This is a genomic window from Tessaracoccus terricola, assembly GCF_054776555.1.
Window position 1 is genome coordinate 454,993 of sequence record NZ_BAAHBS010000005.1, and the last position, 53,573, is coordinate 508,565.

Genomic DNA, 53,573 nt, shown 5'->3' on the forward strand with positions numbered 1-53,573 from the left:
CGAGCCGGACCAACTGGCCGTGGCCGGGGAGGAACGAGACGAACTGCTGCTGTCCTGGGAGGCCGATGACATCAAGAACGCCCTTGCCGTGAAGGCCGCCGGCTGGCTGGTGGACGAGGACATGCAGGACGCGGAGCGCCACCACCTCGCCCGACTGCTGCTGGCCCTGCACAGCGAGGGCTTCGTCACGGACCAGGCGGTGGTGGGTGCCGCGACGGTCCAGCTGCTGGAGCTGCTCCGCGAGCAGCCACGGGAGCTGCCGGAGCGGGTTCGGCTGGCAGAGCGGGCCCTCGCGCTGCTTGCGAAGGAGACTGTGGCCGCGCTGGACATCCGTAGGGAGCTGGGGCTGGCTCACCGCGAGGCTGGCCGCTGGGCGGACGCGCTGGCAGTGCTGGAGGGCCTGAGGCAGGACCGGGTCTCGCTGCGGGGACGTGAGGACGAGGACTCGCTGGCGGACGGCTTCCAGCATGCCGCTGCGGTGTCCCACGTGGATGCGCAGCGGTGCGGGCGGGAGCTGCCGGAGCTGCTGGCCAGCGCCCGGTCCGTGCTGGGCGCGGAGCACCCCCTGACCCTCAGGATCTGGAACCTCCAGGCAGTGGTGGCATGGGAGCTCGACGATCTCGAAGAGTGCCTGCGCATCGACACGGATCTCCTGGAGGTCCGCCGTCGCGTGCTCGGACCGGAGCACCGGGACACGCTCGTGAGTGCCTCTAACCTGGCCAACGTCCTGATCTGGGCCGGGCGCCACACGGAGGCGCTGGAACTCGTGACCGAGACGTTGCAGCAACGCATCCGGCAGCTGGGTCCCGCGCATGCCGAAACGCTCCTGAGCCGGCAGGAACTGGCGCGACTGCTGGGGCTGATGGGGCGCCGGGAAGAGGCCACAGCCATCCGGCAGCAACTGTTCACCGACAAGGAGGAGGCGCTGGGGCCGGACCATCCCGCGACGCTGTGGGCCCAGACGGAGCTCGCGTCCGCGCTGGCTTCGGCCGGTCGCTTCCCCGAGGCCATCGACGTAGCGGCTGACCATCTGGACCGGCAGGTGCGCTCTGCAGGGGAGTCCGCGGCGGACGCGCTGGACGCGCGCACCACCCTGGCCCTCATCCTGGGCGAGGCCGGTCGTCCCAGAGAGGCGCTCCAACTGCACTCGGACGTGCTGGAACTCACCGCCCGCGAGTTCGGCCAGCAGCACCGCAGGACGCTTTCGAAGCGGCACCAGATTGCCTTCGTCCGCACCCGTCTGGTGTCGGCGTCGGAGTCTCTGGCCGAGTTCGAGCAACTCCATGACGATGCCGTGAGAGCGCTGGGGGAACAGGACGGGACGACCCTGGAAATCGCCTCCAACCTGGGCATCCGGCTGAGGGAGCTGGGTCGGGCTGCGGAGGGGCTGGCGTTGTTCGAAGGGATCTGGGAGCAGCGCTCACGCGTCAACACGGCCGGGAGCCCCGTCAACGCTGCCGCGCTGCTGCAGTTGGCGATCAGCCGTGATGCGGCCGGGGACCCGGAGGGGGCCCGGGAGCTGCTGGGTGAGCACCTGCCGGCGCTGGAGCAGGCGCTGGGAGGGCAGGCGGAGGCCGTGGTGCGGCTCCGGATGGTGCAGGCCGATCTGGAGGCCCCACAGGATCCGGCCGCGGCCCTGGCCACCGCACAGCAGACCGTCGAGGCACTGGCCGACGCCCCGGCGGCGGATGCGCTGCGCATCGATGCCCGCACCCAGTTCGCGGGCCTGCTGCGGCAGGCCGGCCGTGCGGCCGAGGGGGTCTCAGAACTGCACCTGTTGGTGCTTGACCTGCTGCACACGGTTGGCCCCGCGAACCCGGCGGTCTCGCGTGTGCTGAGGCTCCTGCTGGACCATGCCAGGTCAGTGGACGGGTCGGTGCCTGCCGTGCTGGCGCTGGCGGAACGCGTCGTCGATGCTGCCCGCAGCACCGTGGGCACCTCCAGCCCGGACTTCCGCTGGCTCCTGAGCTGGATCTCCACGGCGGCCATGGGGGCGGAGGACTCACCCGAGGTGCTGCAATGGCGTTCGGAGCTCGTCACCATCCTCGAGGGGGACGAGGAACCCGACGAGGTGGCGCTGGCCACCGCCCGCATCCACCTGGGCTACGGACTGCTGATGGCCGGCGACGTACCCAGTGCGTTGCAGCAGTTGGTGACGGGTACCACCGTGCTCAACCTGCTGGAGCCCAGCGGTCCCGTGACCGTCTCGGGCCGCCGGTTGAGCGCTCTGGCGGCCAAGTTCCTCGGGGACTGGGACACCGCGCTGGAGTTCCGCCGCCAGCAGGTCACCGCACTGGAGGCAGACCCGGGGGCGGACCCGCAGGACGTCGCCGATGCCCGTGCCGAGCTGGACGCGGACCTGACAGAACGAGCTGCGGGCGAGGACCCCGAACCGGGCTGAGTCTCCGCGGGGTGACGCGCGTCCGGAGTCAGCCCTGGCGCTTCTGGATGGCGGCCCACTCGTCGCGCAGGCCGACGGTCCGGTGGAACGTCAGCGGCTGGTCCGTGTCCGCGGCGAAGTAGCCCAGGCGCTCGAACTGGACCACCTCGCCCGGAGCCGCGTCGGCCAGTGCGGCCTCCACCCGGCAGCCGGTCAGGACCTCGCGGGAGTTCGGGTTCAGGTCGTCCAGCGCCTCGCCGGTGCGCTCGCCCGGTGCCTCGGCGGTGAACAGCCTCTCGTAGAGGGAGACCGTCGCCTCCTCGGCGTGTGGGGCGCTGACCCAGTGCATGGTGGACTTCACCTTGCGGCCGTCCGGGGAGTTGCCGCCGCGGGATTCCGGGTCATAGGTGGCGCGCACCTCCACCACGTTGCCCGCCTCGTCCTTGACGACGTCGGTGGCGGTCACGAAGTAGGCGCCGCGCAACCGCACCTCGCGGCCGGGGGAGAGGCGGAAGTACTTCGGGGGCGGCACCTCGCGGAAGTCGTCGGCCTCGATCCACAGCTCGCCCGTGAACGCCACCTGGCGCGTGCCGTCCTCGGGGCGCTCGGGGTTGTTGGCCACCTCGAAGTACTCGACTACGGGCTTGCCCTCGGCGTCGGTGGGCCAGTTGTCCAGCACCAGCTTCAGCGGGTGGAGCACCGCCATCCGGCGCTGCGCCGTCGCGTTGAGCTCGCGGCGAACGTAGGACTCGAGCTCCTCGATGGACTTGCGCGAGTTGGTGCGGGTGGTGCCCACCTCCCGGCAGAAGTTGCGGATGGCGGCCGCGGGGTACCCGCGACGTCGCAGGCCACGGATGGTGGGCATCCGCGGATCGTCCCAGCCGTCCACCACGCCGTCGAAGACCAGCTTGGCCAGCCGACGCTTGGAGGTGACGGTGTGGGTGAACTCCAGCCGCGCGAACTCGATCTGCTTGGGCGGCGTGTGGTCCAGGTCCAGCTGCTGCAGGAACCAGTCGTAGAGCGGCCGGTGGTCCTCGAACTCCAGGGTGCAGATGGAGTGGGTGACCCCCTCGATGGCGTCGCTCTGACCGTGCGCCCAGTCGTAGGTGGGGTAGATGGGCCACTCGTCGCCGGTGCGGTGGTGCTCGATGCCCCGGATCCGGTACATGATGGGGTCCCGGAGCTGCATGTTCTCGTGCTGCATGTCGATCTTGGCCCGCAGCACGCGCGAGCCGTCGCTGTACTCCCCGGCGCGCATGGCACGGAGGATGCGGAGGTTCTCCTCGGCCGGCCGGTCCCGGTAGGGGGACTCGATGCCGGGCTTGCCGAACCCGCCGCGGCCCGCGGAGATGGCCTCGGGGGACTGCTCGTCCACGTAGGCAAGGCCCTTGGTGACCAGCAGCTCGGCCCACTCGTAGAGCTGTCCGAAGTAGTCAGAGGCGTGCCGCACCTCGGCGGGCTCGTAGCCCAGCCAGCGGATGTCCTGGACGATGGAGTCCACGAAGGACTTCTCCTCGGTCTCCGGGTTGGTGTCGTCCAACCGGAGCATGCAGGTGCCACCGAAGTCCACGGCCGTGCCGAAGTCGACGACGATGGCCTTCGCGTGGCCGATGTGGAGGTAGCCGTTGGGCTCGGGTGGGAACCGCGTCTGGACGCGGCCGCCGTGCAGGCCCTTCTCGACGTCGCTGCGCACGATGTCGGAGATGAAGTTGGAGGGCGTGTTCCCGGCGGCTTCAGTCATGCAGGAAAAGCTACCATCGGCCGCTTGATCCGTCCTCAGCCGCCGGTCACCATGCTGTTGAGCCAGAGCAGGAGCCCGATCGGGACACCCACCACCACGGCGAGCACCACGGCCGCCATCAGCGCCACGAAGAGCCAGTACCCGAGCGAGGCGCGACGAACCTGGGCGCGGTCGTCGATGGTGCGGGTGAGCAGTTTCAGGTTCTTGGCGTTGGAGCGCCACGCCATGTCCAGGAAGCCGCCGACGAACGGCACGGCACCCAGCCCCCAGTCGATCAGGTAGTTTCCCAGCATCCTGGCGACGACGGGGACGGGAGCGCGCAGCCGGACCGCGTCCACCAGGACGACGCTGCCGAACGCGGCCCCCACGGCGGTGCCTGCGCCGGGGATGAAGCTGAGGAGAGGGTCGACGCCGAAGCGGAAGTTCGTGCCGGGCACGCGCACCAGGTCGTCCAGGACGTGGGCGAAGGTGCGGGTGACGCGGGCCGGGGTGTCCTCGGGGAACTGCTCGAGCACCTTGCGCGCCTCGGCGCGGGCCAGGTCCGTGACGTGGGACCCCGCGGCGACGGGGTCGGGTGTCGGGTCCTCGTCGCGCAGGGTGGCCTCGGCCCGCCGGAGTGCCTCCTCCAAGGAGCCCGGGTCCTTCGCCGGCTGTTCGGTCACACCACAAGGATGCCACTGCGGGTGTCGCGGTCCCGCGTCGCCACGCGCTCGGGGGAGGGGTGGTGAGCCGGTAGGATCTGGCCATCATGACTGACTCGTTGACTCCCGCCCGTACCCGCGTCGCCCCCTCGCCGACGGGCGACCCCCACGTAGGCACCGCCTTCATGGCTTTGTTCGACCTGGCCTGGGCCCGCAAGACCGGTGGCAGCTTCGTCCTGCGCATCGAGGACACGGACCAGAGCCGACTGGTGGAGGGCAGCGAGCAGCAGATCCACGACTCCCTCGAGTGGCTGGGCCTCGGCCCCGACGAGGGCCCGCTGCAGGGTGGCGACTTCGGCCCCTACAGGCAGTCGGAGCGGCTCGAGACCTACGCCCCGTACGTGCAGCAGCTGCTGGACTCCGGGCACGCCTATCACTGCTGGTGCAGCCCGGAGCGGCTCGCGGAGCTCCGCGCGGAGCAGCAGAAGTCCAAGCAGGCCAACACCGGCTACGACCGCCTGTGCGTCGGCAAGACCCGCGAGGAGCGGGCGGCGCTGCCCGGCTTCTCCGAGACGCCCGTGGTGCGGATGCTCATCCCCGACGACGCCCCCGAGAGCTTCACCGACATCATCCGCGGCACCGTGAAGGCACCCCGCCCCGACGACCAGGTCATCCTGAAGACCGACGGGTTCCCCACCTACCACCTCGCGGTGGTGGTGGACGACCACCTGATGGGCATCAACACGGTGGTGCGCGGGGAGGAGTGGATCTCCTCCACCCCCAAGCACGTCCTGCTCTACGATTGGCTCGGATTCGAGGTGCCGCAGTTCGCGCACATGCCGCTGCTGCGCAACACGGACAAGTCCAAGATCTCCAAGCGCAAGAACCCGGCCGCCCGCCTGATGTGGTTCAAGGAACAGGGCTACCTGCCCGAGGCGGTGCGCAACTTCCTGCAGCTGCTGGGCTACTCGGGCGACGAGGAGAACGAGGTCAAGAGCTTCGAGCAGTTCGTCGCGGAGTTCTCCTGGGAGAAGGTGAACACCACCGGCCCCATCTTCGACCTGAAGAAGCTGGACTGGCTCAACGGCCACTACATCCGTGCCCTGTCGGCCGAGGAGCTGGCGGACGAGATCTCCCGGTTCGCGATCGCCACGGGGCAGTGGAGCGACCCGACGCCAGCGCAGCTCGACGTGCTGCGGCACGCGGTCCCGATCATCCAGGAGCGGCTGGTGCTGCTGGCCGATGCCCTCCCGCAGCTGGACTACCTGTTCGCCTCCGACGACGAGCTGACCCTCGACCCCGACGCGGTTGCCGGCCTGGCGCACAACGCCGCCGACGTGCTGGACGTCGCGATCGACGTCGTGGCCACCGTCGAGCTGGACGCCGCCGCGATCCAGGCCGGGCTGCGTGAACGGATCGTCGAGGGCATGGGCATCAAGCCGAAGTTCGCGTTCGCGCCCGTGCGCGTCGCGATCTCCGGCCGGAAGGTCTCCCCGCCGCTGTTCGAGTCCATCGAGATCCTCGGCAGGGAGTCCTCGCTCAACCGGCTGCGGGCGCTGCGCGCCGCGCTCTGAGCGCTGCGGCCGCGGTCAGCCGCGGCCGTGCGGGGAGTTCCAGCCGGAGAGGTCTGGACCCCCGGGGACGATGCCCAAGGGGTTGAGGTCCGTGTGGACGATGTAGTAGTGCTGCTTGATCTGCTCGAAGTCGACGGTCTCGCCGAAGCCGGGCGTCTGGAACAGGTCCCGGGCGTAGGCCCACAGCACCGGCATCTCGGTGAGCTTGTTGCGGTTGCACTTGAAGTGGCCGTGGTAGACGGCGTCGAAGCGCACCAGCGTCGTGAACAGCCGCACGTCGGCCTCCGTGATGGCATCGCCCATCAGGTACCGCCTGTCGGTGAGGTGCTCCTCCAACCAGTCCATCGCGGTCCAGAGCCGCTCGTAGGCCGCGTCGTAGGCCTCCTGCGAGCCGGCGAACCCGCACCGGTAGACGCCGTTGTTCACCTCGGTGTAGATGCGCTTCATGATCGGCGCCATCTCCTCGCGCAGGTGCTCGGGCCACAGGTCCGGGGCCCCCTCGCGGTGGTGCTGCTTCCACTCGGTGGAGAAGTCGAGGGTGATCTGGGCGAAGTCGTTGGTCACCACTTCGCCGGTGGCGACCTCCACCATCGCCGGCACGGTGATGCCGCGCGGGTAGCCCGGGAAGCGCTTCTCGTAGGCGTCCTTCAGCTTGTGGATGCCCAGCACCGGGTCGACGCCGCCCGGGTCCAGGTCGAACGTCCACGAGTCGGCATCGTGCGTCGGGCCGGGGGTGCCGAGGGAGATAACGTCCTGCAGCCCCAGCAGTTCCCGCACGATGATGGTGCGGTTCGCCCATGGGCAGGCCCTGGCCGCGACGAGCCGGTAGCGGCCGGGCTCGACGGGGTAGTCGCCGCTGCCCGGCGCGGGATCGGCGACGATCCGGGTGGTGATGTAGTTGCTGTCGCGCGTGAACTCCTTGCCCTTGCTGGAGTAGACGCCGCCCTTCGAGTGCTCTTCCTGCTCAGGTGTGCTCATGTGGCCAAGGCTAGTCCCCGGGCGTGGAGCCGTCCGTGATCTGGCGGCGAACGCCCTCGGGCGCGGGCAGGTAGTACAACGCCAGGGACTCCAGGATCCGGACCACCTGGTCCATCGCCGCCTCGCGCTCCGCGTCGGTGGCGGCGCCCTCGGCCAGCCGAACCGCCTTGGCCGCGCGGCGGGCGTCGGCCTGTGCCGTGGCGGGCAGGTGGGACAGGCCGACCGTCTCCGCGTGGTCGCGGGCCACGGAGTAGGTGATCTCCAGCTCGGTGGCCAGTTCGTCGAGTTGGTCCAGCGACAGCCCGGCCGACTGGGTGTCGTAGCGCACGAGCGCCACCTCGAAGGAGTGGGTGGTGGGTGCGGCGGAGTCGAACAGGGCAGAGTTCTCGATCCGGTATCCGATGTCCAGCTTCAGCCGACCGTACTCCTGCAGGATCTCCTCGATCCGCCCGACGATGTCGGTGCGGCGTTGCTCGTCGGTGAGGCGTTCCGGCCGCTCCCCGATCTGCCGGGCGACGGTGTAGTCGACGATGTTGGTCCCGTCGAGGTGGAGGTTGCCCGCAGTCAGGATCCGGACGGGGAGCTTGGCGCGCATCGCGCGCCACGTGACGAGCGCGGTGAGGGCCGCGGCGGGCAGCGCCATGGCAGCACCCCACACACCGCCCCAGGCCAGGAACACCGCAGCCATCCCGAGCGCGAGGATGATCGTGACGGGCAGCCGGAAGCGCCTGGGCTCGCCACGGCCCACCCACCGCACCGGCGGGATCGGGATCACCTCGATCGCCTCCGTTGTCTTCAGCAGTCCGCCGCAGGCATCTGCGATCCGCCCTCCCCGGGAGTGCGTCATGAGCTGTGGCCTGAGGCGGGGCACCCGGGCGTGGGTCAGCGGGTAGCCGTACTCGCCCATCGGGCCGACGGAGACCACCATGGACTCGTTGTAGGACTGGGTGTTGACCAGCAGGGACTGGTTCACCAGCTCCTTGACCTGGGTGTCGCCCGGGATGGCCTGGAAGAAGGGGAACACTCAGGCCTCCGGGGTGGTGCGACGGCCGGGGAGCGCCAGCACGGGTCGGCCCTCGATCATCAGCTGGGTCTCGGCGGGGTTGGGCAGGTAGTAGATCGCGAGCTTCGCGAGGATCTCCTTGGCCCGCTCCATGGCGGCCCGCCGCTCGGCCGGTGTGGCCCCGGACTCGGCGAGGCGGGCTGCGCTGAGCGCGCGCCCGGCGTCGCTGCGCGCCGATTCGGGGAGGTGGTCCATGCCGACGGTCTCCGCGTGGGAGCGGGCGGTCTCGAAGGCCACGCGGATCTCGGCGGCGAGGGTGCCGAGCTCGGAGCCGTCGAGGGCGGCCTGCTGGGTGTCCCAGCGGATGAGTGCCCGGGTGAAGCGGCCGGCTGCCTCGTCGGCGGGGTCGAACAGCGCGGGGTACTCGATTCGGTAACCGATGTCCGAGAGCAGCCGGCCGTACTCCTCCTTGATGCGGTCGACCACCTCACGTGCGGCGGCCGCGGCGGGCCGGTCGTCGAGCAGGTGCTCCAGCGCGTAGCGACCCTCGGCCGTGTTGAACGTGTGGGTCACCGCAGGGGCGGAGCGCGGCCTGAGGAACAGCCCGCACAACGCGAGCAGCGCCAGCAGGACCGAGACGAACGCCTTCACCTGAGGCGCGAACCCCGTGACCAGCGTCACCGCGATCAGCGAGAAGCACAGCAGTGCGAGCAGCGAGCCGACGAGCCCGACCGTCAGTCGGTGCTTGGCGTGCATCCGCCCGGCGGGGAGGGCGAAGGCACGCGTCGGGCGGGAGGGGAGGTTCACCACCGTGAAGTCTCCCAGTTCGAGGTCCAGCGGGACCGCGCGCACGTACTCGGGATCGATTTGTCCCTGCCGGCTGATGCGGACCTTCGCCGTCGTGCCCCCGCCCAGCACCTCGACGACGTTCAACCGGCCCCGCTCGGTCTCCACCACGACGGGGGTGGCCAGGTCACCCAGCCGGGTCTCGAACCGGACCGGGCGCAGGTCCAGCGGCGGCGGGGTCTGGGAGGGCATGGGCGCAAATATAGTTGCTGCCCCGTTCGGGCCGGCTCAGTCGTTGACCAGCACGAGCTCCGCGAGCGGCTTGCGGGAGCGGGGCGCGGTCTCGCGGTCGCGCAGCGGGCCCTCGGGAAGTTCCTCGGGGGCGGCGAGCACGCCGACGGCGGTCACGGACACGATGTCGAAGCGCTCGTCGATGTTGAACGCGCGGCGCAGGTCGTCGACGACGATGCCGCCCATCTGGTGCACGTGGTACCCGTCCTTGTGCGCCTGCAGCGCGAGGGTGGCGGCGGCCTGGCCCAGGTCGTAGTGCGCCCAGCGCTGCTCGGCGCCCTCGGGGTTGACCGTCTCGGCCAGGTTGACCACCAGCACCGACGCGCTGCCGGCCCAGGCCTTGTTGAAGCCCATCAGGTTCTCGACGATGGCGGAGTGGGTGGCGTTGCCCCTGCGTCCGACGATGAAGCGCCACGGCTGGGTGTTGGACGCCGACGCGCTCCAGCGGGCGGCCTCCAGGAAGGCGGTGATGTTCGCCTCGGGCACCTCGACGGTGGTGTCGAACGAGCGCGGGCTCCAGCGGTTGGCGATCACCTCGGAGATGGGGGCGCTGGTCTCGGCGGTGCGGCTGATGGTCTGGGTCATGTCGTCCTCACTGTTGGTTGCCGGGTTAGCGGGACGACGATGGCCCACCCGGGTGAACGCGGGAGTCGTCGATTTTGTTCCCTGCTAGGTTCGGCAGCGTGCTGCCCCACGACGAGATCACCTCCTTCGCGCCCGGTTCAGGGCGCCGCGTCCCGCCCCGCTCCCACCTGGCCTCCGACGCCCCGCGCACGGACCTCTCCGGGCCCTGGCGGTTCCACTTCTCCCCGCGGCCGGACCTGGCCCCGGCGCAGGCCGCCGACGTGGCCTTCGACGACTCGGACTGGGACGAGATCCCAGTCCCCTCGCACTGGGTGCTGCAGGACCGGCCGGAATGGGGCCGCCCGATCTACACCAACATCAACTTCCCCTTCCCGGTGGACGTGCCCCACGTCCCCGACGAGAACCCCACCGGCGACTACCGAGTCGAGTTCGACGTCGAGGAGTCCTTCGTCGCCGAAGGGGCGAGGGCCCACCTGCGATTCGGGGGAGTGGAGTCACTGTGCATCGCCTCCCTCAACGGCACGCGCGTCGGCGTGGTGCGGGCTAGCCGGCTCATGCAGGAGCTGGACGTCACCGAGGAACTCGTGGTGGGCCGCAACGTGCTGCACCTGCGGGTGCACCAGTGGTCCAGCAACACCTACCTCGAGGACCAGGACCAGTGGTGGTTGCCCGGCGTGTTCCGTGAGGTGGAACTGCTCTCACGCCCGGCCGAGGGCATCGACGACGTGTGGCTGCGCGCCGACTTCGACCCGGAGACCGGTGCGGGCGCGCTGGTTCCCGAGATCCGCGCCGGGAGGGACGCGTATCCCGTCACCGTCGCCGTCGAGGAACTGGGGGTGCGTGCCACGTTCGAGTCGCCGTCGCGGGTGGCGGCCATCCCCGTGGGCGAGGTGGAGCCCTGGAGCGCCGACGTGCCCCGCCTCTACGACGCGCAGGTCTCGAACGCCGCCGAGACGGTCAGCCTCAGGGTCGGGTTCCGGCGCGTCGAGGTGGTCGGCCACGAATGGCGGGTCAACGGCGCCAAACTGCGGCTGCGCGGCGTGAACCGGCACGAGTACCACCCGGACCTTGGACGCGTGTTCGACCGGGAGGCGGCCCTCGAGGGTCTGCTCCTGATGAAGCGGTACAACGTCAACGCCATCCGCACCGCCCACTACCCACCCCACCCCGAACTCCTGGAACTCGCCGACGAGCTGGGGTTCTGGGTGATCGACGAGTGCGACTACGAGACGCATGGCTTCGAGGCCGGCGGCTGGGTGGACAACCCCTCGGACGACCCGCGCTGGCGCGAAGCCCTGCTGGACCGGGTGGAAAGGTTCTTCGAACGCGACAAGAACCACCCCTGCATCGTGGCCTGGTCGCTCGGCAACGAGGCCCACACCGGCGCCAACACCGCCGCCATGGCCGCCTGGCTGCACCGCCGGGATCCGGAACGTCCCGTGCACTACGAACCCGACTTCGACGGCCGCTACGCCGACGTCGTGTCCAGGATGTATGCCTCCCCGGAGGAGCTGCGCTTCCTCAGTGAGGGCCTGGGCAACAACAAGATCGGCTCCCCGGGACGGGCCGCGGCGCTCGCGGGCCGGCCCATGATCCTGTGCGAGTACGCCCACGCCATGGGCAACGGCTCGGCCCAGTTGGACGTCTACGAGGAACTCTTCAACACCCTCCCACAGTGGCACGGCGGCTTCGTGTGGGAGTGGCGAGACCACGGCCTGCGCAGCCGCACGGATGACGGCCGCGAGTTCTTCGCCTACGGCGGCGACTTCGGCGAGGAGATCCACGACGGGAACTTCGTCACCGACGGCATGGTGCTCTCCGACGGCACCCCCAGCCCCATGCTGGCCGAGTTCGCCGCGGTCTGCTCGCCCATCAAGCTGGTGGTGGACGACCTCGGCCTGGTGATCGAGAACCGCCGCCACGACGGCGACACCTCGGACCTGCGCTTCGTCGTGATCGACGAGGTGGACGGCGAACTGGTGGCCCGGCACGAGATCGCCGTGGACCCCATCTGGCCCGACGGGGCCGACGACGTCGACATCCCGGACCCGCCACTGGGGGTGGCGGGGGAGGTGTGGCGCACCGCCCGGGCCGAGCTCGCGGAGGACACCGCCTGGGCCCCGGCCGGCCACGTCGTGGCGTTCCACCAGGTGAAGCTGTCCGGCCGGGCCGCCCCGGTCCTTCCCCCGGTGGCCGACGGCGAGGCCCCGCGGCAGGACGGCGACGCCCTGGTGCTGGGACCAGCACGGTTCGACCCCCGCACCGGCGACCTGTTGGAGCTGGCCGGGCACCCGGTGGCCGGGCCGCGCCTCGAGCTGTGGCGGCCGCCGACGGACAACGACCTGCTGGGCCCCTCCAGCAGCTTCGTGACCACGGACCGCACCATGAACCATCTGGTGGACCACGGTGGCCCCAGCCATGCCGATGGCTGGCGGGCTGCGGGCCTGGACCGGCTGCAGCGCCGGGTGCTCGCCGTCGAGGTGGAGCCGGATGCGCTCCGGGTGCGCCATCGCTATGCCCCCGCTGCGGGGCGTGCGGCGGTGGTCGTCGAGCTGGTGTGGCGCCACGTCGACGGTGAACTCCGCCTGGAGGCCGACGCGCAGCCCACGAATGGCTGGAGCGGCACCTGGCCAAGGATCGGTCTGCACTTCACCCTCCCCGCCGGTGTGGGCGACGTCGAGTGGTTCGGCACCGGCCCCCACGAGAACTACCCGGACCCCCGGCGGGCAGCGGTGGTGGGACGCTTCGCCTCCCGTGTGCCCGACCTCACGGTCGCCTACGCGCGTCCGCAGGAGAGCGGACACCGGGGCGAGCTGCGCTGGCTGGAGCTGCCGGAGCTCGGGCTGCGCATCAGCGCCGACGAGGTGGCGGGCTCGCGGCCGGGGTTCTCGCTGCGCGAGCACGACGTCCACGAGGTGACTGCTGCCGGGCACCCGCACGAGTTGCCGGTCCCCAGCGCCACCCATCTCCACATGGACGCCGCCCAGCGTGGGATCGGGACCCTGCTCACCGACCCCGACGTCCGGCCCGAGCACGAGCTCGTGCCCCGGGCCGCGCAGTGGTCCCTGCGGATCGCGGCTGGCCCCCAGCGGTCCTAGTCTTGGAGCCATGAGCGTTCAGCCCGGCTGGTACCAGGACCCCGAAGGACCCGCAGGGCAGGCCAGGTACTGGGACGGCCACAGTTGGGGGCCGAGACAAGAGGGCCCCGGCTCCGGCACTGGCCCCGGTCCCGGCCAGGAGCCTGGAAGCGGCCGGCCCGTGTGGCTGCTGCCAGTGGTCGGTGTCGTCGTCGTGGCGGTCCTGGTGGGGCTGGGCATCTGGCTGGTGCCGCCGCTCCTTTCCCCCGATGACGAGCCCACCCCCGAGCCCACCGTCACCATCCCGGAGGACCCCACTCCGGGGGAGGAGACGCCGGGTCAGGAGCAGGATCCCGAGGAACTGGGGGAGCTGAACTGCGCGGCCGCCAGCTCCACCAACTTCGACAGCGGCCCCGAGATCCGTGTGGCCGGGATCGTGGTGCCGTTCCCCACCCACGAGGAGTGGGGCTTCAGGTTCGAGAGCAGCCAGTGGACTTGGATCAACGACCTCCACGCGTGGGGCACCACGAAGATCGAACCAGCCGGGGAGCCCTGGGCGGCGGGACTCGTCGTCGGCAGGCTGGAGGCGGGCAACGGGTTCGGCGAGCCGCAGCAGGCTGCCGAGGCGATGGTGCAGTGCCTCGTCACCTACGGTCCGTTCAACACGGGCGAGGAGATGGACGTCACCACCTCGGAGGCGGTGACCGTCGACGGCATGTCCGGCTGGGCCATGGAGATGACCTATCCGGAGGAGGGGGAGTACGGGGCCACGGTCATCCGCCTGCTCACCCTGGATGCCGGCCAGGAGGGCAACCTGGCAGCGGTGATCGGCTTCCACCCCCAGGACCACACCGAGACCCAGACGGTGATCGACGACGCCCTTGCGGGCATCACCCACCAGTAATGCCGGGTCACTGATTGCTGATTGGACCTTGCCGGGACGGGTGACTACACTCGTACGGCCGGGAGAACGTCTCCCAGCGTCTCGATGCCCAGCACGAAGTTGATTTTGTGCAGGGCGCGTGGCGTGCAAGAATAACTAGGTTGCTCCGCAAGCGGGGGCAGGCTTCGCCGTGTTGTCGAACGGGTTCCGAGGAACCGGGTTCGCGCCGGTCGGTCGCCCCTCGTGTCGAGGTCGGACAGATTGCCCAAGTGCGAGATCTGGCCTTCGAGAGAGATCTCGGAGGTGGTCTCAGGTTGTGGCTCACAGTGCGACACTCCCGACCTCGGGGGTCGGAGTGACAAGGGGAATCACCCCCGAATAGTTCTTAGAACTTTCACCAGGGACGAGTAGAAGGAACCAACTGTGGCGGGACAAAAGATCCGCATCAGGCTGCGGGCGTATGACCATGAGGTCATCGACTCCAGCGCGCGGAAAATCGTCGACACCGTGACTCGCACGGGTGCAAAGGTCGCTGGCCCCGTGCCGCTGCCGACGGAGAAGAACGTGTTTTGCGTCATCCGTTCGCCCCACAAGTACAAGGACAGCCGCGAGCACTTCGAGATGCGTACGCACAAGCGGCTGATCGACATTCTCGACCCCACGCCGAAGACCGTCGACTCGCTGATGCGCCTCGACCTCCCGGCGGGCGTCGACATTGAGATCAAGCTTCCGTGAGGTCCGAGATGAGCACTACTGAACGAAACGTGAAGGGCATCCTGGGCACCAAGCTCGGCATGACCCAGCTTTGGGACGAGGACAACAAGGTCGTCCCCGTCACCGTGATCCAGGCCGGTCCCTGCGTCGTGACGCAGATCCGCACCCCTGAGACCGACGGCTACAGCGCCGTCCAGCTCGGCTTCGGCGCCGTCAAGGCCAAGAAGCTCACCAAGCCGGACGCCGGCCAGTTCGCCAAGGCGGACGTGACCCCCCGCAAGCACCTGCTCGAGATCCGCACCTCCGGTGCGTCCGAGTACACCCTCGGCCAGGAGCTGAGCGCCGACGTCTTCGCCGATGGCGAGATCGTCGACGTGACCGGCACCTCCAAGGGCAAGGGCACCGCGGGCGTCATGAAGCGCCACGGCTTCCACGGTCTGCGCGCCTCCCACGGTGTGCACCGCAAGCACCGCTCGCCGGGCTCCATCGGTGGCGCGTCCACCCCCGGCCGCGTGTTCAAGGGCCTGAAGATGGCCGGACGCATGGGCAACGACAAGGTGACCGTGCAGAACCTGAAGATCCACGCCGTCGACGCCGAGCGCGGGCTGCTGCTGGTCCGCGGAGCGGTCCCCGGCAACAAGGGCTCGCTCGTCGTCGTGCGCACCGCAGCCAAGAAGGGTGATGCAGCATGAGCGAAGCACGCACCGTTGACGTCATCGACGCGAAGGGCAAGAAGGCCGGCAAGGTCGACCTCCCCGGAGAACTCTTCGACGTCCAGACCAACATTCCCCTGATCCATCAGGTGGTCGTGGCGCAGCTCGCTGCCGCCCGACAGGGCACCCACGCCACCAAGACCCGCGGCGAGGTCCGCGGCGGTGGCATCAAGCCCTGGCGCCAGAAGGGCACCGGCCGCGCCCGTCACGGCTCGCGTCGTTCCCCCATCTGGGTCGGCGGCGGCACCGTGCACGGTCCGCAGCCGCGTGACTACGCCCAGCGCACGCCCAAGAAGATGGTGGCCGCCGCACTGCGTGGCGCCCTGTCCGACCGGGCCCGCGACGGCCAGGTCCACGTCGTCTCCGAGCTCGTCTCGGGCGAGGTCCCCAGCACCAAGGCTGCGCTCAAGACGCTCGCCGCGCTGGGTGAGCTCACCAAGGTGCTCGTCGTGCTCGACCGCTTCGAGGACGTCGCCTGGCTCTCGCTGCGCAACGTGGACACCATCCACGTGCTCGCGGTGGACCAGCTGAACACCTACGACGTGCTCGCAGCCGACAACATCGTGTTCACCTCCGCCGCCCTGGCAGCGTTCGTGAACCCCGCCGGTGCCGAGGCCGTTGAGGCCGAGGCCAGCGAGTCCGAGGCCGCAGAGGAGAACCAGAAGTGACCGATCTCAAGATCCGTGACCACCGCGACATCATCCTGCGCCCGGTCGTGAGCGAGAAGAGCTACAACCTGCTCGACGAGGGCAAGTACACCTTCATCGTCGCACCGGACGCCAACAAGACCGAGATCAAGATCGCCATCGAGGCCATCTTCGATGTCAAGGTCACCTCCGTAAACACGCTCAACCGCGAAGGCAAGCGTCGTCGTACGCGCTTCGGAGTCGGCAAGAAGGCTGACACCAAGCGCGCCATCGTGACCGTCGCCGAGGGCGAATCCATCGACATCTTCGGGGGCTCGGGCGCCTGAGCCCGGGAGCGAAGAAGACAAGACAAGGACTAATTCCTCATGGCTATCCGCAAGTACAAGCCGACCACGCCAGGTCGTCGCGGCTCCAGCGTGTCCGACTTCGTCGAGCTCACCCGCTCGACCCCTGAGAAGTCGCTCCTCGCTCCCAAGCCGAAGACCGGTGGACGCAACAACACCGGCCGCATCACCACCCGCCACATCGGCGGTGGGCACAAGCAGGCTTACCGCATCATCGATTTCAAGCGCTACGACAAGGACGGGGTCCCGGCCAAGGTCGCTCACATCGAGTACGACCCGAACCGCACCGCCCGCATCGCGCTGCTCCACTACGTGGACGGCGAGAAGCGCTACATCATCGCGCCGAACGGACTGACCCAGGGCACGATCATCGCTGCCGGTCAGGGCGCTGACATCAAGCCGGGCAACAACCTCGAGCTGCGTCAGATCCCCGTCGGAACCACCGTCCACGCCGTGGAACTCCGCCCCGGTGGTGGCGCCAAGCTCGGCCGCTCGGCCGGTGCTTCCATCCAGCTGGTCGCCCGTGAGGGCAAGTACGCCACCCTGCGCATGCCCTCGGGCGAGATGCGCATGGTCGACGTCCGCTGCCGCGCCACCATCGGCACGGTCGGCAACGCCGAGCAGGCGAACATCAACTGGGGCAAGGCCGGCCGCAAGCGCTGGAAGGGCGTCCGCCCGACCGTCCGTGGCGTGGTCATGAACCCGATCGACCACCCGCACGGTGGTGGCGAGGGTCGCACCTCCGGTGGCCGTCATCCTGTGTCCCCCTGGGGCAAGAAGGAAGGCCGCACCCGTGACAAGAACAAGGCGAGCAGCCGTCTGATCGTCCGTCGCCGCAAGTCCGGCAAGAAGCGCTGATAGGGAGCCTGAGGAAATATGCCACGCAGCCTTAAGAAGGGCCCCTTCGTTGACGACCACCTGCAGAAGAAGGTGGACGTCCAGAACGAAAAGGGCACCAAGAACGTGATCAAGACCTGGTCGCGCCGTTCGATGATCGTTCCGGACATGCTGGGTCACACCATTGCCGTGCATGACGGCCGCAAGCACATCCCGGTGTTCGTCACCGAGGCGATGATCGGCCACAAGCTGGGCGAGTTCGCCCCGACGCGTACCTTCCGGGGTCACGTGAAGGACGACAAGAAGGCCCGCCGCCGCTGAGGCCGGCAGAGAAGGAATTGATTTCACAATGAGCAACGAAAACGGCAACAGCCGTCGTCGCGACATCCTGCTGGGTGATCGTCCCGGATCCTTCGCCGTCGCGAAGCACGTCCGGATGAGCCCCACCAAGGTGCGCCGTGTCATCGACCTGGTCCGCGGAATGGACGTCGAAGAGGCGCTCACCGCGCTGAAGTTCGCGCCGCAGGCCGCTTCCGAGCCGGTCTACAAGGTGGTCGCCTCCGCCGTCGCCAACGCCGAGAACGCAGAGGACCTGCGCACCGAGGAGCTCTACATCTCCCAGGCGTTCGTCGATGAAGGTGTCACCCTCCGCCGCATCCGTCCCCGCGCCAAGGGGTCCGCGAGCCGCATCCTGAAGCGCGGTTCACACATCACTGTGGTCGTCGAGCCCCGTGAGACGAAGGGAGCCTGAGTTATGGGCCAGAAGATCAACCCGAACGGTTTCCGTCTCGGCATCACCACCGATCACACCACGCGTTGGTACTCGGAGAAGAAGTACGCCGAGTACGTGGAAGAGGACATCAAGATTCGTGAGTACCTCACGAAGAACCTCGAGCGCGCCGGCATCTCGTCGATCGAGATCGAGCGCCGCTCCGAGCGCGTCACCCTCTTCCTGCACGCTGCGCGACCGGGCATCGTCATCGGCCGCAACGGCGCCGAGGCGGAGCGCGTCCGCGGTGCGCTGGAGAAGATGACCGGCAAGCAGGTCCAGCTGAACATCCTCGAGGTCAAGAACACCGAGACCGATGCACAGCTGGTCGCCCAGGGCGTCGCCGAGCAGCTGGGTGCCCGCGTGGCATTCCGCCGTGCGATGCGCAAGGCGCAGCAGACCGCCATGCGTGCAGGTGCCCAGGGCATCCGCATCAAGTGCTCCGGTCGTCTCGGCGGTGCCGAGATGTCGCGCTCCGAGGGCTACCGCGAGGGACGTGTCCCGCTGCACACCCTGCGTGCTGACATCGACTACGGCTTCTACGAGGCCCGCACCACCTTCGGCCGCATCGGCGTGAAGGTGTGGATCTACAAGGGTGACGTCACCGGTACCCGCTCCGAGCGCGCTGCCCAGAAGGCTGCCCGCAACGCAGCCCCCGGTGGTCGTGGCGGACGTCCCGGCCGTCGCCCCGGCCGCGGCGAGGGCCGCGGTGACCGTCCTGAGCGCGGCGGACGCCGTCGCGCCGATGCAGCCCAGGCCCCGGCCGAGGCTGCACCCGCAAGCGAGAACGCAGGAGCCTGAGCATGCTGATTCCTCGTCGAGTTAAGTTCCGCAAGCAGCACCACCCCAAGCGCAACGGGATGGCCAAGGGCGGCACCAAGCTGACCTTCGGTGACTTCGGAATCCAGGCGCTCGAGTCCTCTTACCTGACCAACCGTCAGATCGAGTCGGCTCGTATCGCCATGACCCGCCACATGAAGCGTGGCGGCAAGGTCTGGATCAACGTGTACCCGGACCGCCCCCTCACCAAGAAGCCCGCCGAGACCCGCATGGGTTCCGGCAAGGGCTCGCCCGAGTGGTGGGTGGCCAACATCAAGCCCGGCCGTGTGCTGTTCGAGGTGTCCGGCGTCCCGGAGGACGTCGCCCGCGAGGCGCTGCGTCTGGCCATCCACAAGCTGCCGTTCAAGGCACGCTTCATCAAGCGCGAAGCAGGTGACATCTGATGCCCAAGTCATTGACTGCCCACGATCTGCGTGGCCTGTCGCGTGACCAGCTCAACGGCAAGGTCGTGGAGCTCAAGGAAGAACTGTTCGGTCTCCGATTCCAGGCTGCCACCGGCCAGCTGGAGTCGCACGGACGCCTCCGCGAGGTCCGCAAGGACATCGCGCGCATCTACACCGTGCTGCAGGAGCGCAACCTCGGCATTGTCGACGAGCCGGCTGTTGAGGAGAAGTGACCATGAGTGAAGAATCCACCACCGAGGCCACCACGGCTGAAGCCACCGAGCGGGGCCGCCGCAAGGTGCTCGCGGGCATCGTCGTCAGCGACAAGATGGACAAGACCATCGTCGTCGCCGTCGAGGATCGCGTGAAGCACCCGCTCTATGGGAAGGTCATGACCAAGACCACGCGGCTGAAGGCCCACGACGAGGAGAACACCGCCGGCATCGGCGACCGTGTCCGCGTCATGGAGACCCGTCCGCTGTCCGCCACGAAGCGTTGGCGTCTGGTCGAGGTCATCGAGCGCGCCAAGTGACGCACTCGTAGAACCGTACGAAGAGGGCCCCGGGAGAGATCCCGGGGCCCTCTTGTCATGCCGGGACGGCGACGACGGCCACCAGGTCCCGGTAGTGGCCATCCACGACGGGGCCGCCGCATGTGACCACCACCAGCCGATGCGGACCCGAAGTGGTGAACAGTTCCGGATGGTCGGCATCCCTGCGCAGCCGCTCCACGGCGGTCACCCGCCAGGTGGAGGTTGAGCCTGCGGGCGTGACGAGTTGGACCTCCTGCCCCGGCGTGGCCGCCGCCAACTCCCAGAGCGCGCCGCGTCTGCCGTCCCAGCTGACGTGTCCACTGACCAGTACCGTGCCGGCATCGTCGCCCGGCCGCGCGCCACCTCGCCACATTCCCACCCGGGTGGGGTCCGCCGGGATCTCGAGTTCGGAGCCCTCCACACCCACCTCCTGCAGCGGCGCGGAGATGCCGAGCGCGGCCAGCCGCAGCCTGGGCCCGTCGGGTTGCTGTTGCTCGGGCTCCGGCGCGGCCGAAGTCACCACCGGGGCCACCATCCCCGTGGGGCTGGTCACGGGAGGTGGGGCGGCGTCCGCCCGGGATGACTGGGTGGCGGCTTCGATGGAGACCAGCGGGCGCAGCTCGGCAGGGCTGCCGGGAGGGACCTCCGGGATGGGCCACAAGCCAGCGGCAAGGAGGCAGACCGCACAGGCCAGGGCGGCCGGCTGCCAAGCCGTGGTGAGCCACGAGTACAGGCGTGCCGCCCGGGAGGATGGCGCCTGCGGCAGGGCGCGCCGCGGGGCGGTCATGACGTGTGACGTCGTGTCACGATGCCACGCAGGATCGTGGTGCAACCCACGAGCAGCCCCAGGTGAACGAGGTGCCATCGGACCTCGCTGACCGGGGAGCCGGAGTTGATGCGTGGCGTCCCCGGTGTGGGTGGCCCTGACTGCGAAGGTGGGATGGCTACCGGGGGAGTCGGGCTGCTCGGTGGCTGACTCGCAGTCGGCGGTGGAGTCGAGGGCGGCGGAGTCGTGGCCGGTGGCGCGGTCACGGTGGTCGGGGGAGGCATCGTGGGTGGCGGGGCCGATGGGGGTGGCGTTGACGCCGGCGGCGTGGGCGTGGGCGGCGGGGCCTCCGATGGTGGAGCGGTGACGCGCACGCTCTGGGTCGGTAGTCCGGGCTCGTGCTCGACTTCGGCCACCACCCGGCCCAAATGGCTGACGCTCGCACGGGCGGAGGCGCTGTAGCAGCCGGGCTCCCCGAGGGCGGTCCCCAGGAGGCCGTCGCGCACGGCGCCGCTGAGCTCCAGGTCCTCGTACCGGGCCAGCACCGGGGCGTCGGTCCACTCGACCGCCTCGCAACTGGGACCCTGGGGGCCTTCGGCAGGTGCCACCGGTCCGAGGAGTTCACCCGAGACGTGCACCAGCAAGGGCTCGTCGGAGCCGGGGACCCCACGCCCGGGTAGCCCGCTGAGGTGCAGCGTGTCGGACACGAGGACGCCCGGTCGGGCTTCCCCTGCCACGACGAGTTCGGAACTGAGGACCGGTTCCACGACGATGCTGGTCTCCGGCAGCTGCGGCCAGGAGGGCGCGGGCGGGGGCACCACCGACTCGGCCTCGTGCAGTTCCTCTTGCCACGTGTAGTAGCCGGGTGCGGGGAACTCGAGTGCGGACGTGTGGACCTCCGCATTGCCGTCGCCGTCGTAGGTTCCCGAGAATCCCGCGCTGCCGACCTCGGGGGCCGAGGCAGGGGAGGACGCGTGGAGGTCCTCGAGCGAGGGGAACGGGCCGAAGAGCGTGCTGGAGCCCGAGAACGCCGCGCCGGGACGTCCGGCGGACAGGGTGACGATGTCGACAGCCTCCGAACCGGCCGTTGCCACCACGTCACGGGTGCGGGTGGTGACGGTGGGGTGCCAGGGTTCCAGCAGGACCTCGTCCTGCCACGAACGGGACTCGGGGGCGGGGGCCGCGATCATGCGCTGGATGGTCTTCTCCGCCGGGACGAAGAGTCGGGGGCGGGGGCCGGGCAGGCCGGAGACCTCCACGCCGAGCGTGCCGCTCACCGCCGCTTGGTCCGGGACGGGCAGCTGCACCCATGCCCTGGTGGTGCCCTCGGGGCCGGTGGACTTTGGGAAGGACGTGATTTCCATCGCGCCGGTGCTGGTCATGGTCACCGGTCGGTTGGGGACGGGATTGCCCGCGGCGGAGAGCACCCTGATGGCCAGCTCACCCGTGGCGTTGGTGGGGGAGGGGCGGCGGTTCCAGGTGACTTCCAGTGTGTAGGGGCCGGCAAGATCCGCGGCTTCTCGCTGCAGCCGCTCGAACTCACCGACGGTGCCGGGATGCGCCTGCGAGACCGCAGCCCAGCGCTCGGCCTCCTTCTTCTCCTGTGCCGTGCCGTCAAGGGTCCGGAGCCGTACGGCGTGTTCGACGGCGGCGCCGACGTCGGGGGAGGGGGTGGGCCCGGTCTCGTGCAGGATCCAGGCCAGCTCGGCGAGTTCGGCCACCAAGGTCTTGTTCGGCCCGTTGCCGTGCTCCCCGCGTGGTCCGCCCCAACCGGTCTGGCGGTGGAGCGTGTAGTTCGTGTACTCCGTCCATGCACTTGCCTCGCGGGGCGGCCCCGAGTTGAGGTCGATGCAGTAGGCGGTCACCTGCCCCAGCTTCTTGGCCCCGTACCAGTGCTCTGGGTGCGATCGCGTCGGCATCCGGTGGCCCGATCCGACGAGGTCGCCGTCCTGGGGCCTGGCGTCGGCCGCCCCCGGGAGCAGGGCCAGGCCGAGGACGAGTGCCACGACTGTGGCCAGCGGAGCCCTCCAGTCGAGTCTCATCGGCCCACCGCCTCCCGCACCTCCGGCATGCGCCAGAGCTGGACCAACCGGGAACCACAAGACGGGCACTGGGCCACGCTGCGGCGGTCCTCGCCGTGCATCATGCTGAAGCTGGAGGTGGAGGTGGTGCAGTTGCTGCAGTCGAGCACCTCGCCCTGCCAGGCGCGGACCCGGAGCCGGCGGGCCACGGCACCGGCGACCAGGCACGGGTCCTCCTCGACGTCGGACCAGCTGAGGACCAGGGGCGCGTCCGGGTCGTCCGGCAACTCGCCCCTGGACCAGCGGTGCAGGGGCTGCAGGCCGCGGTGGGGGAGGGAGCCGTCGATGCGCACGTTGACGTCGACGCCGAACAACGCGGCTGCCAGGAGGTGGTCCTTCCCGTCGGGGAGAGGACGCCAGTCGAGCAGGGGCAGGCCATGGGCGAGCGTCACGTCACGATTGAACCTCGTCTCGAACACGCTGCGTCCCTCGGCGCGGCTTGCCGTGCACAGTTCCAGGAACCGTTCCCGGTCACTGAGCCTGAGGGAGCGCCCCGCGAGTTTCTGGGCCAGCGCCCGGTCGAAGCTCGGCGTTAGCAGGAGCCTCCCGTAGGCCTCGTTGACGGCGGTCGTGGATTGTTTCTCCTCGGGCTGGCCCGTGTGGAAGCGCCACGGCCCGCGATCCTTGAGGTTTCGTGTGCCGCAGAACACGTCCACCACCTCCGGCTCCGGTCCCTTCCCCAGCACCCAGGCGGCGGCGTCGAGCCCGAGCGTGGCACCCCGGCCGGCCAGTTGCAGCCCAGCCCAGACACGTCCGGCCGCGTCGAGTTCCTCCTCGAGGCTGTAGAGGCCTTGGTGAACGCGATGGCACTCGCCGGCGCGGATGGCTGCGGCGTACTGGTGCAGCCCGAAGCGGCGGGCTGCGTGGCTGGTGAAGACACCTCCCCTCAGGCGGGCGTGGTCGACGAGTGGAGCTGGCAGGAACTCGAATTCAGTCATACCCAGACTCTGGTTGCGGGGAACCCCGACCCGTCACGAGTGCCCCCGGCCTGTGGAGAACTCGGTCGATTCCCGCTGCCGAACCAGCGTCACTTCCACGATTTCATCGCTCAGGGGTGGGTGATGTACGCTTGTCAAGTTGTCTTGGGTCTGTGCCCGGGTACTCGCGTGCTCGGGGACCTTTCCCGGACCGCGGAACCCCGTACCTCAGGTTCGGGGCGCCTCCTGGCAAAATCCAGGGGGTTCATCACAAGTTCCGACACAGGCCCCGCACGGGAACCAGTCGGACAGAGGAGAAACAATGATCCAGCAGGAGTCGCGACTGAAGGTCGCCGACAACACTGGTGCGAAGGAGATCCTTTGCATCCGTGTGCTCGGTGGCACGAAGCGTCGTTACGCCTACGTCGGTGACACCATTGTCGCCACGGTCAAGGACGCAATCCCCGGCGGAAACGTCAAGAAGGGCGAAATCGTCAAGGCTGTCGTAGTGCGCACCAGCAAGGAACGTCGCCGCGCCGACGGTTCCTACATCAAGTTCGATGAGAACGCAGCCGTCCTTCTCAACACCAGCGGCGAGCCCCGCGGTACGCGCATCTTCGGCCCCGTGGCCCGTGAGCTGCGCGAGCGGAAGTTCATGCGCATCATTTCCCTGGCACCCGAGGTGATCTGACAATGGCATCCCTGCACGTGAAGAAGGGTGACCGCGTCAAGGTCATCTCTGGCAAGGACAAGGGTGTCGTCGGCGAGATCATCGCCGTGCACCCCGAGGACCAGCGTGTCGTCGTCGAGGGCGTGAACATCGTCAAGCGTCACCGCCGTGAGTCCCAGGGCGCCGGCGGCCGTCGCATCGAGGGTGGCATCATCTCGTCCGAGGCCCCCATCCACGTCTCCAACGTCCAGCTCGTCACCAAGGTGGACGGCAAGGAAGTTGTGACCCGCGTGGGCTACGAGCGCGTCGAGGTCATGAAGAAGCGCGCCGACGGAACCGAGTACAAGGCGTTCCGCAGCAAGCGCATCGCCCGCAAGACCGGGAAGGAGATCTGATGAGCACCGAGACCATCGAGGCCACGCAGACCCCCAGCACCACCGAGATCCCCCGCCTCAAGAAGAGGTACCGCGAGGAGATCGCCAAGGCGCTGAACGAAGAGTTCAACTACGGCAACGTCATGGAGATCCCCGGTCTGGTCAAGATCGTGGTGAACATGGGTGTCGGCGACGCTGCTCGCGACTCCAAGATCATCGACGGCGCCATCCGCGACCTGACGGCCATCACCGGCCAGAAGCCCGCTGTCACCAAGGCACGCAAGTCCATCGCGCAGTTCAAGCTGCGTGAGGGCCAGCCGATCGGGTGCCACGTCACCCTCCGTGGTGACCGCATGTGGGAGTTCGCCGACCGCCTGCTGACCCTGGCCCTGCCCCGCATCCGCGACTTCCGCGGGCTCAACGGGCGCCAGTTCGACGGCAACGGCAACTACACCTTCGGTCTGAGCGAGCAGGTCATGTTCCTCGAGATCGACCAGGACAAGATCGACCGCGTCCGTGGCATGGACATCACGTTCGTCACCACCGCGACCAACGACGAGGAGGGCCGTGCGCTGCTGAAGCACCTCGGATTCCCCTTCAAGGCTGTGGACGATCCCAAGAAGGCCCGCGCCAAGCGCGGACCCGCGTACTACGCCAAGAAGAAGAAGTGAGCTGACGCATGGCAAAGACAGGACTCAAGGTCAAGCAGGCCCGTACGCCCAAGTTCGGCGTGCGCGCATACACCCGCTGCAAGCGCTGCGGTCGTCCCAAGTCGGTTTACCGCAAGTTCGGCCTGTGCCGGATCTGCCTTCGCGACCTGGCCCACGCTGGCGAGCTTCCCGGCGTCACCAAGTCGTCCTGGTGAGGATCGACCCCACTACAAGATTTCCAACGCGCCAGGTCCGCACAATCCACGGAAACCGGTGTGAGAAAGAAGTTCAACAGCCATGACAATGACTGATCCGATCGCAGACATGCTCACGCGTGTCCGCAACGCAAATCAGGCCTACCTCGACTCGACGACCATGCCGTCGTCGAAGATCAAGGTCGGCATCGCAGAAATCCTGAAGGCGGAGGGCTACATCTCCAACTTCGAACTCGACGAGGTCGAGGGTCAGGTGGGCAAGGTCCTCAAGGTCACCCTCAAGTACGGGGACTCGCGTGAGCGCTCCATCGCGGGCCTCAAGCGAATCAGCAAGCCCGGCCTGCGTGTCTACGCCAAGGCCAACGCCCTGCCGAAGGTGCTCGGTGGCCTCGGTGTCGCCATCATCTCCACCTCGCAGGGTCTGCTGACCGACAAGCAGGCGAACGCCAAGTCCGTGGGCGGCGAAGTGCTCGCCTACGTCTGGTGACCGGCCGGAACTGAAAAGGAGAATCGAAAATGTCACGAATTGGCAGGCTCCCGATCACCGTTCCCGCCGGTGTCGAGGTGAAGCTTGACGGCCGCAACGTCGACGTGAAGGGCCCCAAGGGCAACCTTCAGCTGACGATTGCTGAGCCGCTCACCATTGAAAAGAACGAGACTGGCGAGATCCAGGTCTCCCGTCCCAACGACGAGCGCGAGAGCCGCTCGCTGCACGGCCTGACCCGCACGCTGGTCCACAACATGGTCGTCGGTGTCACCGAGGGCTACGAGCGCAAGCTCGAGATCGTCGGTGTCGGTTACCGTGTCATCGCCAAGGGGCCCAAGCAGCTCGAGTTCGCGCTCGGCTTCTCCCACCCCGTGGTGATCGATGCGCCCGAGGGGATCACGTTCACCGTCGAGACGCCCACCAAGTTCTCGGTGAGCGGTGTCGACAAGCAGCTCGTCGGTGAGACGGCTGCGAACATCCGCAAGCTCCGCAAGCCCGAGCCCTACAAGGGCAAGGGTGTCCGCTACGCGGGCGAGCACGTCCGCCGCAAGGCCGGAAAGGCTGGTAAGTAATGGCTATCTCGCTGGGACAGCGCAAGGGCCTGGCCCCAAAGACTGCTTCTCGGGCCCGCCGCCAGCTGCGTGGACGCAAGCGCATCCACGGATCCGCCGAGCGTCCTCGTCTGGTCGTCACGCGCTCCGCGCGTCACCTGTTCGTGCAGGTCATCGACGACGTCGAGGGCAAGACGCTCGCGTCGGCATCGACGATGGAGGCCGACCTCCGCGGCCTGGCCGCGGACAAGTCCGACAAGGCCCGCAAGGTCGGCGAACTGATCGCCGAGCGTGCGAAGCAGGCCGGTGTCGAGACCGTCGTCTTCGACCGTGCAGGCAACAAGTACCACGGCCGCATCGCCGCGCTCGCTGACGCAGCGCGCGAAGCCGGTCTCGGATTCTGACAATCGACGAAAGGTAAGGGAACACGATGAGTGAAACCCAGCAGCGCGGCTCCGGCCGTGGCAGCGGTGAGCGTCGTGGCCGTGACGATCGTCGTGGCCAGGCTCCCAGGGACAACAAGGACCAGTACATCGAGCGCGTGGTTGCCATCAACCGCGTCGCCAAGGTCGTGCAGGGTGGACGTCGCTTCAGCTTCACCGCCCTCGTGGTGGTCGGCGACGGTGAAGGCACCGTCGGCGTCGGCTACGGCAAGGCCAAGGAAGTGCCCGCGGCGATCTCCAAGGGTGTCGAGGAGGCGAAGAAGAACTTCTTCCGCGTCCCGATGATCCAGAAGACGATCCCGCACTGGGTCCAGGGTGAGAAGGCCGGCGGCGTCGTGCTGCTGCGCCCCGCCTCGCCCGGTACCGGTGTGATCGCAGGCGGCTCGGCCCGTGCGGTGCTCGAGTGCGCCGGCGTGCACGACGTGCTGTCCAAGTCCCTCGGGTCCGCGAACGCGATCAACGTCGTCCACGCGACGGTCAACGCGCTCCAGCAGCTCGAAGAGCCCGAAGCGGTCGCCAAGCGCCGCGGGCTCCCCGTGGAGGATGTCGCCCCGGCGGCCATGCTCCGCGCCCGTAAGGAGGTGGCCAGCTGATGGCCGAACTCAAGATCACCCAGACGAAGTCCGGTGTGGGCAGCAAGCAGAACCAGAAGGACACGCTGCGCTCCCTCGGCCTCAAGCGCGTCGGTGACTCGGTGGTCCGCGAGGACCAGCCCGTCGTCGCCGGCATGCTGAGGACCGTCGCCCACCTCGTTTCCGTGGAAGAGGTCAAGTAATCATGGCGCTCAAGCTTCACCACCTGCGCCCTGCCCCCGGAGCCAAGACCGACAAGACTCGCGTCGGTCGCGGTGAGGGTGGCCACAGGGGCAAGACCGCCGGTCGCGGCACGAAGGGCACGGGGGCCCGCAAGAACGTCCCCGCGAGCTTCGAGGGCGGCCAGATGCCGATGCACATGCGGATCCCGAAGCTCAAGGGCTTCAAGAACCCGTTCCGCGTCGAGTACCAGGTCGTCAACGTCGCGCGCCTCGCGGAGCTCTTCCCCAAGGGTGGCACCGTGACGGTCGAGGACCTCGTCGAGGCCGGCGCCGTTCGTGACGGCTCGCTCGTCAAGGTGCTCGGCAACGGGGACATCGACGTCGCGATCAACGTGAGCGCGCACGCGTTCTCCGCGTCCGCCAAGGACAAGCTCGAGAAGGCCGGCGGCTCGATCACCGAGCTCTGAGCCCTCCGGGACTCCAGCAAGACGCAAAGCCGGAAGTGGCCGATGCCCCAGGGTGTCGGCCACTTTCCGTGTCCGGGCGGTGATCACCGGTTTCACCCGGCGGTCGCTGCTTGATAGGCTGCCTTGGTTGCCTGCCGTCGGCAGCCACGAATGACGTACCTGTAAATGAAAGTGGGGCCGGATGCTCTCCGCCTTCGCCAACGCGTTCAAGACGCCGGAGCTGCGCAAGAAGATCTTCTTCACGCTCGGGATCATCGCGCTGTTCCGCCTTGGATCGACCGTTCCGTCGCCCAACGTGAACATCACACGGATCGACCAGTGCATCGCGCTGGCCGGCCAGAGTGATGCCGCCGGGCTCTACTCCATGATCAACCTGTTCTCAGGCGGGGCACTGTTGCAGTTGACGGTCTTCGCGCTGGGCATCATGCCCTACATCACCGCGTCGATCATCCTCCAGCTCCTCGTGGTCGTCATCCCGCGCCTGGAGACCCTCAAGAAGGAGGGTGCCGCAGGCACGCAGAAGATCACCCAGTACACCCGCTACCTGACGGTGGTCCTCGCGGTGCTCAACTCGACGGCATTCGTCACGCTCGCGCGCACCGGCCAGCTGTTCCCGGGCTGCGACGGCATCCTGTACTCGCAGGACATCTTCCCGCTCGTCGTCATGGTCATGGTCATGACCGCCGGTACCGTCGTCATCATGTGGCTCGGCGAGCTCATCACCGACCGCGGCATCGGCAACGGCATGTCCCTGATGATCTTCACCCAGATCGCAGCCAGCTTCCCCGCCGGCATGTGGAGCATCAAGCAGGCCAACCCCGGCGCCACCGGCTGGTTCCTGTTCTTCCTCGTGCTCGCCATCGGCCTCCTGGTGATGCTGGGCATCGTGTTCATGGAGCAGGGCCAGCGTCGCATCCCCGTGCAGTACGCCAAGCGGATGGTGGGCCAGCGCCTCGTCGGCGGCTCCACCACCTACATCCCGCTGAAGGTCAACCAGGCGGGCGTCATCCCCGTCATCTTCGCCTCCTCGATCCTGTACCTGCCGGTGCTGTACTCCACCTTCCGTCCGGAGAGCACCATCGGGCAGTGGATCGCCGTCAACTTCACCACCAGCAGCACCTGGTACTCGGTGGCCATGTTCGTACTGATCATCGCGTTCACGTACTTCTACGTCTCGATCACCTTCAACCCCGAAGAGGTCTCGGACAACATGAAGAAGTACGGCGGCTTCATCCCCGGCGTCCGCGCCGGGAAGCCGACCGAGCGCTACCTGTCCTACGTGCTCAGCCGCCTGACCGCGCCCGGCTCGCTGTACCTCGCCGTCATCGCGCTGGTGCCCACCGTCGCGTTCATGTCGATGGGTGCCGCGGAGAACTTCCCGTTCGGTGGCGTGTCCATCCTGATCATCGTCGGTGTCGCCCTTGACACGGTCAAGCGCATCGAGAGCCAGCTCCAGCAGCGGAACTACGAGGGCTTCCTGCGATGAGGCTCCTCATCATGGGAGCTCCCGGTGCGGGCAAGGGCACCCAGGCCACTGCCCTCGCCGACCGGTACGGCGTCCCGGCGATCTCGACGGGTGACATCTTCCGCGCCAACATCAAGGGCCAGACCCCGCTCGGCCTGAAGGTCAAGGCCATCATCGACGCGGGGGAGTATGTCCCCGACGAGGTGACCGAGGACATCGTGGCCAGCCGGCTGGCCGAGCCGGACTGCGCCGAGGGGTTCCTGCTCGACGGGTTCCCCCGAACCATGCACCAGGTGCACTTCCTCGACAAGTACCTCGCCGACAAGGGCCAGCAGATCGACGCCGTCGTCTCGCTCGTGGTCGAGCCGGAGGTGCTCGTCGGGCGCCTGCTGGAGCGCGCCAACATCGAGGGCCGTGCCGATGACAACGAGGACACCATCCGTCGCCGGATGGAGGTCTACGCCGGCCAGACCGCACCCCTGCTGTTCCACTACGAGAAGCTGGGCGTGCTGGTCGACGTCGAGGGCACCGGTACCGTCGACGAGGTCCGGGAGCGCATGCTCGCGGCGGTCGAGGCCCGTGGGGAGCAGGACTTCCCCTTCGCAACGGAGGACTGACCGGGTGGCCACCATCCAGGTGAAGTCCACCGACGAACTCCTTAAGATGCGCCGAGCGGGCCTCGTCGTGGCAGAGGGCCTGCAGGCGATGCAGGATGCCGCGACCGTGGGCATGACCACCGCCGAACTGGACGCCGTCGGCCGTGAGGTGCTGAAGCGGGCGGGCGCGAGCTCGAACTTCCTGGGCTACGGTGCCGAGTACGGCACGCCGTTCAACGGTGTGGCCTGCATCTCCGTCAACGAGGAACTGGTCCACGGCATGCCCGGCAGCCGGGTCCTGGCCGAGGGCGACGTCGTCTCGGTGGACTTCGGTGCGGTGGTGGAGGGCTGGCACGGCGACGCGGCACGGACCTTCGTGCTGGGGGCCGGCTCCGCGGAGGACAACACGCTGATCGAGGTGACCCGCGGCTCGATGTGGGCCGGGATCGCCGCGACGCGCGCCGGTGGGCGCGTCAATGACGTCTCGCGGGCGATTGAGGACTTCGTGCTGGCGCAGCCCCGGCGCTACGGCACCCTGCGCGAGTACACCGGGCACGGGATCGGGACCGAGATGCACATGGAGCCCGACGTCCCCAACTACGCCCGGCGCCGACCCACCCCCAGACTGACCGTCGGCATGACGATCTGCATCGAGCCGATGCTCACGCTCGGCCTGCACCAGACCTCCATCTGCGAGGACGACTGGACCGTGGTGAGCCGGGACGGCTCCCGCGGCGCCCACTGGGAACACACCGTCGCCATCACGCCCAAGGGGCTGTGGGTGCTGACCGCTCCCGACGGCGGCGAGGCTGAACTGGTGAGCCGCGGGGTCGAGTTCGGACCCCTCGGGGACTGACCCTCGGGGTGGGCCGCCCACTGACCTAGAATTGGACCCATGACCAACCTCCCTCCGTCCTCGAAGTACCTGCAACGGCCGGCCGAGCCCGTCGAGGACCAGGAGCGGGAGTCGATCACCCAGCGGTTGTCCGACGCCTACGCCGACGGTCGGATCTCACAGGACGACTACATGTCCTCACTCGACGTGGTCTACGCGGCGCAGAACCTCGGGGAACTGGTGCCCGTGGTGGAGAAGCTGCCCGCCGCCGCGGACAACACGCCTGCCATCGTGAACGCCGGCTCGGCCCCCGCCGGCCAGGTCACCCCGTCCCGCAACGTGCTGGTCCCGACGCTGATGGCGGTCGGTGGCGTCGTCGTGCTCGTGTTCGTGCTGGCCGTGCTCGCGATGCTGATCTTCTGAGGCCGTGGAGAACGACGTGAACGAGCCCCGCAGCCCGGCGACGCCGCCCAGGGCAGACGCCCCGCGGCAGCTCGGCCGACAGCGGGCCGGGTGGGTGTTCGCCGGCACCCCCCGCGAGGCCGGCGATCCTCAGGGACCGCCCGCCTCACAGCCGCAGCCCGAAGTCTACCGGCCGGCGGCACCACCACCGGCCAGCCCCTCCCGGACCGTACCGGCTGCCTTCGTGCCGGCCGTGGAGGCTCCCGGCAGGCGCAGTGGGCGCGGTGCCCGGGTGCTGGCCGCGGGGATGGCCGTGGTCCTGGTGATGGCGATGATCGCCTTCGGCATCACGGGCATGGGGGGCCAGGGACACGAGGTGGTGCCCGACGAGGGCGTCACGATCGCCCCGACCCCGACGTCGAACCAGGCCACCTCCAGGTCACAGCAGCCGGGGGAGCGGGAACCCGGCCCGGGGCCCGAGCCCGAGGAGGACGACGCCCCGGTGGATCCCGGGGACCGGGACTGGGTGCTGCCGGAGCGCACCTGGGAGCAGCTGCCGCAACTGGAGCCCTCCGACGAGTTCTGGGTCCACCTGCAGACCGCGGACGTCTACGGCCAGAACCCGGTCACGCTCCTCGACTGCCCCGAACCGGCCACCGTGCAGACCGAGAGCGACTACCGCAGCACGGTGCGCGCGCAGTGGTCCTGCGTGCACGCCGCGTGGGTGCCGGTGTTCGAGGCGATGGGCTGGTCCACGGTGGAACCGGCGGTGGAGTTCTACCCGGGCAAGGGGTCCAAGAGTGAGTGCGGCTACCTCGAGGCGCCGGCCTTCTACTGCTCGGCCGGTGACGGCACCGCCTACTTCGGCGGGGACCATTTCGTGATGGCGCAGAAGTGGGACCTGTCGGTAAACGAGATGGTGAACCACGAGTACGGCCACCACATCCAGAGCCTCGCCGGCCTGACGTCGGCGAAGCAGCAGGTGGTCGGCACCGATGACGTGGAACGCCGCTCCGAACTGCAGGCCACGTGCTGGTCGGCGATGATGACCTACAACAACCGGACCTTCGAGTTCGGCCAGCAGGATTACGACAGCTGGCAGGAGCGGCTGGAGACCATGCTGGTGGACGGGGTGCACGGGAGCCGGGAGTCGTTGCGCTACTGGGGCACCAGGGGCCTGTACGCGGAGACGTTGAACGACTGCAACACCTGGGCCGTGGAGTCGGAGCACGTCTCCTGATCCCCTCTGGCGGCACACTTGCACCAGTCCCGATGACTTCGCACGCCTGAGAGGAAGCCCGAGTGAGCCACCCCCATGGACCCTGGCCCGCCCCGGGGCGAGGCGTCCCGCAGGGACCGGGCCTTCCCCAGCAGGGTTTCGGGCCTCCGCCCGGCAACTTCCAGAACTCCTCGTTCGGCTTCCACCACCAGGTCGGGCAGCCCCCGCAGGGCAACGTGGCGCGGGGCGGGTACCTCCCCATGGCCCAGCAGCGCGGGCCACAGGGCTGGCGCCCACCGTCGGGTGCCTACGGTGCCGCCGGCCGACGGCGAGGGGGCGGCTCCGGGCTGCTGCTCGGGTGCGGGATCGCGGCGGCGCTCCTGGTAGCGGTTCCGGTGCTGTTGTTCGTGATCGTCGGCGCCTTCGCGTTCGATCCCGGCCCCGGCGTCACCGCCGCCACCACCACCGCCCCCGAACCGACCCCGTCCGAGCCGGAGCCGCGGCCGACGACTCCCGAGCCGGAGCCCGAACCCGGTCGGACGACCCCGCCCCCACCGGAACCTGACCCCGAACCGACGACGTTCCAGCTCCCACCGCGCGACTTCGGGGAACTGCCGCCACCGCACTCGAACGACCCGGCGTGGGTAACGGTGCAGCAGACCAAGTTCTACACGGCGAGGTTCCCCGTCTCGCAGGAATGCCCGGAACCGGCCACGATGGCAGACATGGCCACCATGCAGACCTACACGACGGCCCAGCTGGCGTGCGTGCAGGCGGCGTGGGACCCGGTACTGGCCGCGCTCGGCTACTCCACCCACGACATCCCGCACCACTACTACTCCGGGTCGAAGGTCACCTCGCCCTGCGGCACCAGCACCGCACCGGCCTACTACTGCTCGGCCAACGGGGGAGCCATCTACTTCGGCGAGGACCTCCTGCGGGACACGGCCCGTGACCCGATCTGGGCCAAGGTCCTGGTGGGCCACGAGTACGGGCACCACCTGCAGGCACTGAGCGGGGTCTTCAACGTGTTCAACGACATCCCCGGCGGCGACGAGGTGTGGCGGCGCCTCGAGATCCAGGCTACGTGCTACTCGATGGGGATGCTCCGCAAGGACCGCTCCCACGTGCTGGACCAGGAGTCCTTCAACCACGTCGAGCGTCACCTGCGCAGTTACCTGGACGACGGGATCCACGGCAGTGAGGAATCCCTGGCGTACTGGGGGATGCGCGGCTTCTACGGAGACCACGCGGCCGAGTGCAACACCTGGGTGGTGGGCTCCGACTGGGTCCGCTAGCGCGAAGCGGTCACGCGACGGTACCGATGCCGGGGTTCCACAACCGGATGCGACGCTGCGTGATCAGGCGCTGCTTCCAGAACGGGTCCTCGTCGAGCAACTGCTCGACCTCGGCGTCGCTCTCCGCCCGGACCAGCAGCAGCGCACCCGGCTCGTCGCTGTTCTGGTAAGCGCCCGCAACCACGAGCGGCGAGGGCAGCAGCGCCCGGAGGAACTCGCGGTGGGCCGGGCGGTGCTCGTCCAGACCGGCGGAATCGGTGGTGTAGGAGTACTCGACTGCGTACAGGTTCATGCGTCGAAACTACCCAAGATTTTGGATAGCCCCGCTGTGAGCGTAAAATGTGCGGGACGGGCTGGAACTCTTCTGGCCGGGATGCCCTGGACAGCACCGGGGTCCGAGAGAAGATTGAGAGCATATGGCGAAGAAAGAAGGAGCCCTCGAGCTTGAGGGCACCGTGGTCGAGGCACTGCCGAACGCGATGTTCCGCGTCGAGCTCGCCAACGGCCACAAGGTCCTGACCACGATCAGCGGCAAGATGCGGCAGCACTACATCCGGATCCTGCCGGCCGACCGCGTGGTCGTGGAGCTTTCCCCCTACGACCTGACCCGGGGACGCATCGTCTACCGTCACAAGTGACGTCGCAGTCCGCCACGAGAACGCCCGGCAGCCGCCGGGCGTTTCGCATTCCCCGGGATTTGGGGAAGCGGGTGGTTGTGGCGTAAAGTTGCCGGTCGGTCCAAGATCCGGCCAAAGCGTCGCGCCTGCGCTTCGCGGCATCCGGTGGAGTGGGCCGAGTTCATCCACCACTGATTGGGGTCCCCGGACCCTCATCGCCGATTGAAAAGGTTGCTCGAATGAAGGTTCAGCCGAGCGTCAAGAAGATCTGCGACAAGTGCAAGGTCATCCGCCGGCACGGTCGTGTGATGGTGATCTGCGAGAACCCTCGCCACAAGCAGCGCCAGGGCTGAGCCCAGCGCTCTTCGGTTCTCGACAGAACATCGCGGAACGGGCCCAGCCCACCCGCCAAGACAACTCAACACAAACCACGTGAACGCAAGGGTCCGGCTCCTCACGGAGTGGGCTCCCACCCCCGGACGAAGGCCGGGGCCCCGTCGGAGGACAGTCTCCTCCGCAAGGCAAGCGGGGAAGCTTCACGCCACACACCTTCGCGGTCCACAGACCGGCCTCCCATGCGGGGCCAGGACCGAAACCAATGAAAGGTAACCGCCTGATGGCACGCCTCGCTGGTGTTGACCTCCCGCGCGAAAAGCGTCTGGAAGTCGCACTCACCTACATCTTCGGCGTCGGACGCACCCGCGCCGCCGAAACCCTCGCCGCCACTGGAATCAGTGGCGACCTCCGTGTCCACGAGCTCAACGACGACCAGCTCGTCGCCCTCCGTGACCACATTGAAGGCAACTACGAAATCGAAGGTGACCTTCGTCGTAGCGTCGCTGCCGACATCCGCCGCAAGGTCGAGATCGGCAACTACCAGGGCCGTCGTCACCGCAGCGGTCTGCCCGTTCGTGGCCAGCGCACCCGCACCAACGCCCGCACCCGCAAGGGCAAGAAGAAGGCAGTTGCCGGCAAGAAGAAGGCACGCTGACCCCCGGGTGAGCTGAAACAGGACACAGGAGAAACCAAGACTTATGGCTACTGCAAGCCGCAAGGCATCCGCCGCCAAGACGAAGGTGCGCCGCAAGGAGAAGAAGAACGTCCTCGCGGGCCAGGCTCACATCAAGAGCACCTTCAACAACACCATCATCTCGATCTCGGACCCCAACGGCGCCGTGATCGCATGGGCCTCCGCCGGCACCGTCGGCTTCAAGGGCTCGCGCAAGTCGACGCCGTTCGCCGCCCAGATGGCCGCCGAGGCCGCTGGCCGTCGTGCCATGGAGCACGGCATGAAGCGCGTCGACGTATTCGTCAAGGGTCCCGGCTCGGGCCGTGAGACCGCGATCCGCTCGCTCGGCGCCGTCGGCCTCGAGGTCGGAGCGATCTCCGACGTGACGCCGGTGCCGCACAACGGCTGCCGCCCGCCCAAGCGCCGTCGCGTCTGATCCGCCCGAGACTAGTAAAGGACTGAAGAGAAAATGGCTCGCTACACCGGCCCAATGACCAAGAAGTCCCGTCGCCTCGGCACGGACCTCGTTGGCAATGACCAGGCGTTTGAACGCCGCCCCTACCCCCCGGGCGTCCACGGCCGTGGCCGCACGAAGGACTCCGAGTACTCGCTGCAGCTCAAGGAGAAGCAGAAGGCTCGTTTCGCATACGGCGTGCTGGAGAAGCAGTTCCGCCGCTACTACGAGGAAGCTGACCGCCACCCCGGCAAGACCGGTGAGAAGCTGCTCCAGATCCTCGAGTCGCGTCTGGACAACGTCGTGTACCGCGCTGGCTTCGCGGCCACCCGCCGCCAGGCCCGTCAGCTCGTCGTGCACGGCCACTTCCTGGTCAACGGCCAGCGCGTGAACATCCCGTCGTACCGCGTGAAGGCGCACGACATCATCGACGTCGCCGAGAAGTCGCTGAACCTGCACCCGCTGGTCGTCGCCCGTGAGACCCACGGCGAGCGTTCCGTTCCGGGTTGGCTCGAGGCCCGTCCGAACCGGATGCGCATCCTCGTCCACCAGCTCCCCGTCCGCGAGCAGATCGTCGTGGACGTTCAGGAGCAGATGATCGTCGAGCTCTACTCCAAGTAGTAGCTCCCCCTGGGGCCGGTTGACCTCTGTCGACCGGCCCCGTCTTGGGCCCTCGGGCCCATCCGTCCGGGAGTGGTTCCCGACGGGTTTCGCGCCTTCAAATAGTGGTCGGCGCGGGAAGGAAACAAATGCTCATCGCACAGCGCCCGATCCTCTCCGAGGAGTCGGTCTCCGAGTTCCGCTCGAAGTTCATCATCGAGCCCCTCGAGCCGGGCTTCGGCTACACCCTCGGCAACTCCCTGCGCCGCACCCTGCTGTCGTCCATCCCGGGCGCCTCGGTGACCAGCGTCAAGATCGAGGGCAACCAGCACGAGTTCTCCACCCTGGAGGGCGTCGTCGAGGATGTCACCGAGATCATCCTGAACCTCAAGGCCCTCGTCCTGTCCTCCGAGGAGGACGAGCCCGTGGTCATGTACCTGCGCAAGTCCGGCGCCGGGGCCGTCACCGCCGGTGACATCCAGCCCCCGGCCGGTGTCGAGATCCACAACCCGGAGCTCCACATCGCCACCCTGAACGACAACGGCAAGCTCGAGATGGAGCTCGTCGTGGAGCGTGGCCGTGGCTACGTCTCCAGCGTCCAGAACAAGGACCCGGAGGCCGAGATCGGCCGCATCCCCGTGGACTCGATCTACTCCCCGGTGCTCAAGGTCACCTACAAGGTGGAGGCCACCCGCGTGGCCCAGCGCACCGACTTCGACCGCCTGATCATCGATGTCGAGACCAAGCCCTCCATGGCTCCCCGCGACGCCATCGCCTCCGCCGGCACCACCCTCGTCGAGCTGTTCGGCCTCGCCCGTGAGCTCAACGTCGCCGCCGAGGGCATCGAGATCGGCCCCTCGCCCGTCGACGAGCAGATCGCCGAGTCGCTGAGCCTGCCGGTCGAGGAGCTGGACCTGTCCGTGCGCTCCTACAACTGCCTCAAGCGCGAGGGCATCCACACCGTCGGTGAGCTCGTTGCCCGCAGCGAGGAGGACCTCCTCGACATCCGCAACTTCGGCTCCAAGTCGATCCTCGAGGTGAAGGTCACCCTCCACAACCTCGGGCTGGCCCTGCGTGACTCCGCTCCGGACTTCGATCCGCTGCAGGTCATCGAGGCCTACGACGAGGAGAACGAGGGCGAGGCCGGCGCCGACGACGCCGAGGCCGACCTCACCGAGACCGAGCAGTACTGATCCCGAGCACTGCTCGGAACTGAACCGAAAGAGAAACCTTCATGCCGAAGCCAACCAAGGGACCCCGCCTGGGCGGTAGCCCCACCCACGAGCGCATCATCCTGCGCAACCTGGCCACCCAGCTCTTCGAGCACGGCCGCGTCACCACCACCGAGACCAAGGCCCGTCGCGTGCAGCCCCTGGCCGAGAAGCTGATCACCAAGGCCAAGCGCGGCGACCTCGCCTCGCGTCGCCTGGTGCTGCAGTCGATCACCGACCAGTCCGTGGTGCACACCCTGTTCGCCGAGATCGCCCCGGCGCTCGAGGGTCGCGAGGGCGGCTACACCCGCATCACCAAGATCGGTCCCCGCAAGGGCGACAACGCCCCGATGGCCATCATCGAGGTCATCACCGAGTCGGTCGAGGAGTCCCGCGCCAACCGCGCCAAGTCCCCGCGCGCCGCCAAGGCGGAGGCCCCGAAGGCCGGCGCCAAGGCCAAGTCCACCAAGGCCGAGAAGGTCGAGGACGAGGCTCCCGCGCAGGAGGCCGAAGAGGTTGAGGCCACCGAGGCCGTCGAGGTCGATGAGACCCCGGCAGAGGTCGAGGAGACCGTCGCCGAGGACGCCGCCGAAGAGGCTGCTGACGAGAAGTGACCTGCTGAGCAGATCTCACGAGGAGGGACCCGGTTGAGCCGGGTCCCTCCTTTTCGTTGCGGTAGAGTCCGTGCAGGCCGACGCGACAGCTTTTCGCAGAACAGGAATCCCGCATGAACCTCCGCAAGTACTTCGTTGCAATCAGCGCCGCCACCGCCCTCGCACTCACCGCCTGCGGTGGTGCGGAGGGGGAGCAGGAGGCGCCCACCGGGGACGCCCCGCTCGAGATCGGGATCGTGCAGTACGTCTCCCATGACGCACTCGACGCCGTGCAGGCCGGGTTCATCGCAGAACTCGAGGCGGCGGGCTACGTCGACGGGGACACCATCAACCTGGAGATCCAGAACCCGGAGGCCGACCAGGCCACCCTCACCCAGATCGCCAACCAGTTCGCGCAGGACGAGAAGGACCTCGTGCTCGCCATCGCCACCCCCGCGGCCCAGGCCGTGGCCCAGGTGATCCCGGAGCAGCCCGTCGTGTTCGCGGCCGTCACCGACCCGGTGGCCGCGGAGCTCGTCGCCAGCTGGGAGGCGCCCGGCGGCAACGTCACCGGGGTCTCCGACATGAACCCGGTGGACGGCCAGCTCGAACTGCTGCTGGAGATCGCCCCCGACGTCGAGTCCGTCGGCATCGTCTACTCCTCCGGCGAGATCAACTCCGAGGTCCAGGTGGAGGCCGCCGAGGCTGCCGCCGCCGAACTGGGCATCACCATGGAGAAGGCCGCCGTGTCCAACTCCTCGGAGGTCCAGCAGGCCGCCGAGTCGCTCGACGTCGACGCCTTCTACGTTCCCACCGACAACAACGTCGTGGCCGCCATCGAGGCGCTGCTGCAGGTTGCCGAGACCAACTCGCTGCCCGTGGTCTCCTCCGACGAGGGCTCCGTCGAGCGTGGGGCCATCGCCTCCCTGACGGTGGACTACGAGCAGCAGGGCCGCGACGCCGCCACCATGGCCATCGAGATCCTTGACGGCGGCAACCCGGGCGAACTCGCAGTCCGTGTCCAGGAGGAGTTCATGCTCAGCATCAACCCGGACGCGGCCGACCGGATGGGCGTGACCATCCCCGACGCCGTCTCCGAGCGCGCCGCCAACACCTTCTGATCTCCGGCCAGGAACAACACGGTTCATGATCACGGCAGTCGAACTGGGGCTCCTGTACTCGGTGATGGCGGTGGGGGTCTACCTCACCTACCGCGTGCTGGACTTCCCGGACCTCACCATCGACGGCTCCTACACCACGGGTGCGGCGGTGACCGCGGTGCTGATCATCGCCGACGTGCCCGTGGCGGTGGCGATGGTGGCGGGCACACTCTCCGGCGTCGTCGCCGGCGTGATCACGGGGCTGCTGCACGTGCTGGGCAACATCAACCCGCTGCTGGCGGGCATCCTCACCCAGATCGCGTTGTACTCGATCAACCTGCGCATCATGGGCAAGGCCAACGTGCCGCTGCTGCGGGAGAACACGCTCATGACACCGCTGCGGGAGGCCGGCATCCTCGGGACCTGGTCCAGCGCCGCCTTCCTGACCATCGGGGCCCTGCTGATCGGAGCCATCCTCTACTGGTTCCTGGGCACCGGCTACGGTGTGGCGCTGCGCGCCACCGGTGACAACGAGATGATGGCGCGCAGCCAGGGCATCAACACGGGGACCGCGAAGATCGTCGGGCTCGCACTGTCCAACGGGCTGGTGGCGCTCTGCGGCTCGCTGCTGGCCCAGTACCAGGGGTACGCGGACATCGGCATGGGCATCGGCCTGATCGTCGCCGGTCTGGCGTCGGTGATCATCGGGCAGGCGCTGTTCGGAATGACAGCGGTCTGGCAGGCCATCCTGGCCGCGATCCTGGGCTCCGTGATCTACCGCGTGGTCATCCAACTCGCCCTTGACGCCGACCTCAGGCCCAACGACATGAAGCTGGTCTCCGCCGTCCTGGTGGTGATCGCGCTCGTGCTGCCCCAGGTCCCGGCCGTCAAGAAGATGCAGGCGCGGATGCGGCGTCGCCGCGTCGCCGAGGCAGGTGTGTGATCTGATGCTGCGGATCGAAGCAGTCACGAAGAAGTTCTTCCCCGGCACCAACAACGAGCGGGTCGCACTGCGGGAGGTGAGCCTGAACCTCGCAGAGGGTGACTTCGTGACGGTGATCGGCTCCAACGGCGCCGGCAAGTCCACCCTGCTCAATGTCATCTCCGGCCGCTACCGCGCCGAGGAGGGGGCGGTCCTGATCGACGACCGGGACGTCTCCCAGATGGCCGAGCACCGCCGCGCCCGCTGGGTCTCGCGCGTCTTCCAGGACCCCATGGCCGGGACCAGCCCGCACCTGACCATCGAGGAGAACCTGGCCATCGCGTTCAACCGCGGCAAGTCGCGGGGGCTGCGGATGGCCGTCACCCGCGCCCGCAGGGACGTCTTCCGGGAAGCGCTGGAAACGCTCGAGCTGGGGCTGGAGAACAGGTTGCAGCTGAGGGTCGGGATGCTCTCGGGCGGCCAGCGCCAGGCGCTCAGCCTCCTGATGGCCACCTACGTGGAACCGTCCATCCTCCTGCTCGACGAGCACACCGCCGCGTTGGACCCGTCCCGGGCCGAACTGATCAGCCGCCTCACGAAGGAGGCGGTGGAACGGCACAACCTCACCGCGCTCATGGTCACCCACAACATGCACCAGGCCATCGAGCTGGGCAACCGCCTGATCATGATGCACGAGGGCGAGATCGTCCTTGAGGTGGACGCCGAGCGCAAGCGCAACACCACGCCGGAGAATCTCCTGGCCGAGTTCGGGAAGATCAAGGGCGCGTCCCTGTCGGACCGCACCCTGCTGGACTGAGCCGGATGCGCATCGCCCAACTGGCCAACTTCGTGGGCCCCACCTCCGGGGGCATGAAGGTGGTCATCGAGAAACTGGCCGAGGGCTACGTCGCGGCCGGCCACGAACGGATCTTCGTGTCCCCGGGACCGCGCGACGAGATCACCGAGACCGACTCGGGGATCCACGTCCAGGTGCGCGCCCCGAGGCTGACGCCGCAGTACCGGATGATCTTCAAGCCCTGGCGGGCGCTGGACGTGCTGGCCCGGTTCAGGCCCGACTCCATCGAGGTCTCGGACAAGTGGACCCTGTCACCCGCCGGCCGGTGGGCGGCCAGGCGCGGCGTCGGGTCCGTGATGTTCAGCCACGAGCGGCTCTCCGACATGCTCACCGACTGGTTGCGCCGCGGCGTCGGCGTCGAAACGGTGGTGGGGGCGCTCAACCGGCGCCTCGCGAAGGAGTTCGACGCCGTCGTGGTCACCTCCCGGTTCGCGGCCGAGGAGTTCGCCGACATCGGCGCCAGGTTGGAACTGGTCCCGCTGGGGGTGGACCTGGAGACGTTCAACCCGACGGTGGGGGAGCCGGCGGACGACGGTGTGCTGAAGCTCTGCTACGTCGGCCGCCTCAGCCACGAGAAGAGTCCGCAGCTGGCCGTAGCCACCGCGGTTGAGCTGCACCGCAGGGGCAGGGCCGTGCGGCTGGACCTGTACGGGACCGGACCGGACCTGGAGGAACTGCGCGGCATCGCTGGCGACACGCCGGTTTACTTCCACGGCTTCGTCAACGGCCGCGACGAGGTGGCCAAGCGGTTCGCCCGAAGTGACGTTTCCCTGTCGGTGTGCCCCTCGGAGACCTTCGGGCTGGCCGTGCTCGAGGCCATGGCCTGCGGCACACCGGTGGTGACCGCCAACCGCGGCGGTGCCAGCGAGTTGGTGGACGAATCCTCGGGCGCGCAGGGCCCGCCGGACCCGGCCGCGCTGGCCGACGCCGTCGAGTCCCTGGCGCCCCGCCTCGGCCCGGAGCTGAGAGCGGCCGCGCGCAAGCGGGCGGAGGCATACAACTGGTCCCGCACGGTCAGCAGGATGCTGGCCCTCCACAGAGAACTCGCCGAGCGGGCGCCCTTCCAGTCCCTGGACGGGTTCGACAGTCAGCGCAGGAGGTTGGCATGAGGTTCAAGCTCAGGGACCTGGCGGTCCTCGCAGGGGTGGCGGTGGCCGGTGGTGTCGCCGGTGCGCCCCGACCGGCCGAGCCCGACGCCGAACGCAGCGTCGGGGCGATCGTGGCGCGGCTGCGTGCCTCCGGGAAGGTCGGCCGGGAGCTGGCTGACGCTGCCGTCGCAGCCGTCAGCGCGGGCTTCCCGTACCACTCCGTCTGGCACCTGTGGGAGTCGCCGGGCACGGCGCTGGCCAACGGCCGGGGCTGGTCCCACCAGTACAACGCCGTCCTGGCCGAGGTGCTGGGGGAGCTCGGGTTCGGGGTGCGACGGGTGCACGCGGCCCGGGTGCGCGGCTGGCGCCACCCGTGGTTCTTCGCCAGCCACAGCTGGGTGAAGGTGGACCTCGATGGCCGCTGGCTGGACGCCTGCGCATCCCGGTTGACCAACAAGGTGGGGGAGACCGGCTTCGTCGCCGTCAGCGAGGAGATGGCCTACCGGCGCAGCACTCCCTACACGGTGGCGCTGGGGCTGCTGCCGTTCATCACCTTCGGCATCTGGCGGGCATGGCTCACAGGCCGAAGTGTCTCGCCGTGGATCTATCGACGGCGAGACTGAGGGGCGGTCTGGTGGCTGGCCCGCCTCACTTGTTCATCGGTGGACACATGGGCATCCACGGAATCACCTGGCACCAACCCTGGGGCTGGATGTCCCCCTGTACTCCTGCTCCAGGAGCGGGCGCGAGGCTTCCAGAAAGGGCGAGTACCACACCAACAATGAGTGTCTTCACATTCCCAGTGTGCATCTTGTCCCTGAGAACTTCTAGGAAATGTGCGCAAACCCTCAGCTGTAACCGCTCCCGGGTGTGAACAAGGGGGTATTCCTGAGGCATTCACCCTAGACTTGCACCATGAACAGCCTGCGGCAGCTGCGTGGGGGGTGGGTCGAGATCGTCGTCGCCGCCCTGATCACCGCGCTCTCGCTGCAGGCGGGCCTCAGCGGCCGGATCCCCCCGGCCAGCGTGGTGGTGGATCTCGCGGCCCTCGCGGCAGTGCTCCTGGCGCTCAAGTGGCTGCGGATCGGAATCGCCGCGGCGCTCGTGGTGGCGGTCCTGCTCCTCACGGTGGACCCGGTCTCCGCAGGCGTGGCCATCTACCTGCTGATGCTGCCCGCGCTGACCGCCATCCGCCGCGACAGGATCCCGTTGGCAGTGATCGTCACCGCCATCAACGTCGGGGTCGGCTGGCTGACCAGCTTCCGGCTCGCGGGCGACCAGGCGGACCCCTTCGGGATCGTGCTGACCTGGCTCGTCCTGTACGCCATCATCTGGGGAATCGGCCTCGGCATGCGGGCCGCGTCCCGCAACGAGGCAGCCCGGCTGGCAGCGCGCTACCGGCGCCAACAGCTCGAACTGGCCCTCGAACTCCATGACTCGGTGTGCCGGGACCTCTCGATGCTCGTGATGCAGGCGGAGGCGGCCAACCACTCCGGTGAGGCCTCGCCCGAGCAGCTCGAGTCGCTCGCCCAGCGCGCCCGCTCCGCCAACCAAGCGGTCCGGGAGGTCGCCCGGCTGCTGGGAGGTGCGAACCGCAACACCGTTCCCGAGATCTCCGTGGAGTCTGCCCTGAAATCCGGCACCCACGAGCTGCGCTCGCTGGGCTTCACCGTCCAGGCCCGGGCGGCCCTGGTGGGCGAACTGCCACCGGCGGTGGACACCGCCGCCGGGCGGATCCTGCAGGAGGCGCTGCACAACGTCGCGAAGCACGGCTCGGCGCAGGCCCCGTGCCTGGTCACGGTGGAGCGCACCACGCAGGCGCTCGAGATGACGGTCTCCAACCTGCCGGGCCGCGGCAGCAACGGATCTCCGACCCGGCTCGGCCTGCGGGCCATGAAGGAGCGGGCGGCCACCCTCGGCGGCAGCGTCCACTCCAAGGAGGTCGACGGCATGTGGGTCTGCGAGGTGGTGCTGCCGATGGCCACCCGGACCCCCGCCCCCGCCGGCTGACGGGTCTTCAGTCCTCGGCGAGGATCTCCAGCACCAGCGGCTTCACGCGGGTCCCGTACAGCTCGATGCTGCGCATCATGTCCTCGTGGGGGAGGGTGCCGGCGCCGTACTTCATGCCGAAGCGCGTGGCTCCCAACTCCTTGACGGTCTTGGCGATCTTGTTGGCCACGGTCTCCGGGGAGCCCAGGTGGAGCGCCCCGTAGTGGATCTCCTGCTCGAACTGGGCACGGCTCGCCGGCGGCCAGCCGCGCTCCCTGCCGATGCGGGACATGTTCTCGGCGTAGTGCGGCCAGTAGAGGTCGGCCGCCTCGTCGTCGGTGTCGGCCACGAAGCCGTGGGAGTGGACCGCGATGCGGCGCTCGTCGTGACCGAACTGGGCCAGGGCCCTGTGGAACAGGTCCGTGAACGGCTGGAACCGGGAGGGGTCTCCGCCGATGATCGCCAGCTCCAGCCCCAGGCCGTACTTGGCCGCGCGCACCACCGAGGCGGGCGTGCCGCCGACGGCCACCCAGGTGGGCAGGCCGTGGGTGTGGTCCGTGGTGGGGTAGACGCGCTGGTCGGTGAGCGGCGGTCTGGTCTGTCCGGACCAGGTGACTGCGTCCTCGCTGCGCAGGGCCGCGAACAGGTCCAGCTTCTCGTTGAACAGGTCCTCGTAGTCGGACAGGTCGAATCCGAACAGCGGGAAGGACTCGATGAAGGAGCCGCGGCCGAGCGAGACCTCGGCGCGCCCCGACGAGATGCCGTCGATGGTGGCGAAGCGCTGGTAGACGCGGATCGGGTCGTCCGAGGACAGCACCGTGACCGCGGAGATCAGCTTGATGTTCTCGGTGCGGGCAGCGATGGCCGAGAGCACGACGTCGGGTGCCGAGACCGCGTAGTCGGGGCGGTGGTGCTCGCCGATGCCGAACACGTCGACGCCCACCTTGTCCGCCAGGACGCCCTCCTCGACGAGGTTGCGCAGCACCTGCGGATGGTCCAGACGGGTTCCGTCCGGGGTGGTGGTGATGTCACCGAAGGTGTGCAGGCCGAACTCGAGGTGGTCGGTGTGTCGTTCCGTGCTTGGAGCCATGGTCCCACTCTACGCGAAATCGTTGATGTTTCAATCGTCTCGTGCGAGGTGCCGCCATTGACGTCGGGGGCGGTGGGGGTATAAACCTGACTCAGGTGTCGACGGATCGGGGGAACCATGAACGACATCGCTGGAAGGCCTGCCTGCCCATCGGAGGGCGGCTCGGACACGGCTCGCAGGGTGCTGGGCATCATGTCGGCACTCGCACTCGCATTCAGTTGGCTGGCGCTCACGCCACCCATCGCGAACGCGGCCGAACTGAGCGCCGTGACTCTCCACGGCCCCACCAACCGGACCACGAGCACAATCAGTGTCAGGTTCGACCGTGTGGTGGAATCGGCGGGGACCTGCCAGGCCGACATCGGCTACGAGTTCAGCACCGGCTCGGGCTGGAGCGACGCGGGCACGTTCGGCGGCAGCGCCTGCAACAACCCGGACCCGGGCTACAAGTTCAAGGGGCTCGCTTCTGGCACCACCTATGAGGTGAGCGTGCGCGCGTACCGAATCCTCGACGGCGCCAAGACCGACTTCTCGCAGCCGACCACCCTGACCGGCACCACTCTGGGAGACCCGGCACCGCAACCGACGCCCACGCCCACGCCGAGCCCGGAACCAACGGCTGAGCCCACCGGCACGCCGACCGCGGAGCCCACCGTGGAACCGACCGCGGAGCCGACGGCGACGCCCACCGCGGCGCCCGGCGCCCTGTCCGCGCCGGCACTGTACGGGCCCACCAACCAGACCACCAGCACCATCAGCGTCCGGTTCGACAGGGTGGCCGAGTCCGCGGGAACCTGCCGTGCCGACGTCGGCTACGAGTTCAGCACCGGCTCCGGCTGGAGCGATGCCGGCACGTTCAGCGGCGGCGCCTGCAACAACCCGGACCCGGGTTACAAGTTCAAGAACCTGGCCTCCGGCACCACCTACGAGCTCAGCGTCCGTGCCTACCTCGTGGCGGACGGAGTGAAGTCCTACTCGGCCGTCACCAGCCTGACCGGCACCACCCTCGGTGATCCCGCGCCGGAGCCCACCCCCACGCCCGCCCCCACGGGGGAGCCGACGGCAACGTCCACGCCGACGGCCGAGCCCACTCCCGAGCCGACGACGGACCCGAACGCACTCACTGCGCCCGGGATCCTCGGTCCCAGCAACCGCACACTGACCACCATCAGCGTGCGACTGGATCGCGTGGCCATGTCCAACGGCACCTGCCGCCCCGACATCGGCTACGAGTTCAACCGCGGCACCGGCTGGGCCGACGCCGGCACGTTCAGCGGGAGCGCGTGCGACAACCCGCGCCCCGGCTACAAGTTCACCGGCCTCGCACACGGCACCACCTATGACCTGCAGGTCCGGGCCTACCGGCTGGAAGCCGGCCAGAAGGTCGAGTTCTCATCCGCGGCCACGCTGACCGCGACCACCCTCGGTGACCCCGGAACGGACCCGACGCCGTCGCCCACACCCACCCCGACGGGGGAGCCCACCGCGTCTCCGACGCCGACACCCACCGGTGAGCCCGCGATCGTGTCCCCGCCCCCGATGCGCGGCCCCGTGAACCGGACCACCACCACGATCAGCATCGTCGTGGACCGGGCACCCGAGTCCAACGGTGTCTGCAACCCCGACTTCGGGTACGAGTTCCTGGGCGGCGCCTACCTCGACTGGTACGACCACGGCGGCTTCATGACGGCACCCTGCGATGATCCCGATCCCGGCTTCAAGTTCTCCGGCCTGCAGCCCGGCACGGAGTACGTCCTGAGCGTCCGCGCCTACCGCATCGTCGACGGCGTGCGCCACTACTCGGACGCCAACAGCCTCACCATCAGCACCCTGCCCGCCGAGGTGCCCCAGGAGGCGATGCCGACGCCGGAGCCGACCCCGTCTGCGGAGCCGACGCTGACGCCGGAGCCGACGACCCCGTCAGCGGAGCCGACGCCCGAGGCGACCCCGACCCTGCCGCAGCCGACCTCCGAGCCGACTCCGGAACCGGATCCGACTCTCGAACCGGAACCGACGGTCGCGCCGTCCGCGCCCACCGAACCGGTCCCAACGCCCACCCCTGAGCCGGAGGTGACTGCGACTCCCTCGCAGACCCCTTCGCTCGAACCGGATGAGACGCCTGAGGCAGGCGAGTAACCCGCGAGGCCGTTGACTCCTCAATCACGCCGGAGAAGCTGGGGTCACTGGGTCCGGCAGAACGCTGCCGAACTTGGCTACGACCCCGGCAGGCTCGCCGGCTGAGGCACGAGCGGCGCGGGCATCCTCGCGGAGTGGGAGGAGTTCCTGGCTGGCGACGGTGAGGACGGATGGCCGCACCCCAGAAGCGTTTCGTGTCAGGGGCAACTCGGAAGCCACGGAAACATGTCGCAGATGCCCGGCTCGACCGGTCCCTGCGGGAGACTGAGACCGAGGCCGATGGACAGGATGCTCAGAAGACCGAGTGCAATGTAGGTGCGCATGGTGACGAGTCTGATGGTGCGGCGTGACTCGTGAGGAGAACTCAGGCCAGAAGGGTACTTTCGTACCTTTGTGCTGGGCTATGGGGTCAGGCGTGCGTGGCGAGCGCTCTACCCGGCCCGGGCGTTGTACGACGTGTTCCAGTTGGCTCTGCTCATCTCAGTAAGCGTGCTCACGGTCAGTCGATGGGGCGTCTTCGGCGTTCTGGGGACTGCCATGGTGTCAGTCATCTGGCTCCTGGCCGGGGACTCACTGGCAACCTTGATGGGCTTCTTCGACCCGTACATGGCAGCGTTCGTGCGACCAGCCACTTGGTTTGCCCAAGCCGCGACTCTGGCAGCTGCTGCGGTGGCTGTCCTCACGGTGTTCTCGCCTTGGGATACCCGCGCTGAGCCACCGATTCTTCCGCAGACACGACAGCCCCGGTCCGATCGGACCAGGGCTGTCGAAACTTGGCTGAGGAGTGTCAGGCGAGGGCGGCGGAGGCGGCCTGTGCCTTTGTGAGGCGCTCGGCGACGTCGTTCCAGTTGACGACGTTCCACCAGGCGTCGACGTAGTCGCCCTTCACGTTCTTGTACTGCAGGTAGTAGGCGTGCTCCCACATGTCCAGCTGCAGCAGTGAGATCTGGCCCGAGGGCAGGTTGCCCTGCTGGTCGAACAGCTGGTTCACGTTCAGGCGCTGGCCGAGGGTGTCCCACACCAGCATGGACCAGCCGGAGCCCTGCACGCCGTTGGCGACGGCGTTGAAGTGGGCCTTGAAGGCGTCGAAGCCGCCGAAGAACTCGTCGATGGCCGAGGCAACCTCACCCTCGGGGCGGCCACCGCCGTCGGGGGACATGTTCTTCCAGAACACGGAGTGGTTGATGTGGCCACCCAGGTGGAAGGCGAGGTCCTTCTCCAGCTTGTTGACGTTGCCCAGCGAACCGTTGGCGCGGGCCTCGGCGAGCTGCTCGAGCGCGGTGTTGGCGCCCTTGACGTAGGTGGCATGGTGCTTGCTGTGGTGCAGCTCCATGATCTCGGGGGCGATGTGCGGTGCGAGTGCGCCGTAGTCGTAGTCCAGATCCGGCAGTGTGTAGTTCACTTGCTTGTCCCTTCTCCTTCTGTTCCGCGGGGTCACCGCGCGTACAGGGCCCATCCTAGGCACCCGCACCCAAACCGCGCGTCGTCTTCAGGATGCGGAACCCCTTGGCGGAAGCAGTTTTCGCTGTTGGCCAACCCTGCCCCGTCAACCAGGTGGCCAAGGAGTCCGCGCCGAGGTTCCTGCCCACCACCAACCAGGCCACGCCGTCGGGGTCCAGGCGGGGCAGCCACTGCAGCAACAACTCGTGGAGCGCCTCCTTGCCGATGCGGATGGGCGGGTTGGACCAGATCTCGGAGTAGGTGGTGCCGGCCGCGACGTCTTGGGGGAGTCTGGCGGTGACGCGGTCGGCGACGCCGGCGGCCTCCGCGTTGCGCTCGGTGAGCAGGAGGGCGCGCTCGTTCACGTCCACGGCGTCGACGGTGATCCCCGGCGACGCCGCCGCCAGCCCGACGGCGATGGGGCCGAAGCCGCACCCCAGGTCCAGCACGTGGCCGGAGGTGGGTGGCTCGACGGTGCGCAGCAGCACGCTCGTTCCCAGGTCCAGCCGGCTGCCTGAGAAGACTCCGTTGGCGGTGGTGAAGGTGTGATCGATGCCGAAGATGGTGGCGTCCACCTCGCGGGTGACCATGGGGCCGGCGTCGTTGGTGAAGTAGTGGCTCATTGATCCTCCAGGGTCCGCACGGCCCGCGCCTGCTCGGCGCGGACGGCGAGTTCGTCGTCGGCGGGGTAGCCAACCTCCTCCAGCGTGAGGCCGCGCGCGGGCATCACGAGGATCTCGTTGTGGCGGGTGGTGCTGGCGCTGGCGTCTGCCAGCCAGTCCATGCTGCGGCGACGCCCGGCCACGGCCGTCAGTGCCCCCACCACCGAGCGCACCATCGAGTGGCAGAACGCATCGGCCAACAGGTGCACCTCGACGACGCCGTCGCCGGTGCGGGTGGCCGAGACCTCACGCAGGTCCCGAATGGTGGTGGCGCCCTCGCGGGGCTTGCAGAAGGCGGCGAAGTCCCGAAGCCCCCGAAGCAGCCCGGCGGCCTCGTTGAACAGGTCCACGTCGACGGGATGCCGGACCGGTGCGACGCGGTGGCGCTGCAGGGGGTCGGGGGAGTGGTCGGTGTCCACGAGCCGGTAGCAGTAGCGGCGCCAGAGCGCTGAGAAACGGGCATCGAAGCCCGCCGGTGCGGGGGAGACGCGGCGCACCACGACGTCGTCCGGCAGCACGCGCGTGAGCCGGCGCAGCAGGGTGGCAGCGATGTCGTCGTCACCCTCGAGGTCCAGGTGGCAGACCTGTGCGGCGGCGTGGACGCCGGCGTCGGTGCGGCCGGCCACCACCAGTGCGGGCCTCTCGGGGAGGCGCAGCACCTGCGCGATGTGGCCCTCCAGCACCCCCTGCACGGTCCGGTGCCCGGGCTGCAGCGCCCAGCCGCGGAAGTCGGTGCCGTCGTAGGCGAGGTCGATCCGCCAGCGCATCAGTGGCGCTTCCGGTAGGTGAGGTCGTGCACCTCGCGCCCGGCTGCCAGCCCGCGGGCCTCGTACTTGGTCACGGGACGCTCGGCGAACCTCGGCGCCCATCCGCCGTGGACGTTGACCAGGCCCGGGTGGGCGTCCAGGACTTCGCGCTGCCACAGCGCGTAGTCCTCCCAGTCTGTCGCCAGCCGCCACAGCCCTTCGGGGGCGAGCCGATCGGCGACGACGTCGGCGAATCCCGGGTTGACCAAGCGGCGCTTGTGGTGGCGGGTCTTGTGCCAGGGGTCGGCGAAGAACGTCCAGACCTCGGCCACCGAGCGCGGACCGAAGAGCACCTCCAGCCCGCGCGCGCCGTCGGCGAGGACGACGCGGATGTTGTGCACGCCGTCGCGGCCCATCCGGCCGAGGGTGGAGGCGACGGCGGGTTCGAACACCTCGAAGGCGATGAAGTCCGTCTCGGGGCGGGCTGCGGCCATCGCCACCAGGGACTCGCCGTTGCCCGAGCCGATCTCCACCACCTTCGGTGCGCTGCGCCCGAACTCGGCGTCCCAGTCGACGTGGGCGTCATCGGCGACGGAGGTGTCCAGTTCGGCGGCCGGGACCTCCACGACGAACTCGGGTGCCAGACGTTCCCAGGCCTTCTGCTGGGACTCGTTCATCCGGGTGCTGCGACGCACGAAGCTGACGACGCCCCGGTGCGGGCGGGAAACCTTGTTGACCACCGTCCGAGCCTATCGCGCGGGCGAGCGTGGGGCGCCGGCATGCGGCGCGCCCCGACGTGGAGCAGGCCGGTGCCCGTCCGTGGGGACCGGCACCGGCCTGCTGGTGCATGGGGCAGTGCCCCGGCGTTACTTCTTCTTCTTCTTCTTGGCCTTCTTGTCCGCCTTCTTCTTGGCGGCTGCCGACTTGGCCTCGGCCTTCTTCGCGTCCTTGCTCTTCGCGTCCTTCCTCTTGGACTCCTTGACCTTGGCCTTCTTCGACTCCTTGGCGTCGAGCTTCTTCGCCGCCTTCGCCTTGACCTTCGCGGCCTTCTTCGAGGCCTTGTCCTTGAGCTCCTCGGCCTTGGCGGCCTTCTTGGCATCCTTCTTCTTCGCCATCTGCACCTCCTTCGCAATCGTCAATGAAATGTTGACCCAACTCAAACAGGCCGGGCTCTGGAAGTCAACCTTCGGTTGACGAAGGGTGTTGCCGATACGATGCGGGCATGGCGAAGAAACAGTCGGCCGACGGGTCGAAGGCGGAGGCGTTGGCGGCGCTGGATGCGGCGCGGGTCGAACGGGAGTCGGCGGAGGTTGCCGAGCGGGCCGCGGTGCTGGCTGCGAGGGAGGCCGGGGTCTCCTGGTCGAGGATCGGTGAGCTCTACGGGTTGACCAAGCAGGGTGCGCAACAGCGCTTCAAGCCGGGCGTCAAGCGGGCGCAGGCGGGCTAGGGGGTCGCCATGACCATGACTGCCGGGACGGGGTGGGCCTTCGGGTCCGCCCCGTTCTTGCGTCCCGGCTTGTTGAATCCTGTACTTCATGGAATGCTTGAAGCATCAACTGAGTTAGGAGAGGCATGAGCATGACGACAACACAGCACTCGCAGGACAAGCTCGCGGCCGAGACCACCATGGACCGCCTGGAGCTCCGTGTCCGCGACATGGAAACGATGGTCAAGTACTACACCGAGGGGGTCGGCCTGACCCCGCTGCGCACCGAGCCGGGGGCCGCCGTCCTAGGGCTCGGCGGCAACGAGGTGCTGCGCCTCTCCGAGGCCAAGGACCTGCGTCCGGGGCGCTCCGGGGACGCCGGCCTGTTCCACACCGCCGTCCTGTTCGACACCCCGGCCGCGCTGGCGAAGTCGATGGAGTCGATGCTCACCAAGGTCCCGCAGACCTACACCGGCGCGGGTGACCACCTCGTCTCGCGCGCCTTCTACTTCACCGACCCCGAGGGCAACGGCGTCGAGCTCTACCACGACCGCCCCCGCGAGGAGTGGAAGTGGAACAACGGCCAGGTCCAGATGGCCACCCTGTGGCTGGACCCGATCGACTTCGTCCAGACCAATTACTCCGACGACGAGCTCGGCGGAGTGCTCGGCCACGTCCACCTCCAGGTGGGTGACGTCGCCACCGCGAGGGACTTCTACGTCGACACCCTGGGGTTCGACGCCACGGCCGAGCTGGGCAACTCCGCGCTGTTCGTCTCCGCCGGCGGCTACCACCACCACATGGCGATGAACGTCTGGAACTCTGCCGGTGCCGGACCCCGTCTGAACACCCTGGGCATGGGCGTCGTGGACATCATCGTCCCCACCGAGGACGAGGTCCTGGCCGCGAAGAACCGCGTCGAGGCCCGCGGGATCGAGACCACCTTCGACGGCCGCAGCCTGTCCGTGCTCGACCCGTGGCGCAACGAGCTGCGGCTCCACGTCGGCTGACGCATTCAGGTTCCGACCCGGGGGATTCCCGATGTGTGCGGCATGGGGCGAGCGTAGGCTTGAAGCGATACGACACGTGCCTTCAAAAGGAGCCCCATGCGCACCATCCTCAACGTCATCTGGCTGATCTTCGGCGGCATCTGGCTCGCGGCCCTCTACTTCATCGCAGGCATCGTCGCCTGCATCTTCATCATCACCATCCCGTTCGGCATCGCGTCCTTCCGGATGGCCCGCTACGTGCTGTGGCCGTTCGGCAAGGCCGTCGTGCAGCGCCCGGACGCCGGCGTGATGTCCGGCATCGGCAACGTGATCTGGTTCATCGTCGCCGGCTGGTGGCTGGCGCTGGCCCACATCGCCACCGCCGTCGCGCAGGCGGTCACCATCATCGGAATCATCGACGCCGTCGTGAACCTCAAGATGATCCCCGTGACCTGCTTCCCCTTCGGCAAGCGCATCGTGGACCGCGACTCGCTGCATCCCGGCCAGCGTCCGCTGCACTCCATCTGAGTGGCCGGGGAATAATCCTGCGGCAAGTGCGTTGGACATGATAGTTTAACTTTCAACAACGACACGAGATACGGCAGGAGCATCATGCAGTTCGGCGTCTTCACCATCGGGGACATCACCCAGGACCCCACCAACGGCACCACCCCCAGCGAGCACGAGCGGATCCGCAACACCATCGAGATCGCCAAGCACGCCGAGGAGGTGGGCTT

At 68.5% G+C, this 53,573-nt stretch carries 65 protein-coding genes (2 of these 65 only partly in view); 49 read left to right on the forward strand and 16 right to left on the reverse strand.

What is annotated here, in order from left to right:
* Window positions 1-2,401, forward strand: partial view of a tetratricopeptide repeat protein gene (locus ACYU7G_RS11920; protein WP_461108077.1) — the 3' portion only. 1,400 nt of this gene lie to the left of the window's left edge; the window shows 2,401 of its 3,801 coding nt (coding positions 1,401-3,801); the start codon falls outside the window, past its left edge; it ends in the stop codon at window positions 2,399-2,401.
* A 28-nt stretch (window positions 2,402-2,429) separates the two neighbouring features.
* Here ACYU7G_RS11920 and ACYU7G_RS11925 read toward each other — a convergent pair whose 3' ends face one another.
* Window positions 2,430-4,121, reverse strand: a complete 1,692-nt coding sequence (locus ACYU7G_RS11925; RefSeq protein ID WP_461108079.1) for a glutamine--tRNA ligase/YqeY domain fusion protein — start codon at window positions 4,119-4,121, stop codon at window positions 2,430-2,432.
* A 35-nt stretch (window positions 4,122-4,156) separates the two neighbouring features.
* Window positions 4,157-4,783 (reverse strand): DUF4112 domain-containing protein, encoded by a 627-nt coding sequence (locus ACYU7G_RS11930; RefSeq protein WP_461108081.1) that lies wholly within the window; start codon window positions 4,781-4,783, stop codon window positions 4,157-4,159.
* Between the two features lie 86 nt (window positions 4,784-4,869).
* On the opposite strand from ACYU7G_RS11930, the gene gltX reads away from it, so the two are divergent.
* Window positions 4,870-6,336: a glutamate--tRNA ligase gene (gene gltX / locus ACYU7G_RS11935; protein ID WP_461108083.1), complete on the forward strand. Its 1,467-nt coding sequence runs from the start codon at window positions 4,870-4,872 to the stop codon at window positions 6,334-6,336.
* 15 nt (window positions 6,337-6,351) lie between these two features.
* On the opposite strand, the gene ACYU7G_RS11940 is transcribed toward gltX, so the two are convergent.
* The 4 genes from ACYU7G_RS11940 to ACYU7G_RS11955 are packed head-to-tail and all read right to left on the reverse strand — an operon-like array spanning window position 6,352 to window position 9,979.
* On the reverse strand, window positions 6,352-7,314 hold the full coding sequence (locus ACYU7G_RS11940; RefSeq protein WP_461108085.1) for a glutathione S-transferase family protein: 963 nt from the start codon (window positions 7,312-7,314) through the stop codon (window positions 6,352-6,354).
* Between the two features lie 10 nt (window positions 7,315-7,324).
* A complete protein-coding gene (locus ACYU7G_RS11945; RefSeq protein ID WP_461108087.1) occupies window positions 7,325-8,338 on the reverse strand; it encodes a hypothetical protein in 1,014 nt (337 codons plus the stop codon).
* On the reverse strand, window positions 8,339-9,355 hold the full coding sequence (locus tag ACYU7G_RS11950) for a hypothetical protein (protein WP_461108088.1): 1,017 nt from the start codon (window positions 9,353-9,355) through the stop codon (window positions 8,339-8,341). It abuts the gene before it with no gap.
* Window positions 9,356-9,391: 36 nt separating this feature from the next.
* Complete coding sequence (locus tag ACYU7G_RS11955; RefSeq protein WP_461108090.1) at window positions 9,392-9,979, reverse strand: nitroreductase family protein; 588 nt, start codon at window positions 9,977-9,979, stop codon at window positions 9,392-9,394.
* 98 nt (window positions 9,980-10,077) lie between these two features.
* Here ACYU7G_RS11955 and ACYU7G_RS11960 point away from each other — a divergent pair, with 98 nt between their 5' ends.
* The 13 genes from ACYU7G_RS11960 (at window position 10,078) to rpsQ (ending at window position 19,718) form a co-directional block, all read left to right on the forward strand.
* The gene (locus ACYU7G_RS11960) at window positions 10,078-13,077 is read left to right on the forward strand and encodes a glycoside hydrolase family 2 TIM barrel-domain containing protein (RefSeq protein ID WP_461108092.1); all 3,000 of its coding nucleotides are present in this window, start codon (window positions 10,078-10,080) and stop codon (window positions 13,075-13,077) included.
* 10 nt (window positions 13,078-13,087) lie between these two features.
* The gene (locus ACYU7G_RS11965) at window positions 13,088-13,960 is read left to right on the forward strand and encodes a DUF2510 domain-containing protein (protein ID WP_461108094.1); all 873 of its coding nucleotides are present in this window, start codon (window positions 13,088-13,090) and stop codon (window positions 13,958-13,960) included.
* Between the two features lie 402 nt (window positions 13,961-14,362).
* The gene (gene rpsJ, locus ACYU7G_RS11970; RefSeq protein WP_015071250.1) at window positions 14,363-14,674 is read left to right on the forward strand and encodes a 30S ribosomal protein S10; all 312 of its coding nucleotides are present in this window, start codon (window positions 14,363-14,365) and stop codon (window positions 14,672-14,674) included.
* Window positions 14,675-14,682: 8 nt separating this feature from the next.
* Window positions 14,683-15,345, forward strand: coding sequence for a 50S ribosomal protein L3 (gene rplC / locus ACYU7G_RS11975; protein WP_461108097.1), 663 nt, complete (start codon window positions 14,683-14,685; stop codon window positions 15,343-15,345).
* Window positions 15,342-16,034 carry a 50S ribosomal protein L4 gene (gene rplD, locus ACYU7G_RS11980; protein WP_461108099.1) on the forward strand — a complete coding sequence of 231 codons (693 nt, stop codon included), beginning with the start codon at window positions 15,342-15,344 and terminating at the stop codon, window positions 16,032-16,034. Before rplC ends, rplD begins: the two co-directional genes overlap by 4 nt.
* Entirely contained in the window at window positions 16,031-16,339 is a 309-nt protein-coding gene (gene rplW / locus ACYU7G_RS11985; RefSeq protein WP_461108101.1) for a 50S ribosomal protein L23, read from the forward strand. Before rplD ends, rplW begins: the two co-directional genes overlap by 4 nt.
* 39 nt (window positions 16,340-16,378) lie before the next feature.
* On the forward strand, window positions 16,379-17,215 hold the full coding sequence (rplB, locus tag ACYU7G_RS11990; RefSeq protein WP_461108103.1) for a 50S ribosomal protein L2: 837 nt from the start codon (window positions 16,379-16,381) through the stop codon (window positions 17,213-17,215).
* Window positions 17,216-17,233: 18 nt separating this feature from the next.
* The gene (gene rpsS, locus ACYU7G_RS11995; protein WP_227735233.1) at window positions 17,234-17,515 is read left to right on the forward strand and encodes a 30S ribosomal protein S19; all 282 of its coding nucleotides are present in this window, start codon (window positions 17,234-17,236) and stop codon (window positions 17,513-17,515) included.
* Between the two features lie 28 nt (window positions 17,516-17,543).
* Complete coding sequence (gene rplV / locus ACYU7G_RS12000; RefSeq protein ID WP_461108105.1) at window positions 17,544-17,945, forward strand: 50S ribosomal protein L22; 402 nt, start codon at window positions 17,544-17,546, stop codon at window positions 17,943-17,945.
* A 3-nt stretch (window positions 17,946-17,948) separates the two neighbouring features.
* The gene (gene rpsC / locus ACYU7G_RS12005) at window positions 17,949-18,764 is read left to right on the forward strand and encodes a 30S ribosomal protein S3 (protein WP_461108107.1); all 816 of its coding nucleotides are present in this window, start codon (window positions 17,949-17,951) and stop codon (window positions 18,762-18,764) included.
* Window positions 18,765-18,766: 2 nt separating this feature from the next.
* Window positions 18,767-19,186: a 50S ribosomal protein L16 gene (rplP, locus tag ACYU7G_RS12010; protein ID WP_461108109.1), complete on the forward strand. Its 420-nt coding sequence runs from the start codon at window positions 18,767-18,769 to the stop codon at window positions 19,184-19,186.
* Window positions 19,186-19,419, forward strand: a complete 234-nt coding sequence (gene rpmC, locus ACYU7G_RS12015) for a 50S ribosomal protein L29 (protein WP_143936997.1) — start codon at window positions 19,186-19,188, stop codon at window positions 19,417-19,419. Before rplP ends, rpmC begins: the two co-directional genes overlap by 1 nt.
* A 2-nt stretch (window positions 19,420-19,421) precedes the next feature.
* Window positions 19,422-19,718 carry a 30S ribosomal protein S17 gene (rpsQ, locus tag ACYU7G_RS12020; protein ID WP_461108111.1) on the forward strand — a complete coding sequence of 99 codons (297 nt, stop codon included), beginning with the start codon at window positions 19,422-19,424 and terminating at the stop codon, window positions 19,716-19,718.
* Between the two features lie 55 nt (window positions 19,719-19,773).
* Here rpsQ and ACYU7G_RS12025 read toward each other — a convergent pair whose 3' ends face one another.
* From ACYU7G_RS12025 to ACYU7G_RS12035, 3 genes are read right to left on the reverse strand one after another with little or no spacing between them, the layout of a single operon-like run.
* Window positions 19,774-20,505, reverse strand: coding sequence for a class F sortase (locus ACYU7G_RS12025; protein WP_461108113.1), 732 nt, complete (start codon window positions 20,503-20,505; stop codon window positions 19,774-19,776).
* Window positions 20,502-22,526 (reverse strand): hypothetical protein, encoded by a 2,025-nt coding sequence (locus ACYU7G_RS12030; RefSeq protein ID WP_461108115.1) that lies wholly within the window; start codon window positions 22,524-22,526, stop codon window positions 20,502-20,504. Before ACYU7G_RS12030 ends, ACYU7G_RS12025 begins: the two co-directional genes overlap by 4 nt.
* Window positions 22,523-23,503, reverse strand: a complete 981-nt coding sequence (locus ACYU7G_RS12035) for a hypothetical protein (protein WP_461108117.1) — start codon at window positions 23,501-23,503, stop codon at window positions 22,523-22,525. Before ACYU7G_RS12035 ends, ACYU7G_RS12030 begins: the two co-directional genes overlap by 4 nt.
* A gap of 301 nt (window positions 23,504-23,804) precedes the next feature.
* Between ACYU7G_RS12035 and rplN the strand changes: the two genes are divergently transcribed.
* The 16 genes from rplN (at window position 23,805) to ACYU7G_RS12115 (ending at window position 33,908) form a co-directional block, all read left to right on the forward strand.
* Window positions 23,805-24,173, forward strand: a complete 369-nt coding sequence (gene rplN / locus ACYU7G_RS12040; RefSeq protein ID WP_461108119.1) for a 50S ribosomal protein L14 — start codon at window positions 23,805-23,807, stop codon at window positions 24,171-24,173.
* 2 nt (window positions 24,174-24,175) lie between these two features.
* The gene (rplX, locus tag ACYU7G_RS12045) at window positions 24,176-24,547 is read left to right on the forward strand and encodes a 50S ribosomal protein L24 (protein ID WP_461108121.1); all 372 of its coding nucleotides are present in this window, start codon (window positions 24,176-24,178) and stop codon (window positions 24,545-24,547) included.
* Window positions 24,547-25,197 (forward strand): 50S ribosomal protein L5, encoded by a 651-nt coding sequence (gene rplE, locus ACYU7G_RS12050; protein ID WP_461108123.1) that lies wholly within the window; start codon window positions 24,547-24,549, stop codon window positions 25,195-25,197. Before rplX ends, rplE begins: the two co-directional genes overlap by 1 nt.
* Window positions 25,198-25,205: 8 nt before the next feature.
* Window positions 25,206-25,391: a type Z 30S ribosomal protein S14 gene (locus tag ACYU7G_RS12055; protein ID WP_461108125.1), complete on the forward strand. Its 186-nt coding sequence runs from the start codon at window positions 25,206-25,208 to the stop codon at window positions 25,389-25,391.
* An 82-nt stretch (window positions 25,392-25,473) separates the two neighbouring features.
* Entirely contained in the window at window positions 25,474-25,878 is a 405-nt protein-coding gene (gene rpsH / locus ACYU7G_RS12060; protein ID WP_143936988.1) for a 30S ribosomal protein S8, read from the forward strand.
* Between the two features lie 29 nt (window positions 25,879-25,907).
* Window positions 25,908-26,450 (forward strand): 50S ribosomal protein L6, encoded by a 543-nt coding sequence (rplF, locus tag ACYU7G_RS12065; RefSeq protein ID WP_461108128.1) that lies wholly within the window; start codon window positions 25,908-25,910, stop codon window positions 26,448-26,450.
* A complete protein-coding gene (gene rplR, locus ACYU7G_RS12070; RefSeq protein WP_461108129.1) occupies window positions 26,450-26,833 on the forward strand; it encodes a 50S ribosomal protein L18 in 384 nt (127 codons plus the stop codon). The genes rplF and rplR overlap by 1 nt, the downstream gene beginning before the upstream one ends.
* 26 nt (window positions 26,834-26,859) lie before the next feature.
* Window positions 26,860-27,465: a 30S ribosomal protein S5 gene (rpsE, locus tag ACYU7G_RS12075; protein ID WP_461108130.1), complete on the forward strand. Its 606-nt coding sequence runs from the start codon at window positions 26,860-26,862 to the stop codon at window positions 27,463-27,465.
* Entirely contained in the window at window positions 27,465-27,647 is a 183-nt protein-coding gene (gene rpmD / locus ACYU7G_RS12080) for a 50S ribosomal protein L30 (RefSeq protein ID WP_461108131.1), read from the forward strand. Before rpsE ends, rpmD begins: the two co-directional genes overlap by 1 nt.
* Before the next feature lie 2 nt (window positions 27,648-27,649).
* Window positions 27,650-28,093, forward strand: coding sequence for a 50S ribosomal protein L15 (rplO, locus tag ACYU7G_RS12085; RefSeq protein ID WP_461108133.1), 444 nt, complete (start codon window positions 27,650-27,652; stop codon window positions 28,091-28,093).
* A gap of 181 nt (window positions 28,094-28,274) precedes the next feature.
* Window positions 28,275-29,579 (forward strand): preprotein translocase subunit SecY, encoded by a 1,305-nt coding sequence (gene secY / locus ACYU7G_RS12090; RefSeq protein WP_461108135.1) that lies wholly within the window; start codon window positions 28,275-28,277, stop codon window positions 29,577-29,579.
* Window positions 29,576-30,175, forward strand: a complete 600-nt coding sequence (locus ACYU7G_RS12095; RefSeq protein WP_461108137.1) for an adenylate kinase — start codon at window positions 29,576-29,578, stop codon at window positions 30,173-30,175. Before secY ends, ACYU7G_RS12095 begins: the two co-directional genes overlap by 4 nt.
* Window positions 30,176-30,179: 4 nt before the next feature.
* Window positions 30,180-31,010: a type I methionyl aminopeptidase gene (map, locus tag ACYU7G_RS12100; RefSeq protein WP_461108139.1), complete on the forward strand. Its 831-nt coding sequence runs from the start codon at window positions 30,180-30,182 to the stop codon at window positions 31,008-31,010.
* A gap of 39 nt (window positions 31,011-31,049) precedes the next feature.
* A complete protein-coding gene (locus ACYU7G_RS12105; protein ID WP_461108141.1) occupies window positions 31,050-31,412 on the forward strand; it encodes a DUF1707 SHOCT-like domain-containing protein in 363 nt (120 codons plus the stop codon).
* 4 nt (window positions 31,413-31,416) lie between these two features.
* Window positions 31,417-32,631 carry a neutral zinc metallopeptidase gene (locus ACYU7G_RS12110; RefSeq protein WP_461108143.1) on the forward strand — a complete coding sequence of 405 codons (1,215 nt, stop codon included), beginning with the start codon at window positions 31,417-31,419 and terminating at the stop codon, window positions 32,629-32,631.
* A gap of 62 nt (window positions 32,632-32,693) precedes the next feature.
* On the forward strand, window positions 32,694-33,908 hold the full coding sequence (locus ACYU7G_RS12115; RefSeq protein WP_461108145.1) for a neutral zinc metallopeptidase: 1,215 nt from the start codon (window positions 32,694-32,696) through the stop codon (window positions 33,906-33,908).
* A 10-nt stretch (window positions 33,909-33,918) separates the two neighbouring features.
* Here the strand turns inward: ACYU7G_RS12115 and ACYU7G_RS12120 are convergent, their stop codons facing one another.
* Window positions 33,919-34,200, reverse strand: a complete 282-nt coding sequence (locus ACYU7G_RS12120) for a YciI family protein (RefSeq protein WP_461108147.1) — start codon at window positions 34,198-34,200, stop codon at window positions 33,919-33,921.
* A gap of 124 nt (window positions 34,201-34,324) precedes the next feature.
* Here ACYU7G_RS12120 and infA point away from each other — a divergent pair, with 124 nt between their 5' ends.
* From infA to ACYU7G_RS12185, 13 genes are all read left to right on the forward strand, one after another.
* A complete protein-coding gene (gene infA / locus ACYU7G_RS12125) occupies window positions 34,325-34,546 on the forward strand; it encodes a translation initiation factor IF-1 (RefSeq protein WP_068749455.1) in 222 nt (73 codons plus the stop codon).
* Between the two features lie 218 nt (window positions 34,547-34,764).
* Complete coding sequence (gene rpmJ, locus ACYU7G_RS12130) at window positions 34,765-34,878, forward strand: 50S ribosomal protein L36 (RefSeq protein ID WP_020575560.1); 114 nt, start codon at window positions 34,765-34,767, stop codon at window positions 34,876-34,878.
* A gap of 263 nt (window positions 34,879-35,141) precedes the next feature.
* On the forward strand, window positions 35,142-35,516 hold the full coding sequence (rpsM, locus tag ACYU7G_RS12135) for a 30S ribosomal protein S13 (RefSeq protein WP_143936976.1): 375 nt from the start codon (window positions 35,142-35,144) through the stop codon (window positions 35,514-35,516).
* A 43-nt stretch (window positions 35,517-35,559) separates the two neighbouring features.
* Complete coding sequence (gene rpsK / locus ACYU7G_RS12140; RefSeq protein WP_461108150.1) at window positions 35,560-35,970, forward strand: 30S ribosomal protein S11; 411 nt, start codon at window positions 35,560-35,562, stop codon at window positions 35,968-35,970.
* Between the two features lie 33 nt (window positions 35,971-36,003).
* On the forward strand, window positions 36,004-36,609 hold the full coding sequence (gene rpsD / locus ACYU7G_RS12145) for a 30S ribosomal protein S4 (protein WP_461108152.1): 606 nt from the start codon (window positions 36,004-36,006) through the stop codon (window positions 36,607-36,609).
* 128 nt (window positions 36,610-36,737) lie between these two features.
* On the forward strand, window positions 36,738-37,781 hold the full coding sequence (locus tag ACYU7G_RS12150) for a DNA-directed RNA polymerase subunit alpha (RefSeq protein WP_461108154.1): 1,044 nt from the start codon (window positions 36,738-36,740) through the stop codon (window positions 37,779-37,781).
* Between the two features lie 41 nt (window positions 37,782-37,822).
* Window positions 37,823-38,413, forward strand: coding sequence for a 50S ribosomal protein L17 (gene rplQ, locus ACYU7G_RS12155; protein ID WP_461108156.1), 591 nt, complete (start codon window positions 37,823-37,825; stop codon window positions 38,411-38,413).
* Window positions 38,414-38,526: 113 nt separating this feature from the next.
* The gene (locus ACYU7G_RS12160) at window positions 38,527-39,513 is read left to right on the forward strand and encodes an ABC transporter substrate-binding protein (RefSeq protein ID WP_461108158.1); all 987 of its coding nucleotides are present in this window, start codon (window positions 38,527-38,529) and stop codon (window positions 39,511-39,513) included.
* Between the two features lie 25 nt (window positions 39,514-39,538).
* Window positions 39,539-40,435 (forward strand): ABC transporter permease, encoded by an 897-nt coding sequence (locus tag ACYU7G_RS12165; protein ID WP_461108160.1) that lies wholly within the window; start codon window positions 39,539-39,541, stop codon window positions 40,433-40,435.
* Between the two features lie 4 nt (window positions 40,436-40,439).
* Window positions 40,440-41,231, forward strand: coding sequence for an ABC transporter ATP-binding protein (locus ACYU7G_RS12170; protein WP_461108162.1), 792 nt, complete (start codon window positions 40,440-40,442; stop codon window positions 41,229-41,231).
* Complete coding sequence (locus tag ACYU7G_RS12175) at window positions 41,228-42,379, forward strand: glycosyltransferase (RefSeq protein ID WP_461109577.1); 1,152 nt, start codon at window positions 41,228-41,230, stop codon at window positions 42,377-42,379. Before ACYU7G_RS12170 ends, ACYU7G_RS12175 begins: the two co-directional genes overlap by 4 nt.
* Window positions 42,376-42,981, forward strand: a complete 606-nt coding sequence (locus ACYU7G_RS12180) for a hypothetical protein (RefSeq protein WP_461108164.1) — start codon at window positions 42,376-42,378, stop codon at window positions 42,979-42,981. The genes ACYU7G_RS12175 and ACYU7G_RS12180 overlap by 4 nt, the downstream gene beginning before the upstream one ends.
* Before the next feature lie 292 nt (window positions 42,982-43,273).
* A complete protein-coding gene (locus ACYU7G_RS12185; RefSeq protein WP_461108166.1) occupies window positions 43,274-44,368 on the forward strand; it encodes a sensor histidine kinase in 1,095 nt (364 codons plus the stop codon).
* A gap of 7 nt (window positions 44,369-44,375) precedes the next feature.
* Here the strand turns inward: ACYU7G_RS12185 and ACYU7G_RS12190 are convergent, their stop codons facing one another.
* On the reverse strand, window positions 44,376-45,437 hold the full coding sequence (locus ACYU7G_RS12190; RefSeq protein ID WP_461108168.1) for an LLM class flavin-dependent oxidoreductase: 1,062 nt from the start codon (window positions 45,435-45,437) through the stop codon (window positions 44,376-44,378).
* 117 nt (window positions 45,438-45,554) lie between these two features.
* Between ACYU7G_RS12190 and ACYU7G_RS12195 the strand changes: the two genes are divergently transcribed.
* Window positions 45,555-47,573: a hypothetical protein gene (locus ACYU7G_RS12195; protein WP_461108170.1), complete on the forward strand. Its 2,019-nt coding sequence runs from the start codon at window positions 45,555-45,557 to the stop codon at window positions 47,571-47,573.
* Between the two features lie 787 nt (window positions 47,574-48,360).
* Here the strand turns inward: ACYU7G_RS12195 and ACYU7G_RS12200 are convergent.
* The 5 genes from ACYU7G_RS12200 to ACYU7G_RS12220 form a co-directional block, all read right to left on the reverse strand.
* Entirely contained in the window at window positions 48,361-48,975 is a 615-nt protein-coding gene (locus tag ACYU7G_RS12200) for a superoxide dismutase (protein WP_461108172.1), read from the reverse strand.
* A 55-nt stretch (window positions 48,976-49,030) separates the two neighbouring features.
* Entirely contained in the window at window positions 49,031-49,636 is a 606-nt protein-coding gene (locus ACYU7G_RS12205; RefSeq protein ID WP_461108174.1) for a class I SAM-dependent methyltransferase, read from the reverse strand.
* A complete protein-coding gene (truA, locus tag ACYU7G_RS12210) occupies window positions 49,633-50,445 on the reverse strand; it encodes a tRNA pseudouridine(38-40) synthase TruA (protein WP_461109579.1) in 813 nt (270 codons plus the stop codon). The genes ACYU7G_RS12205 and truA overlap by 4 nt, the downstream gene beginning before the upstream one ends.
* Window positions 50,442-51,161: a tRNA (guanosine(46)-N7)-methyltransferase TrmB gene (gene trmB / locus ACYU7G_RS12215; RefSeq protein WP_461108176.1), complete on the reverse strand. Its 720-nt coding sequence runs from the start codon at window positions 51,159-51,161 to the stop codon at window positions 50,442-50,444. The genes truA and trmB overlap by 4 nt, the downstream gene beginning before the upstream one ends.
* A 126-nt stretch (window positions 51,162-51,287) precedes the next feature.
* On the reverse strand, window positions 51,288-51,536 hold the full coding sequence (locus ACYU7G_RS12220; protein WP_461108178.1) for a hypothetical protein: 249 nt from the start codon (window positions 51,534-51,536) through the stop codon (window positions 51,288-51,290).
* Window positions 51,537-51,643: 107 nt separating this feature from the next.
* Here ACYU7G_RS12220 and ACYU7G_RS12225 point away from each other — a divergent pair, with 107 nt between their 5' ends.
* The 4 genes from ACYU7G_RS12225 to ACYU7G_RS12240 form a co-directional block, all read left to right on the forward strand.
* Window positions 51,644-51,868 (forward strand): hypothetical protein, encoded by a 225-nt coding sequence (locus ACYU7G_RS12225; protein ID WP_461108180.1) that lies wholly within the window; start codon window positions 51,644-51,646, stop codon window positions 51,866-51,868.
* 131 nt (window positions 51,869-51,999) lie between these two features.
* The gene (locus ACYU7G_RS12230) at window positions 52,000-52,857 is read left to right on the forward strand and encodes a VOC family protein (RefSeq protein WP_461108182.1); all 858 of its coding nucleotides are present in this window, start codon (window positions 52,000-52,002) and stop codon (window positions 52,855-52,857) included.
* Between the two features lie 96 nt (window positions 52,858-52,953).
* Window positions 52,954-53,364 carry a YccF domain-containing protein gene (locus ACYU7G_RS12235; protein ID WP_461108184.1) on the forward strand — a complete coding sequence of 137 codons (411 nt, stop codon included), beginning with the start codon at window positions 52,954-52,956 and terminating at the stop codon, window positions 53,362-53,364.
* Between the two features lie 84 nt (window positions 53,365-53,448).
* Window positions 53,449-53,573: the 5' end (the start) of an LLM class flavin-dependent oxidoreductase gene (locus ACYU7G_RS12240; RefSeq protein ID WP_461108186.1), read on the forward strand. It continues 1,030 nt past the right edge of the window; only the first 125 of its 1,155 coding nucleotides appear in the window; its start codon is at window positions 53,449-53,451; the stop codon falls past the right edge of the window.

What these genes read in the sequence shown, in the direction of transcription:
- ACYU7G_RS11925 (WP_461108079.1), bottom strand. Translation starts at nt 4,121, where the DNA reads ATGACTGAAGCCGCCGGGAACACGCCCTCCAACTTCATCTCCGACATC.
- gltX (WP_461108083.1), top strand. Translation starts at nt 4,870, where the DNA reads ATGACTGACTCGTTGACTCCCGCCCGTACCCGCGTCGCCCCCTCGCCG.
- ACYU7G_RS11940 (WP_461108085.1), bottom strand. Translation starts at nt 7,314, where the DNA reads ATGAGCACACCTGAGCAGGAAGAGCACTCGAAGGGCGGCGTCTACTCC.
- ACYU7G_RS11950 (WP_461108088.1), bottom strand. Translation starts at nt 9,355, where the DNA reads ATGCCCTCCCAGACCCCGCCGCCGCTGGACCTGCGCCCGGTCCGGTTC.
- ACYU7G_RS11955 (WP_461108090.1), bottom strand. Translation starts at nt 9,979, where the DNA reads ATGACCCAGACCATCAGCCGCACCGCCGAGACCAGCGCCCCCATCTCC.
- ACYU7G_RS11965 (WP_461108094.1), top strand. Translation starts at nt 13,088, where the DNA reads ATGAGCGTTCAGCCCGGCTGGTACCAGGACCCCGAAGGACCCGCAGGG.
- rplC (WP_461108097.1), top strand. Translation starts at nt 14,683, where the DNA reads ATGAGCACTACTGAACGAAACGTGAAGGGCATCCTGGGCACCAAGCTC.
- rplD (WP_461108099.1), top strand. Translation starts at nt 15,342, where the DNA reads ATGAGCGAAGCACGCACCGTTGACGTCATCGACGCGAAGGGCAAGAAG.
- rplB (WP_461108103.1), top strand. Translation starts at nt 16,379, where the DNA reads ATGGCTATCCGCAAGTACAAGCCGACCACGCCAGGTCGTCGCGGCTCC.
- rpsS (WP_227735233.1), top strand. Translation starts at nt 17,234, where the DNA reads ATGCCACGCAGCCTTAAGAAGGGCCCCTTCGTTGACGACCACCTGCAG.
- rplV (WP_461108105.1), top strand. Translation starts at nt 17,544, where the DNA reads ATGAGCAACGAAAACGGCAACAGCCGTCGTCGCGACATCCTGCTGGGT.
- rpsC (WP_461108107.1), top strand. Translation starts at nt 17,949, where the DNA reads ATGGGCCAGAAGATCAACCCGAACGGTTTCCGTCTCGGCATCACCACC.
- rplP (WP_461108109.1), top strand. Translation starts at nt 18,767, where the DNA reads ATGCTGATTCCTCGTCGAGTTAAGTTCCGCAAGCAGCACCACCCCAAG.
- rpmC (WP_143936997.1), top strand. Translation starts at nt 19,186, where the DNA reads ATGCCCAAGTCATTGACTGCCCACGATCTGCGTGGCCTGTCGCGTGAC.
- rpsQ (WP_461108111.1), top strand. Translation starts at nt 19,422, where the DNA reads ATGAGTGAAGAATCCACCACCGAGGCCACCACGGCTGAAGCCACCGAG.
- ACYU7G_RS12025 (WP_461108113.1), bottom strand. Translation starts at nt 20,505, where the DNA reads ATGACCGCCCCGCGGCGCGCCCTGCCGCAGGCGCCATCCTCCCGGGCG.
- ACYU7G_RS12030 (WP_461108115.1), bottom strand. Translation starts at nt 22,526, where the DNA reads ATGAGACTCGACTGGAGGGCTCCGCTGGCCACAGTCGTGGCACTCGTC.
- ACYU7G_RS12035 (WP_461108117.1), bottom strand. Translation starts at nt 23,503, where the DNA reads ATGACTGAATTCGAGTTCCTGCCAGCTCCACTCGTCGACCACGCCCGC.
- rplN (WP_461108119.1), top strand. Translation starts at nt 23,805, where the DNA reads ATGATCCAGCAGGAGTCGCGACTGAAGGTCGCCGACAACACTGGTGCG.
- rplX (WP_461108121.1), top strand. Translation starts at nt 24,176, where the DNA reads ATGGCATCCCTGCACGTGAAGAAGGGTGACCGCGTCAAGGTCATCTCT.
- rplE (WP_461108123.1), top strand. Translation starts at nt 24,547, where the DNA reads ATGAGCACCGAGACCATCGAGGCCACGCAGACCCCCAGCACCACCGAG.
- ACYU7G_RS12055 (WP_461108125.1), top strand. Translation starts at nt 25,206, where the DNA reads ATGGCAAAGACAGGACTCAAGGTCAAGCAGGCCCGTACGCCCAAGTTC.
- rpsH (WP_143936988.1), top strand. Translation starts at nt 25,474, where the DNA reads ATGACAATGACTGATCCGATCGCAGACATGCTCACGCGTGTCCGCAAC.
- rplF (WP_461108128.1), top strand. Translation starts at nt 25,908, where the DNA reads ATGTCACGAATTGGCAGGCTCCCGATCACCGTTCCCGCCGGTGTCGAG.
- rplR (WP_461108129.1), top strand. Translation starts at nt 26,450, where the DNA reads ATGGCTATCTCGCTGGGACAGCGCAAGGGCCTGGCCCCAAAGACTGCT.
- rpsE (WP_461108130.1), top strand. Translation starts at nt 26,860, where the DNA reads ATGAGTGAAACCCAGCAGCGCGGCTCCGGCCGTGGCAGCGGTGAGCGT.
- rpmD (WP_461108131.1), top strand. Translation starts at nt 27,465, where the DNA reads ATGGCCGAACTCAAGATCACCCAGACGAAGTCCGGTGTGGGCAGCAAG.
- rplO (WP_461108133.1), top strand. Translation starts at nt 27,650, where the DNA reads ATGGCGCTCAAGCTTCACCACCTGCGCCCTGCCCCCGGAGCCAAGACC.
- secY (WP_461108135.1), top strand. Translation starts at nt 28,275, where the DNA reads ATGCTCTCCGCCTTCGCCAACGCGTTCAAGACGCCGGAGCTGCGCAAG.
- ACYU7G_RS12095 (WP_461108137.1), top strand. Translation starts at nt 29,576, where the DNA reads ATGAGGCTCCTCATCATGGGAGCTCCCGGTGCGGGCAAGGGCACCCAG.
- ACYU7G_RS12105 (WP_461108141.1), top strand. Translation starts at nt 31,050, where the DNA reads ATGACCAACCTCCCTCCGTCCTCGAAGTACCTGCAACGGCCGGCCGAG.
- ACYU7G_RS12120 (WP_461108147.1), bottom strand. Translation starts at nt 34,200, where the DNA reads ATGAACCTGTACGCAGTCGAGTACTCCTACACCACCGATTCCGCCGGT.
- infA (WP_068749455.1), top strand. Translation starts at nt 34,325, where the DNA reads ATGGCGAAGAAAGAAGGAGCCCTCGAGCTTGAGGGCACCGTGGTCGAG.
- rpmJ (WP_020575560.1), top strand. Translation starts at nt 34,765, where the DNA reads ATGAAGGTTCAGCCGAGCGTCAAGAAGATCTGCGACAAGTGCAAGGTC.
- rpsM (WP_143936976.1), top strand. Translation starts at nt 35,142, where the DNA reads ATGGCACGCCTCGCTGGTGTTGACCTCCCGCGCGAAAAGCGTCTGGAA.
- rpsK (WP_461108150.1), top strand. Translation starts at nt 35,560, where the DNA reads ATGGCTACTGCAAGCCGCAAGGCATCCGCCGCCAAGACGAAGGTGCGC.
- rpsD (WP_461108152.1), top strand. Translation starts at nt 36,004, where the DNA reads ATGGCTCGCTACACCGGCCCAATGACCAAGAAGTCCCGTCGCCTCGGC.
- ACYU7G_RS12150 (WP_461108154.1), top strand. Translation starts at nt 36,738, where the DNA reads ATGCTCATCGCACAGCGCCCGATCCTCTCCGAGGAGTCGGTCTCCGAG.
- rplQ (WP_461108156.1), top strand. Translation starts at nt 37,823, where the DNA reads ATGCCGAAGCCAACCAAGGGACCCCGCCTGGGCGGTAGCCCCACCCAC.
- ACYU7G_RS12160 (WP_461108158.1), top strand. Translation starts at nt 38,527, where the DNA reads ATGAACCTCCGCAAGTACTTCGTTGCAATCAGCGCCGCCACCGCCCTC.
- ACYU7G_RS12165 (WP_461108160.1), top strand. Translation starts at nt 39,539, where the DNA reads ATGATCACGGCAGTCGAACTGGGGCTCCTGTACTCGGTGATGGCGGTG.
- ACYU7G_RS12170 (WP_461108162.1), top strand. Translation starts at nt 40,440, where the DNA reads ATGCTGCGGATCGAAGCAGTCACGAAGAAGTTCTTCCCCGGCACCAAC.
- ACYU7G_RS12180 (WP_461108164.1), top strand. Translation starts at nt 42,376, where the DNA reads ATGAGGTTCAAGCTCAGGGACCTGGCGGTCCTCGCAGGGGTGGCGGTG.
- ACYU7G_RS12185 (WP_461108166.1), top strand. Translation starts at nt 43,274, where the DNA reads ATGAACAGCCTGCGGCAGCTGCGTGGGGGGTGGGTCGAGATCGTCGTC.
- ACYU7G_RS12190 (WP_461108168.1), bottom strand. Translation starts at nt 45,437, where the DNA reads ATGGCTCCAAGCACGGAACGACACACCGACCACCTCGAGTTCGGCCTG.
- ACYU7G_RS12195 (WP_461108170.1), top strand. Translation starts at nt 45,555, where the DNA reads ATGAACGACATCGCTGGAAGGCCTGCCTGCCCATCGGAGGGCGGCTCG.
- ACYU7G_RS12205 (WP_461108174.1), bottom strand. Translation starts at nt 49,636, where the DNA reads ATGAGCCACTACTTCACCAACGACGCCGGCCCCATGGTCACCCGCGAG.
- ACYU7G_RS12220 (WP_461108178.1), bottom strand. Translation starts at nt 51,536, where the DNA reads ATGGCGAAGAAGAAGGATGCCAAGAAGGCCGCCAAGGCCGAGGAGCTC.
- ACYU7G_RS12225 (WP_461108180.1), top strand. Translation starts at nt 51,644, where the DNA reads ATGGCGAAGAAACAGTCGGCCGACGGGTCGAAGGCGGAGGCGTTGGCG.
- ACYU7G_RS12230 (WP_461108182.1), top strand. Translation starts at nt 52,000, where the DNA reads ATGACGACAACACAGCACTCGCAGGACAAGCTCGCGGCCGAGACCACC.
- ACYU7G_RS12235 (WP_461108184.1), top strand. Translation starts at nt 52,954, where the DNA reads ATGCGCACCATCCTCAACGTCATCTGGCTGATCTTCGGCGGCATCTGG.